This is a genomic window from Olavius algarvensis spirochete endosymbiont, assembly GCA_900608495.1.
GTDB lineage: Bacteria > Spirochaetota > Spirochaetia > DSM-2461 > DSM-2461 > UBA2779.
The window spans coordinates 1-40,816 of sequence record UWYT01000045.1; the positions used below are offsets into that span (position 1 = coordinate 1).

Below are 40,816 nucleotides of genomic sequence, written 5' to 3' on the forward strand. Positions count from 1 at the left end.
GGATTTTATACTAAAATTCAATTCTGTCGATAGTGTAGCACGGTTTTTGGGAATTTCGCGCATGAATACGCACACCAGCATGCATCTATATCTCCCTGGGTGCCATAATCAATGCGGAAGTCTCACTCCCATTGGTCGATTCGAATACAAGCTTCCGACAATCCGATATTGATTAAACTTTTTTTGAAATTATCAATCATCCCGGGAGGCCCTGATAGAAAAAAGACTGGATTCCCCCCATGCCGATCAATCACTCTCCAAATCATCTTAAAATCGAGTCTCCCAATTTGAAATCTTTTGTCGGTGGTTTGTTTCTCGGAAAACAACACAATCTTTAGGCTCGGAAAATTAGTCTCCGCCAATTCCAATTCTCGATCAAAAATCACCAAAGACGGATCTCGCATTCCATAAAAAAGGAAAACATCTTTTTCGAAACGCCCGCAGTTCTCATCCAATAAAAACGGAATAAAAGGGGAAATTCCTGTTCCACCCGCTACAAGGACAACCACATCTCCCGTTGTTAACTCACTATCGACAATAAACTCCCCATAGGGGAGCTTCAGCCAGCACTTCGAACCCAGTCCAAGTACATCCCGAATCCTGCTCGTGTATCTGCCCTTGACACTGTAGACCACGCGAACAAAGTCGGCATTCGGTGGGGACGCAATTGAGAAGACCCTGGATTCCGGCCAATAACCATCCGATGGTCTGTAAGGTTCAATCGTCAGATGGGTAAACTGTCCCGGCCTAAATCGAGTATAAGCAGGAGAAATCTCAAATTCAAGAGTATACACACTCCCCCCGTGATTGATTATTTTTCGAACCAACACTTCTACCTTACGCGGCAACGGCATTTCTTTCTCATCAAGATGTTGGCGATACGAAGACTGTTCAAGTCGCTCTCAAATCCGCACCATCGAAACTGCGGGCTGTGTTCCGCACAAAATCTTCATTGATGATCCGATAAATGCGTCAGCCGTACTCAATCGAAGATTTAACAAGCTCTCTTCTTTTAGAATAACAAGATGCTGACTGATAACTGGCTGTGACTGGTTTGAGGTATTTCCGTAATTCCGACACACATGCATTCTGTTTCTCAAATAAGACAAGGTATTCTTAAGCGAATGGGATGTCCGTTAAGTATGAGCTCATCAAGCAAACACCTCAATATAGCTCCCTTGGGATAACTGCTGCTCGTTTCCTACATCTGTTAGCTTAACATCATGAAGAGCTACGATGCAATATATAAGAAATTCACATTCCAATTTGCATTTTGGTTTGAATCGCCCGAACGATACATTCTATGATTTAGAAACTGCTCGCACAGTTCTCATACCAGGTAGATTTTTTTAGTCTACATTTCTAGGGGATCGCCAAAGTCTGGAATGCGATTGGTATTGTGCATGATGTTGTAAATCCAAATGACAATGGCATAAGTACGGCGATAGAAGCTTGTGTATGGGTCCATCAAATCAGAGACCAGGCTTGCATTACTCAACATGGTGGCAGATGAACTGTGGACCAGGAAACCCTCATCGGTAGGCAAGATTAGCAAAGTGATTTGCATTTGCTTCTTGCCTACAACTTTCACCACCAAACGCAGGTTGCTAAGATTCTTCATGAAGAATCCCAAATTTTGTCCATCCCAGATGTAATCTATTTGGTAGTATCCCCTACCAAGATTCACCTCTTTCATATGTAATAGGATGCTGTCTAAAGCCGGAATAGAATCAACCAGGGGATCGTCTATCGGTTTTTTCCCCTTTAGATTTGATATTGCATAAACATTGTCAAAGAGGGGTACTACCGCTTTTTTTCTTTTTGACAGGTAGGTTACCCTTGAGAGAGAACTGACTTCTCTGGCAATGTTGTAAAAATCAATGTTAATTTCATCAATGTTTTCGGAGTAAGGTATGATATATAGACCCTCGGTTAGCACATCAGGTTGAAGCTCATTTGTGCGTCTTATGAGTTCCTGCGTCATCGGAATGTCGGGAAGCAATTTGAATCCTTCAAGCCGCCTGTCGAGGCGAAAAACTTCCCTGGATTCCAGCAATTCGTCTGCAGCCATCTTGGGTATTCCGAATAGAGCTTCATCAAGGGTAACGGCATCAACAACTGTTACAATAGAAGAGCAGATAACGAGACTTGTAAGTATTTTTGTCATCAAAATTCCTATGTCATTAAATTTCTCTTGAATTAATGACCAACATATCACAATTCAGTCAAAATAACCGGGAGTTTATCAGAGATATGTTGAGCTGAGATGAGTTTCCAACAGGTTAAGACAGCGATAATGAAGTTCCTAAAACGTGCTAAGTCCAAGAACAATACTTATACGGATGCAATCTCAAAGGCGAGAGAAAATGTGATTCGTTATGAGGGAAAGATTTCTCTTGCCGAACGCGAGTGGCGAAATGGACATATGGCTGGGTGCTATTGGTTTACAGGACTCTCCGGAGCTGGCAAGAGCACCTTGTCCCGTGCGTTCGAGAAAAAGCTTTTCGATGAAGGCAAGATGGTTTTTGTTATCGATGGGGATAATATTCGTCATGGATTAAACAAGGATTTGGGATTCAGCTACGAGGATAGAGAGGAAAACATCCGACGAGTGGGACATGTTGCTAGATTGATGTATGATGCTGGGTTCATTGTTCTCTGTTGTTTTATTTCACCGACACAAAAATCAAGGGACTCAGTCCGAGCATTGTTTCCACAAAACCGTTTCAATGAAGTATTTGTTAAATGCAGTTTGGAAGAGTGTATTAGGCGGGATCCTAAAGGTTTGTACAACAAGGCCCTGGCCGGCAAAATTCCCAATTTCACCGGCATAACCGCGCCTTATGAAGAACCCAGATGGGCAGAGTATACTGCAGACACAATGAATATGGACGTGGATGAATGTGTTGAATTGCTAAACAGCGGCCAAGTGGGGCTGAGGAAATCGAATTAGAGCAATTATTCCAGGTTTTTCGAAGTGTTGGAACTCATCACCTAAAAGATCGATTAACGCTTCAAAAAGATAGTATTTAACGATAGATTTCAAATATGGTCTATTTGGACTGGGCAGCCAGCGCCCCTCCGGATTCCGCAATTTTGAAACAGATGACGCGCGATGCCGTCAGATATTTCGGAAATCCCTCCTCATTTCACACTGTTGGTAAGGCTGCCAGGGCAGCTCTTGAGAGGGCGAGATTTAATTGCGCCAGGATATTGAACTGTGACGCTAGCCAGCTTGTCTTTACATCTGGTGGAACTGAATCCAACAACATCATCCTGCTCTCTGTCCTAAACTCTTACGAACCCGCCTCGCTAGTCATAAGCGGCATTGAGCATGCTTCAGTTTCTCAGTCTGCAAACATGCTCAGCAGCCTGGGATGGAAACTCGAAAAAATATTGCCAAATTCCGACGGTCGTCTGGATGGCAGGAAAGTAGCGGCAGTTCTCGAAGAAAACACGAAAACTCGACTGGTAGCGATAATGGCTGTCAATAATGAGACTGGAGCAATTCAGCCCTTGGAAAAACTCACCGCCGCGGTTCGAGGGGCGCTTTCATCTTCTAAGAAAAGGGTTCATTTTCACGCTGATTTTGTTCAAGCAGTGGGCAAAATACCGATCAACTTAAGTGCGCTGGACATCGATAGTGCTTCCTTTAGCGCTCACAAATTTCAAGGCCCCAGAGGAATTGGTCTGCTTTATCACCAAAATCCGAATTTTCGGACTCTGGCTCGCGGCGGCGGCCAGGAACACGGCATCCGACCGGGTACCGAAAATGTAGCAGGAGCCATCGCCCTGGCTTCGGCTCTCGAGAAATACAGCCAACCCTCGCAAGGCGTCAAGGAAAATGGGATATGGTTGCTTTCACAATTAGCTGGCAATCCCACTCTGGCAAAACTGGCCAGGATTATTCCTGAAAACCGAGTGAACTCCCCGGAAGGCAGCTACACTCCTGGAATAATAGCTATTGGTTGTCCCCCAATTCCCGGGGAGGTGCTAACGCGTGTGCTTGCAAATAAAGGTTTTGTAGTTTCGACGGGTTCTGCCTGCCACAGCAACAGGAGAAAAAAGGTCCCAGAAAAATTTGGTGGACTGACCTTGCCAAAACAGACTCTAAACTCAATGATACGAGTTTCATTCGGGCCAAGTATTACCCGCGGGCAGCTTGAAGAATTCCTTAAGACACTCAAAACGGAGGTGCAGATATTGCTGAAACAGACACGATAGTTGGCACAGCTTTCTCATCAAAGTGGCCAGCCATTAACAGCAGCGTCCACGAACATGGTAAGATGCAGGGCAACCGCTATCCCAGTCAACGTATTGAGACGCTTTCGACATTCCTCTTCTCAATTCTACTGTTACTCAGTTCCACTCCATCTGGCGCACAGGATTCAAATCTTGAACTGCGGCTGAACAATATCACCCATGTCATAATCGATCCAGCAAACTTTCAAATTGGCATGAAGGATATTCCGCTCCAATCTCTTTTTCCCTATCTCGAATCCGTAGAACACCTGGAAGCAAAATCCGAGCAGAGCAGCTTACTCTGGAACGCAACTAGCCTTGGACCAGCTGGATGGGATGAAGCCTTTTTGACATATCGCAATCAAACCTGGGAACTCCACGTAGGCTCGAATAGCTTCGCTGCGCCACATCGCATCAGCGTCCACGGTATTCGAAGACCAATCAGCCTAGTTCAAATTTGGTCTTCAATCCAAACCCCGCAATATAAGTCTAACTTGTCGGCAACCCTTGCCCTAAGGGACGTAGAAGTTAAATGGAAGAGTGTAAGCAAACTGGCCAATCGACTCGAAAATCCTCCTCCTCAGGGCATGCCCCATTTAGTAGTCATAGATCAGCTGCACTTGCTTCGCTTAAAACCCTTGTTGACTTCTCCCCAACCTATAATGGCAAGGTTATCTCGATGGTATTCCACCTCCCCAGACGGCACCAATAGCAAAGGGATTTTCATCGACGCCTATCATCCCGAATCAGCTCTACTCTACCTCTTGGCCGACAATCCCAATTTGTTCGACAAGCACAATCAACTCCCCCTCTCTCTTATTACCTTCCTCAACCGTATTCTCTTCACTGAAGATTTAGTAGTATCCGCTTCACCTATGACTGCCCTCGTGAATTCTATTAACAACCAAATTACAGGAGCAGTGCGCCTTCCATCGTCGCGAGAAAAAGAAACTGGCGATGCTTTTGTGGAAGTAGAACCGCCGACAGGCGCCAAAAACATCATTAGATACATCTACGCCACAATCCCCGCCGGTATCAGCGATGAAAAAAGAGAACTTGCCAAGCTAATTCTGGAAGATGCGATTCGCATTGCCGATTTAACAGTTCCCGCAAACGCCGTCGCGATTCCTCAAGATTTCCGTATTCTAAGATTCTTCGATTCCTATACAAGAATAGCTCGCCTGACAATCTCAAATCAGATTTCTGTAACTGAGGCGGCTGAATTGATTAACGCCTATGTTACCGGAGATTAGAGTCAGGCCCCTCCTGTCACTAAAGCAGATTGGTGGGATCAACATCCACTTTGATTCGAACTCCATTTTGCCGGGGAAAACTTGAAAGGGCAGAAGCAAGGGTGGCATGGGTGATGTCAAAGCTATCGGATCGCAACAAGAGATGACGTCTATACCGGCCGGATATACGGGCAACAGCACATTCCGCGGGTCCAAGAAGCTCTTCATCCATTGTTCCGCTAAGCGTGGATGCAAATTTTTCGGACGCCTTACATACCCTAGACTCATTCTTCCCTTCGAATAAAATTCTGAAAATACGGCAAAATGGAGGAAAATGGAGAGTTTTCCGGATACCGAGCTCATATTCATAGAAGTCTTTCAGCCGCCCTTCTACGGCCATTTGAATTGCCGCAGCCTCAGGCCTGAGAGTCTGCACGATAACCTCACCATCCGGTAGAAACCGCCCTGTTCGGCCTGAAACTTGAACTATCAGTGCAAAGGTTCGTTCGGCAGCACGAAAATCCGGTAGATTCAGAGAACTATCCGCAAAAAGTACCCCCACTAGTTTCAAACCAGGAGCATTGAGCCCTTTGGCAATCATCTGCGTTCCCAGCAGAACATCAATATCACCCTCTTCGAAATGTCGCAAGATTTTCTCAAGTTCATTTCTTTTCCGAACCACATCAGTGTCCAAACGCGCCACCCGTTTTTCCGGGAAAAGCCTTCGAATCTCTTCCTCTGCCCTCTCCGTGCCAAAACCGGTAAACTTCATTTCCAAAGAACCGCAATTGGGACAGATTTGAATTGGCTTTGTCCCAAAACCGCAGTAATGGCAATTCATAGTATCAGTAGACTTGTGAAAAATTAAGGGAACACTGCAATTACGACACAACACTCCCTCTCCGCAACTCTGGCAGGAAAACTGATAAGAAAAACCCCTTCGGTTTAGAAAGAGCAACACCTGCCTGCCCCCTCCCAGAACTCGCGAAATGGCATCTATTAGCTGCCCTGAAAAAATAGTTCTTTCTTTTCTAAGATCAACAATACTGCTCACTGGAGAGGCTCCGCCGGCAGGTTTATCGGCGAGTTTGATAGATTTCAAACTACCCGACTTCACGAGCTGCCAGACCTCCAGAGAAGGAGTGGCGCTCCCCATAAGCAAGCGGGCGCCAACCTGTTTGCAACGGCGCATTGCCACCTGTCTGGCGTGATATCGCGGCGCCGCATTCGATTTGTACGAACTATCGTGTTCCTCGTCAATTATAATCAATTCAAGCCTTTCCATCGGTGCGAATACCGCGCTTCGCGTTCCAAAAACAAACCTCACCGAACCGGACTGAATCCTCCTCCATTCGGATAAACGCTCAGAGGGAGAAAGAGCTGAATGCAACTCCGCAATCAATTCCTGAAATCTACTCTTCAAACTACCCACAAGATGGTGAATTAAGGCAATTTCCGGCACTAAGTAGATAACCGACCCTCCTCTCTCAATAACAGCCTGGGCAATGCGAAGAAATACCTCTGTTTTCCCCGAACCGGAAATCCCATACAAATAGATCCAATCATCGTCAGCAGTTTCAATACTTCTTAATGCATCTCTTTGATCGGTGCTTAAAACATCTATAGTCTCATTATTATTATCACAAGAAGCGTCATGGGACTTATGGCTCTCACTCCTTCCACTTGGAAGCATGGCTGCGAGTGCTTCGCCCAAAGAACACATTGTCAGCTCGGAAAGCCAATTTGCAAGTTCCAAAAAATCGAGATCGAAAAGAGGTTCCTCATCAATCCGAGATTCAATCGCTTTGAATTCACTTACGTTGTCAGGCGGAGAATCCAATTGACCCACCACCCAGGCGGGAAGCTTTCTAAATCTAAGCTCAGCCATAACCCTGCAGCCTATAGGGATAACAACTGGCGAAACATACGTATAGTTCTGCTTAACAGGAAGGTTAAACGCCAGTTCCAGGTAGGGCATTCCACGCATCTCTCAGTTTTTGAATAGAATCCCACACCGGTTTTCGCAGGCGAACCGGATTCTCAAGAACCTCGGCGGGTGTCCAAAGAACCAGAGAAGGTATGCCCTCCCAGGTCCACGGCTTTCCAACAAGCGATGGGAAATCGGAAATATCCCCTGTAAGCGCGGCGCACGCTGCCGCCCCGAGTGCCAAAAGCGCTCTAGGCTTGAGTTCAGCAAATTGTCGTTTAAGATACTGAAAACATTCACCTAGTTCCTTAGCGTCAGGCGGTCGTCTCCCTGGAGTCCGGCATTTAACGGCAGGGGTAATAAAGGTATCCTGACCAGGCCGCAAATTAAGGGCCTTGAGCCATTTATCAAGATAATCAGACTCATATAAGGGAAGTGGTCCATCAGTCTCTTTCGCACCAAACACCGGTGCAGGCGTTACGATCACGAGCAAGGGGTTTCCAGTTCCGACACCTGGGACTGTATTCTCCCGAATCAGGTAAAGATTGCACTTTTCACACCGTGCAATATCCCCGGCAATTCGCCCCAGTTCACCCCCATGCCGTGAAGTAGAACTTTTATCATCTCGCGACAACTCCCGATGTTTGGGAATTTGAAAATCATTTCTCTCCGCACCATTTCTCGATATGTTCTGAGAATTCCTGGGGGAAGTGCTGATTTCTGAACGTAACGCCAGCTCGTCTTCTCCAATTCGCTCTCTTCGATATCCATCTCTAAGCCAATCGATTGCAGCATCTAAAATACGCCCGTACTCAATATGCGCTTCCAGTCTACTCATAATTCACCCTTGTAAGAAACAACCCCCGTGCCGGAGCTGTAGGGCCAGCTTTATTTCTATTTCGTGAATCCAATATTTCCCGCATCTCTTTCCCGTCCCCACCGTTAAGAGCCAAATCAACCATCGTACCTAGAAGCGACCGCACCATCTTCCAAAGAAAAGCATTCCCATCAATTTGAAATGTCAGCATCGACCCCCTAGTAAGAAACACAGCATGTTTTATAGAACGAGTCCTGGATTTGCTCGCATCCCCACTCGCCGTGAAAGTAGTAAAATCATGGGAGCCACAGATAACCCGCGCCATCTCATTGAGAGCAACAAGAGAAGGTAGTTTCCTTAGAAACCAGGCATAGCGAGACATGTGGGCTGTTCCCAGCAGCGAATTAGCAATCCAATACACATATTGCCTGCTTCTGGCGTCGCATTTTGCATGGAAGCTTCCGGAAGCAATACCGCTTGAAAGAATCCGCACGTCCCTCGGTAATCGCGCATTTATCGCCGCACCGAACTTCTCATCTCCGATACTCTCGTTTAAACTGTGAAAATTGGCAACCTGTCCAGTAGCGTGCACGCCTGAATCGGTCCTTCCAGCCCCCATTAACGAAATGGATGACCCGTGCAGGTCCGCAAGCGCCTCCTCCAAAACCCCCTGAACGGTCCGATGATCCCTTTGCTTCTGCCAGCCAGCAAAATCCGTTCCATCATATGAGATTAGCAGTCTTATGTTACGCGTCATAGGACTCTAATTCAAACTTGATAGACTTGTGCAGCTTCCTGCCCAAATCAAGCAAAGCCGAAGGCTTGGCCTTTGTCGACAACCCTATCCCAACAATGCGGGAAACCTCCGTTCTGGCCTGCTTCAATGCGAATATGCGACTGGCCCGATTCTCCCGCTGCCCATATTTCAGCTGCAGCACTCCAACAAGATATAAGACACCACTAAAACCAAAATTATTGTCCAAATCCGGTCCATGATGGCGAATGCCCTCTATATTCTCCTTCCCATTCCTCTCCTGCTCCAAGGTCTCACTGTAGAAAAAAGCAGCTTTTCTCAAAAATATCTTGGACAAAAAATCATAGTTTTCACCTACCTTTTGCTTATCAAGATAGGCTGTGAGCCAGCCGGCACGGAGAAATGAAAGACCTCGCAGAAAGGTTGGAGCAGTGATAGGGCTTCTGTACTCATAGCAGAGCGCCGCCAAAAAATGCGAGGCTGCGCCCTCCTCAAGTCTCCTATTCCTGCCAAAATTCAAGTCCTTGAACAGTGGTTGAGTAATTCTTTTCCGCTCCTCAATTCTTGATTCAAGTTGGGAGTGCTCCTCTTCCTTGGGGGTATCAAAGTCCCTTGGATAGGCCGCATACCAACAGCTTGGACAAACCGAAACCGGATATATCAATGGGTGTACATCTTTATATTTCTGCGTTGGAAGATAAATCCTGTGCAATTCGTCAGTTAGCTCTCCAGCGTTCATTCTTCCGCCACCGGTAAGCAGCTCTTCCCTCTGGAATCTATTCCTGCAAATAGGGCAGGAAATTTTCTTCTTTGCCTTGTAAGTAATCTCGGTCACCGGCTCATTACTCTCCTATCATTTGAGTTTACTCTCCTGCGTTGACAACAACCACACTGAGTTCGCGAGGCAGAATTTGCAACACGGCTAATCCTGGAGGGATATCTATTTCCACCGGCAAGATATAGTTCCCGGGGCGCTGAATGGCAGATCCATCGAGATAAAAAGTCACGTTTTGAGGGCGCGTATCTTCAACAAGCAATTGACTTCCCTGAATTGTCAGACTAATTGGAGGCAGAGTATTCACTATCTGCAGTCTCTCAGAAAGATCAAGAATAATCACTTCATGATTCTCCAAAGTTCGAATTATTATTGATTCATCCACAACCCCTCTAAACTCGATGATTTGGCCACCCGGAATATCTATCTGTGCAGAAGGCAAGACAATCCGCGTAGTGATTGAGAAATCGTCGTTTCGTCCGGAAAGATCTATAAGCTCTGTTGACAATGTCGACAATTCCGCCATTTGACTGCGTGGTCCTACAGCTGTTACAGAAGAGGGCGATACAAAAAATTGAGTGAGTTCATAGCCGAGTGAAGGAGATCCATATAAATTCGGCTCAATTTCAAAACTTTGGATAGTGCGTGGCTCCATTGAAATAGTGAGTGTTCTCGGTCGAGATTTCAGTTCCAGTGCCTCCGGCTGCAACGCCGAACCCTTCTTTCTAAGTTCGATAGGAACTTGATACTCACCCTCTTCAATGTAGGAGGTTAGATTTATATAGGCCTCAATGTCTTCTTCCAGAATATCCTTCAGCTCATCTTCATCCCCCCTCAGCATAACATTGATAGCGTTTGGGTACTCAGAACTCACCACAAATCCCTCAGGAGTCAGCACACGCAGTGAAACCGCAATTTGACGTTCTGTCAGAGTATTCGATCGAAAAAGGATATGCAGTACTATTGCCAATGCAATACAGATAATCTTGACAGGCCAGCGATAAAAAAGGCGTGCAATTCTCATACAGAGCCGCCTTCAACTGCTTCCGGAGGGTTCAAACTCAGCTTTTCATGAAGACGACGTCTAAGTTCTGCCTCATCCAGGTCATAAAAGATGCTGCCATCGTAGGCCAATGAAAGGCTTCCCGTTTCCTCAGAGACAGCTAAAACAACCGCATCTGTTTCCTCGGTGATCCCCAGAGCTGCACGATGCCTCGTTCCAAAACTGCCACGAATATCTGGCTGATTGGATAGCGGAAGGAAGCATCCCGCCGCCGAAATTCGCCCTCCCTGAATTACTATAGCTCCATCGTGTAGTGGTCCATCATGGTCAAAAATTGTAAGAATCAAAGAAGATGAAAGATCTGCGTTTATTTGCGTACCGGTGTCAATGATGTTTTTCAAACCCACTTTCCGCACAAAAACCACTAGAGCACCGCGTTTGCGAGCGGAAAGAACCACCGCTGCATTGAGTACTGTTTCAACTCGAAAGGGTTTCTGCCTTGTTTTCCCACTGAATAGTTCCCTCTGCCCTATTCGAGTGAAAATACTTCTCAGTTCCGGCTGAAAAACTATTGCAACGCCAATAAAAATTCCAGGAGCAATTAATTCCAAAATCCATAGCAAGGTGGAAAGCCTGAGAAACCACGCCAGGGCATAGACTAGAGCCAGGCTTACTGCTCCTCGCAGTAGTTGAACGGCGCGGGTTTCTTCCAACAATTCATATAACTTAAAAAAAAGAAATGCCAGAAGTGCGATATCAACAGCAGGAAGTACAAATTCGCTAACAATTGGAAGATCTTTCAAGAAGCGCAAGAAAAAGCCTCCCAAACTGCTACTAGCTGCCTTGCAACTCCTACATCATGAACCCGCAAAATATCCACCCCCTTTGCGATACACCAGGTATTTGCCGCACAAGTTGCAATCAAACGATTCTCCGGATCACTCTTAGCAATTTCGAATCTAGTTTCTGACTTACCAAATTCAGTGTTGGTGGCAAGATTCATATAGTAATCCGCTGAACGCTGGTTTTCCGAATCGATTAGCTGACCTAGAAAAGTTTTCCGACTCAGTCCCACCATGATAAGGAACCCCTCCGGTCTCCACTGGTCTATCTTACTTATAAGAGCCAGATTATCTTCCAATCTTTTCCCAAAACCAATACCGGGATCCAAGATAATATCTTCCTTGCTAATCCCTGCGTCCATGGCTCGATCGGCAAATCTCATAAGCGCATCTCGGATTTCCCGAATTGGATCATGATATCTAGGATGTAGCTGCATGGTAGACGGAGTGCCTCTCATATGCATCAAAACAACCGGCACCTCTCGTTCCGCCGCCAATGCAGCCATGGACATGTCGTATCTGAGAGCCGAAATATCGTTGATAATGTCAGCCCCTGTATCTAAGGCCCTTTCAGCTACTCGCGCGCTTTTTGTATCAATGGAAACAGGTATTTTTGAAACCTCGCGAATTCTCTGAATAACCGGAACAACTCGTCTGATCTGTTCGTCTTCATCAACCTCGACAGATCCCGGTCTTGAAGACTCGCCGCCTATGTCAAGTATTTCAGCTCCTTCTTTGATCATCGATATCCCGTTTAAAAAGGCCATCTCTGTATTCTCGCTTCGACTTCCAGCGAAGAATGAATCCGGAGTACAATTTATTATTCCCATGATTCGCGGTATACGAAAATCATCCATATTCACACAACATAGTATAATTGTCTCCTAAAATACATTTTACAAGTCTCTTGGATATGCTATCATGAAGAAGTAATTAGAAATATTGATATTAGCGAGTTTGATTGCCTGATAAGGAGGGCCCGTTGTGGAATCTACGATTCCTTTACTACTTAGAGAAATGGCTGGCGGTTGGCCAAGTGAATCCATACAGTTTTATAAGGATGAAAAAGACGTTTTTCAATCTGTAAGCTTTGAAGAACTGTATACACTGGCAAGGCAATTTGCGTCCGGCCTCAAAAAACTTGGAATGAAACGCGGCGAAAATGTTGGCTTGATTTCCGAAAACCGGCAGCAATGGCTTGTAGTCGATTTGGCAATTCAGTGTTTGGGGGGCGTTGATGTACCACGTGGATGTGATTCCACTGCCGACGAAATTAGCTACATCCTAGGCTTTTCCGAGTGCAGATTGGCAATCCTTGAAAATCAAAGTCAGTTGGAAAAAGTGATAAGCAGGGTGAAGACTCTTAAAACCCTCAGGAAGATTGTCATTATCGATCCGGACTACGAGGCAAAAAATAAAACGGTTGGTGGACTTGAGATATTTACTTATGCCGACATCTTGAAAAACGGATCAGGAGATGATTTTTCAATAGTCGATGCTGAAATCAACAAAGGCGCGCCCGATGATGTGATGACTATAATATACACCTCAGGGACAACGGGTGAACCAAGGGGCGTAATGCTCACTCACAGAAATTTCCTGCACCAAGTGCAACATGTCTCTTCGTTAATCAGAGTTGGCTTGGGAGACCGCTGGTTAAGTGTACTGCCGGTTTGGCACTCCTTTGAGCGCGTAATGCAGTATATTGCACTGGGTTCTAAAAGTGCAATCTGTTACTCGAAGCCACTTGGGCCAATTCTACTTAAGGATATGCAACTAATCAAACCAACCTGGATGGCTTCTGTTCCCAGGATATGGGAATCGATGCGCGACGGGATATATCGCAAAGTGAATAGCGATGGAGGGATAAAAAAGGCTCTATTTCTATTTTTTGTTTCGGTGGGTGGCGCTTGGAATCTGTCTATTCAAATGGTAAAGGGGCAAATGGCAAGATTTAAAAAACGAAGTCGTTTGCTAGACTTTGTTATCGGCATAATACCTGCAATCCTGCTTTGGCCCCTCAATATCCTGGGCGGCATTCTTGTATTCGGAAAAATCAAGGCCAAGCTGGGCGGTCAGTTTGTGGCCGGAATTTCAGGCGGTGGAAGTCTTCCAACACATGTGGATAAATTCTTCCAGAGCGCTGGCATACTTCTGCTCGAAGGTTACGGTTTAACCGAATCAGCACCAGTACTTAGTCTCCGGTCTTTCGATCGTCCTGTGTCCGGCACAATTGGAAAAGCTTTCCCGGTGACCGAACTGAAAATAATCGGCGAGGATGATAAGGAGTTGAAACCCGGCAAAATCGGCGTACTCCACGCCCGGGGACCTCAGATTATGAAGGGCTACTATCGCCGTGACGATCTTACAGCTCAGGCAATTGACAAGGATGGATTCCTTAACACCGGCGATCTCGCGAAGGTTACCTACGATGGAGATTACAAAATAGTCGGTCGTGCCAAAGATACCATAGTTCTCCTAGGCGGTGAAAACGTAGCGCCGGCGCTGATAGAAGAACGCCTGAAGTGTAGTCCGTACATTTCTCTTGCCATCGTTGTGGGTCAGGACAGACATGTTTTGGGAGCCCTGATTCAAGTGGATCCGGAAAACGTGAAGATTTGGGCCAGTGAAAACCATGTCATTTATACAGACGATGAGGAGCTTCTTAACAGCCCTGAGGTGTACAGTTTGATAACGGAAGAGATATCAAGTCTAATTTCCGCCACCAATGGCTTCAAAATCTATGAACGAATCGCCAAGTTCGTAATTTTGTCCAAGCCTTTTGAGCAAGGCAGGGAATTGTCGGCGAAACAAGAGATTAAAAGGCATGTAATCAACGAACTATACGCCAAGGAGATTAAATCGCTTTTTGACAGATCCAAATAACCAGGATCGAAGGGTGGAATTCAGATTTCTGCCAGTAGGTTGGGTTTGCGAAACAGCTTTATGATAAAACACAAGCCTTCGCTGTTCGAATTTTGCATCTCCGCACAGAAGTTTTCAGATTAACAAATCTCGCTTGTCAAATTCAAGCCGCTTTCTAATCGCTTAACTTCTTTTTCAAAAGGAATCCAATTGCAATACTGTATATTGGTATCGTAAGATATCTTATTCCTATCTGGATAAAATAAGTTGCAATATCCATCTTCGTTATGAACACGAAGAAAACAAAATCAAACATCCAGTTCATCATTAACCAAATGAACCCAATCAATATGCCTTCTCTAAGAAAAGCCCCGTCTACTCGCTTGAAATACCCTACTATAAGAACTAATCCAACAAGACTTCCAACGATTATCATCATAGATTTGAACAAAAAGACTTCCACCGACAGAGTTCCATCTTGGGAGTAAAATGGAACAGCGACAAGAAAGGGGATTAACCAAGTCAAGAATCCATAAAACAGGGCTTTTTTCCAAGAATACATGAAACATTCCTCCTAGATTATCTACACATATCATGCCCAATATCTTCCAGTATAAATGTACTCGCGAGAAGAAGGATATGCCCACAGAAGCAGGTTTCTTCAAGTGATTTCACCTATCTCTGATGGAGATTCGGTCCTGATACCCGCAGTGGTTTTATCATATCACATTTAGCAAGCGAAACTCAAGAATATGCAAAACTAAGAATTCTGGTTGAACTATGCTTCACGCACAGGATTCTTGCATCACAGTCACTGAGGCTTGTATCTAAACTTCCTGATGCCAAGATGAAGCGTTATTACGTTCAAGATACATGGTTTGATAATGAACGAGGAACTATGTGTTCCCGAGAGCATGGTGAGTTCACTGCCACGCCTAAGGAGTACTGAAACCTTGTGTTGCTGGCATCGCCGACCAAGGTGCAACCAGCTATGACTTGTTTGGGAGAGTGACATCAGTTCTGGAAGAACATCGTTCAGGGCAGGATGGCAGGAGAGTGGACTTCCATTGCAGCTGTTTTTCACAAACGCGACAAACAACGATTGATGTGGGTTTTAATTCTGCCACTGGCAACGCCAGCTTACTTTCTACCTGCAAAGCTTTTATGACTTACAAAACGCGCCGATTTGAAACGCCTTGGCCGTATCCTAACGCCCCTGGCTTTAACCCCCTTAATCAGATAGTTGTGAATCGGAAACCTGTTATTGGTTGAACTCTCCTGTGTAAAATCGATAAGAACTGCAACTTGCTCCTTGGTGGTTAATCGAACAATCGCGCCGTCTTCCGGCACGAGCGAATAACTGCGATTCAAGATGAAGCTGCTTATTCGACAACGCTTGATATATGGATAATCGTCTTTCCGATAAATCAAAGTGAAGACTACCGATTCACAGGTTTCCTTGTCCGCAAGCCCGGCATACAGCAGTCCCCTGCCTACAAAAAATTTGCTCGACACGTTGCCAACCATGTAAGAGCCATCCTTTTTCACAAACAGAACCTTATCGTAAATCGACATGTTGAATAGTACGTTGCCTCCGGAAACCTCATATCCCAAATAACCAGTTTTCGGATTGTATCGCATCCTAAGATTTTTTTGCGCAATTTCCCTTATATCAGATTTTTTCAGCCTGACAATTTCGCTTCGACGCGTAAATTTCCTGCCATACCTTTCTATGACGCTATCTAGAGAATTCAATCCGTATTCGACAAGATTGTTCAGATATCCCTCCACCTTATCCAAACTCCCGCCTAGTTCCCGAATTTCATTCTCCATTCTCTGAATATCAAACTGACTGATGCGTCGAATCGGAATTTTCAACAATCTTTCCACGTCCTCGTCAGTAACCTCCCGGCCTATTGTCGGCAAGAATATCTCAAATCCCTTATGAATCGCGGCGAAGATGCCTTTGATTGTTTTGATTTGCTCAATCCTCTTATAGATTTTTTCAACAATAAAAATTTTCTCCAGAGTTCTTGAATGCATCTTATCAAGAATCCGTTCCCTTTCAAGTTTTAATTCCTTTTCCAGAAGGTAGATGAGGGTTCGTGCATGATGTTCGATTATCTCTTTAACGGTCATCAAAGCTGGTTTATCGTCGTGAATCAGCAGCATGTTCAGCGGAATACTTATCTCACAGTCCGTAAAAGCATACAGACCATCAAGGACTTCGCTGTTGTAAACGCCTCGTGGAAGTTTGATTTCGATTTCAACGTTCTCTGTCGTGAAATCGATAATTGTACCAATTCTTATTTTGTTGGACCTTGCGGCCGCCTCTATCGAACCTATCAGACTCTCGGTTGTAACTCCATAGGGCAGTTCCCTGATTACTATCCGCTTGGAATCTGACAAATCCAGGCGAGCTCTGCTTAGAATCTTTCCGTTGCCTTCATCATATTCAGATACATCGATTATGCCTCCCGAGGGTATATCCGGATAAAGCTCAAATTCTTCCCCCCTAAGACAAGCCTGTTCTGCTTGGATAACTTCGATGAGATTGTGCGGGAGTATCCGAGTGGACATTCCAACTGCAATTCCTTCGGCTCCCAAAATCAAGGGAAGAGGAATTTTAGCGGGAAGAGTAACCGGCTCCTTCCTCCGTCCATCATAGGAATCGATGAAATCGGTTATTTCAGGCTGAAACAGCAGTTCCTTACTGAAGGGAAGAAGTCTGCATTCGATATACCTCGATGCCGAGGGAGGATCGCCGGTTAGAGTATTCCCAAAATTACCTTGCTTATCTATGAATAATTCCTTGTTCGCCAGATTCACAAGAGCCTCGTAAATCGATGCATCTCCGTGCGGATGATACTGCATTGCATGGCCGACAACATTTGCCACCTTGTGAAAATTTCCATCATCCATGTCGAAAAGAGATTGCAGTATTCGCCGCTGCACAGGCTTGAGTCCATCATTGAGGTGTGGAATTGCGCGATCACGAATTACATGGGAGGCATACTTCAGGAAGTACTCGTTAAAAAGTTTTCCAACATAGGCCATCAAAGTTCTCCAAGTGTATATAAGCTTCCAAAGGTTGAGACCGGGATTCCAAAACTTTTGTCAGGGATTCGCGTTATTGGCACGCAATTTTCCTGCGCATATGCCTCCAAAATCAGCCATGGCAGGAGTTGGCTTTTTCCAAACTTAATTCTTATACCAAATTCTCCATAATGAATTCCCGCCGAGCCGGAGTGTTTTTCCCCATGAAAAAAGTCAAGGTTTCCGGCACCTTCTTGATAGAATCAATGCCAACAGAAACGAGCTTCATATCATCGCCGATGAACTGGCCAAACTCCCTCGGGTTGATTTCTCCCAAACCCTTAAAACGCGTAATCTCCGAACCTCGAATTGCTTTCATTGCCTTGTCCCTTTCACGCTCCGAATAACAATACCTTGTCTGCACCTTATTGCGCACTCGAAAAAGAGGAGTTTCCAGAATATACAAATGCCCGCCTATCACAAGTTCCTCAAAATAATTTAGAAAGAAAGTCAGAATCAGATTTCTGATATGGAAACCATCCGTATCGGCATCTGTTGCCAATACAATCCTTTGATAGCGAAGATTTTCGATGTCATTTTCAATGCCCAGAGCCATCATCAGGTTGAACAATTCCTCATTTTTGTATATGGCCGCCCTACTCTTGCCATAACTGTTCCACGGTTTCCCCCTGAGTGAATAAATGGCTTGATATCGGACATTCCGGCAACCAACCATCGAACCAGTGGCTGACTGGCCCTCGGTGATAAAAATCGTAGTCTTTTCGCCTCCTCTATCCCCCCGATGAATCTTGCAATCCTTTAACTTCGGGATATTGAGCGAAATTTTCTTCGCCGCTGCCTTAGCCTCCTTTCTAATCGCCGTCAATTCCTTTCTGAGTTTTTCATTGCTCAAAATCTTTTTTTCGATAACCCTGGCGGACTCGGGATTCTTATGAAGATAGTCAACCACCGCCGTCTTAACCTCAGTAATAATCCAGGGGCGAATCTCGGTATTCCCAAGCTTATTCTTAGTCTGACTCTCAAAAATCGGGTCTTTCACCTTTACGGCGATCGCTCCGATAAATCCCTCCCGCACATCCATTCCTGAGTAATTCTTCTTCGCAAAATCATTAATTCCCTTGAGTGTTCCCTCGCGGAAGGAACTCAAATGCGTCCCACCATCCGCCGTGAACTGACCGTTAACAAAAGGGAAGTGCATTTCCCCGTAAGCAGAAGTGTGTGTGAACGCAAATTCAAGCCTTTCCCCCACATGGTGGCAGGACGGATAAAGAATATCCTCGCCAATCTTCCTGCCGACCTCCTTTTCAAGCAGATCCTGCAAACCTCTTTTAGATTCGAACTTCGTTCCATTGAAGTAAAGCTTCAAATTTCTATTCAGATACGCATAGTTCCACATACGCCGTTCTATGTATTCATCAACAAAATCATAATCGTGAAAAATCTCTTCATCCGGCACAAACTCAACATAGGTGCCGTCTTCTTGTTCTTCGCAGGCGCCTCTTCTCTTCTTTACCAACCTGCCTCTTGAAAATCTAGCCTCACGAAAACTATTCTCACGATACGAACGAATAAGGAAGTGATTTGAGAGTGCATTAACCGCCTTGGTTCCCACCCCGTTCAAACCGACGGAGAAGACAAAAACATCATCATTATACTTGGCGCCCGTATTAATAACGCTCACGCAATCCACAAGTTTTCCATGCGGGATACCTCGTCCATAATCTCGACACTTAATCATTGCACCTTCACGCTTGAGCAGAATCTTTCTGCCAAAACCCATGATGAACTCGTCCACAGCGTTGTCAACCACTTCTTTGAGCATTACATACATACCATCTTCCGGATTTGTACCATCACCGAGTCTCCCAATATACATCCCAGATCTAAGTCGGATATGTTCCAGAGAACTAAGGGTTTGAATCTTGCTCTCATCATAGGTTTGCGTGGTTTTTGCCATGCAGTGATACTACCTCCTCCCATGCTAATCGTACAGTATCCACACCCAGCAAGGTTCAGCTCTGATGCGGAATACATCGATAGTCGGTCTTAGCCGGGTCAAGTTACAGGATAATCAATCTTGTTTATCGGATAATTTTGACACAGATTTGGTAGACTCTTTTGCAACAGGGCGCTATATCATAGAGCAGCCGAATAGGATAAGGACTCACGTGAATGACGCAGATAAGGTCCATTGTTGAGGAGATTGATGGGAGAAAAGTTTTCAAGACCAAGCTGGGATGAGTATTTAATGCAAGTTACCAGGGCGATATCGAACAGAGCTACCTGCGACAGGGGGCGCAGCGGATGTGTTATTGTGGGCGACAGACAGATACTTGCTTCGGGTTATGTGGGCGCGCCTCCTAGTCTGCCTCATTGCGATGAGGTTGGCCACCTGTTCAATTCCGTAATGCACAGCGATGGAGTTATGCGAGAACACTGTGTTCGTACGGTCCATGCAGAACAAAACGCAATATGTCAGGCCGCGAAAAGGGGGGTGGCCCTGAATGGCGCAACAATTTACTGCCGAATGACTCCCTGCCGCATCTGCGCGATGTTGATAATCAGCTGCGGTATCACCCGCGTAGTCTGCGAAAGAAAATATCATGCCGGAGTTGAATCGGAGGAACTTTTCAAGCAGGCTGGAATACAGCTTGAGTTCGTTTACGATGAGATTCAGGAATACTGAAGGTGGCATGCAGTTCCTGACCCCGCTCCCACCTTCCTCAAGATTTCATATCCTATCTTGTTCTATTGTGGGATTATTCAAAAAGCCTCAAGGCGGCAGGCAGCTAACTCGATGAGGAAAGTCGACTGCCGCGATTATCTGGCTATTTGTTCTTGTGTCGATTCTTTCTAAGTTTCTTCTTTCGTTTGTGCGTTGCAATCTTCTTTCGTTTACGCTTGCGTCCACAGGGCACTATCAATTCTCCTAGTTCTGCCTTGATTCTGAGTACGGATTATCCCTATCGGAGTTCACTTGGTCAAGTGAGGCAAGCTTCTAAGGCAGGGGCGCAAAGAAAGCGGCGAAGAGTTTCCATCAGGCGAGGTGGGCAGTCACCGTTTCCGTGGAGCTCGAACCAGATGACTTTGGGGATTGAAGCAAAAAAGGTGTTCTGGCGCTTGGCGTAGCGACGGGTGTTGCGGGCGATTAGTTTCTTTGCATCTTTCGACTCTAAGATGCTTCCGTTCGGACCGAACCACTCACGATAACCAATGCCTTTCATGCCCGGATTTTCGGAGTGAGCACCATCTTTTATCAACCGTCTGATTTCATTCTCAAGCCCGGTTCGAAGCATCTCATCTACACGCGAATCAATAAATCGGCAAAGTTCGCTCCGATCTCGACGGAGGCCAATAAGAAGAATTTGATAATCATCGCGACTCGTGTTGGAACTGACAAAAGATGAAAGCGGCCTGCCGCTCTGCTCATAAACTTCGAGGGCACGAAGCAAGCGATAACGATCTCCCACCTCGATTCGACTGGCGCTTATCGGGTCCAGGCGATGAAGCTCATTGCGAACGGTTTGATTACTCTTATCTTTCCAGCGTTTGATTATTTGTCTTCGTAAACCGATATCCGTGGGTGGTGTTTTTGGCATTCCCAAGAGCCAGGATTTTAGATAATAAGCGCAACCGCCAGTGATTAACGGCAATTTTCCCCTTTCGAGAATGTCGCTAACTATTCTGTCGCTCCGCTTGCAGAAGTCGCCCACGCTAAATGGAGTTGTGTAGTCGCAAATATCTATCAGGTGATGTGGTATCCGGGCGAGCAGTCGAGCCGGCGGTTTTGCTGTTCCTATATCCAATTGCCTGTAAATCTGGAGGGCGTCGGCGCTGATTAATTCCACACTCAAGTTAAACCGCTCGGCGAACAATTGCTCTATTAGTCTTGTCTTGCCTACGCCAGTGGCCCCGAAAATGACAAGCACCTTCGGTTTATCAGCCCTTCTTAATGCTATATTGCACCTCGCCGGTAACTATTTCCCGGATCGCCAGGGAAACAATCTTTCCACCAGCTTCTTCAAGAGCCTCCGAGCCGGTCATGCTAATCTGTTTTGCGCGGTGGATTGCGGCATTCGTAAGTTCGTACATATTCTTATCGGTGGAAATAAGAATCCCCAAGGGAATGTTAGATTCAATCTCTGCTGGTGCTATCTCGTCTTTCACGGCGTTATCTTAAGTTAGAAGTTGTGGGTAGTCTATATCCATCTTGAAGATTTCGCGGGAAAAAAGCGCAAAATTCAAGTTTACCGGCAAATTGCATCTTTCATTTTTCCTTTCTTTGTAAAGAATCTGCCACTTTCACTACTCCTCAGATTCGGGAGAGCATATGATACTGCCATGGAGATAGCTGGTAAGATAGCCTTGGTAACTGGTGCCGGGAGGCGACTTGGAAGAAGTATAGCACTGAGTTTGGCAGATTGTGGTGCGAACGTTGTGCTGCACTACAGGGACTCGCGGGAACAGGCCATGATGGTGCGCAAAGACATCTTTGCCAGGGGTTCTCACTCCTGGCTCAGCGGACATGATTTTACCGAAGTGGAAACGACCGAAACCTGGTTTACCGATATCGAGAAGAAAACCGGAGGCATAGATATTTTGATCAATTCCGCCTCCGAGTATTTAAGAACAGGCTATGAATCGATGAGTGCCAAGGATTTAGGCCGTTCAATGAGTATTCACGTTCAATCGCCCCTGATAATGATTCGTGCAATGAACCGCAGGCTGAAGCAAGTCAAGCAAAGAGGCGCGGTAGTAAACATTTTGGATTCGAGGATTGCAGACCCGCAACACGCAGCCTATCATTTTGGGAAAACTGCTTTGCACGCGCTGACACTGGATTTGGCTGTGGAAATGGCGCAAACTCTTCGCATAAATGCTGTTGCGCCCGGAAACATCCTTCCGCCAAATTCAGAAGAAAATTTCGAGCGAGCAGACCCACCTCTTAATTCCAGTACAGCCTCAACTGCTGCAAGGGCCGCGGGGGCTTCTAATCCGCTCGGCATACGGGGTGATTCCAAAGATATCTCAGATGCCATAATTTATCTACTCCGGGCGGATTTTGTTACTGGGGTGGTACTCCATGTGGACGGTGGACTTCATCTTGGGTCTTATGCATGCAGGAAATTGATATAAGCGCCCCTTCATATTCTTTCGCATACTGTCTGTAATCATAATGAATCAACACAGGAGACGCGGAAAGCCTATCCCCGCTGTGGGTCTTTTGCGGCATTTTGGTTAGCATCCACAAGGAAATCTCCTGGGTGACATATTCCCTATTCCAGTCGCCAGAGTGAGACGCTTGTCGTTTTTCAGATAACCTGCTGTCAAGTCTTTAACCTCATCTTTTTCAGTCAGAACGTCCATTCGGCAAAATGAGCCAAGGGAAGAGTTTTTCTCAGCCGGATGGGCGTGTTGAAGAGTTTCTCATCCTGCACGCCATCTAAATGCCGTCATTGCTGGCAAATAGATCCAGAGATATTGCGGCGCATGTGTTCACGCGCGCGCCCCATCCACGTAGTACGATTTACGAGTGCCCAATAACTCATCTTCGCTTTCGGCCTGCGTTGGAAAGCCGTTATAATGAGAAGCACCACCTGTTTCCGAAGCATCATAATGCCCTTCCCAGTTTGTCCAGCGGAAACTCACCGAACGGGTTCTCTCTCTCGAACGCGCATATAATCTCGTCCTGCCTGCGATGCGTCAGCTATGGCGGGCGGGGCGAGTTCATGCGGCCAGCCGTGCCGTAATGATAACTCCGAGATAGATTTTATCTGCCGCAATGAAACATCTCCCTGCGAGGGTGATATCCCGCGAATAGTAAAAATCTCTTGGCCGCCGGGGATTAACTTGCCACCGCAAAATAATGATTACCTGAAGATGATATTGCGACGATTACTCATTTAGGCAGGCTGAAAAGGCCTGAAGCGACGATCACCTCATTTAAAAAGGGAGGGATGAATCACTTGATGCCATATTTAGAGACAGGGAGGTAGCCTCGTTATCGCGCCGCTATCTGAAACACCTTGTATTCTGTCTTCCGGATCCGGTCTTCATCCGCCACATAGACATTGCCGAATGAGCCCGCGGTCAAGCCTCCGAGGCTGTTAAACTGTGCCGCTGTGCCGGATAAATCGCTACTTCGATCAGTTCAGACAGCTGCTCCTGAAGTTCAAAAGGAAGTTTGTATGCCAATTATAAGATATCTTCAGAAAGGAAAATTTGAAGCCTTGAGATCCCCGATAATGGTGCAAAAAGGGCATGCACATGAACTATGAACGAAGCGATAAAATCTATATTAGAAACCTAGTAATTCCAACAATAATCGGGGTTCACGCACAAGAACGCAAAAAACCACGTGATATAATCCTGAATCTCATTCTTCATACCGCAACTGCCGAAGCAGCTGAAGCGGACGATATTGAACTGGCGGTAGACTACGAGGCCCTCTGCACCAAACTCGTGGAGTATGTCCGCGCTTCCTCCTTTGCACTCATTGAATCGCTTGCAAATGCACTCGCCAATCTGCTTCTGGATACAAAAAAAATTATTGCATGCAAAGTTGTGCTCGACAAGCCTGGCGCTTTGAATTCTTGCGAAAGTGTGGCGGTGGAAATCTTCAGGAAATCCAGATTCTCGCCCTAGCTTCCATCACAAGCGCCCGCATCCATTATAGCGGTTTGCCTCGCTTCAATCTGGAATAGCACAACTTCAAATATGAGTAAATGAGCGCAGAATCGGAGTTGAAGCCGGACTTGACGGGATCGTCTGGGCAACCTAGTGTTAGAATCTATGGTTCGAAACTCAGTTTCGTCGCTGCTCGCCGGCCCCGACGACGGACGCTATGCTATTGTGGTAGGGTGGATACGCACAAAACGGCAGAGTAAGAACACTATCTTTTTCGAAGTCAACGACGGCTCCTGTCTAGCCAACCTGCAGATTGTTGTCGATAAGAGCGGCGACGTTATAGACGGAAAACAGAGCCAGCACTTGCTAAACGGCGCAAGTATCATAGCAGAAGGCCAAATACTTCCATCAGAAGGCAAGGAACAGGAAATTGAGCTAATCGCCAGGAAGATGCGCCTGATTGGTGAAGTGTCACCGAGCTATCCATTGCAAAAAAAACGTCATTCATTTGAATTTCTTCGCGATAATGCACACCTGCGTCCAAGAACAAATACCTTTGGAGCCATAACTCGTGTTCGCAATGCTCTTTCAGTCGCTATCCATGGTTTTTTTCAAAAACGTGAATTTCTTTGGATTCAAACTCCGATTATCACAGGCAATGATGCCGAAGGCGCCGGCAACTTGTTTCAAGTAAGCACATTGGATTATTCTTCACCCCCCCGAAACGATTCCGGCAGCGTAGACTACCAGAAGGATTTCTTTGGCAAGAAAACTTATCTCACCGTTAGCGGTCAGCTGCAACTGGAAAATTTCGCATGCTCCATGGGCAAAGTTTATACTTTCGGGCCAACCTTCCGAGCAGAAAATTCCAACACCTCACGGCACCTCTCTGAGTTCTGGATGATTGAACCGGAAATGGCATTCTGTGAATTAGAAGAGAATAGAGAACTCGCCGAGAGCTTGATTAAAGAACTTCTAAGTCAAGTACTTGAGCGGTGTCCCGATGAGATGGAACTGTTTGACAGATGGGTTTCCAAAGGCACAATTGACAATTTGAAGCAAGTGATTGATAAGCCATTTATCCATCTTACATATAGTGAAGCTATTCGAGAGCTGAAAAAAGCGCCGATTGACTGGGAATACCCGCCAGCCTGGGGACTGGATTTGCAAGCCGAACACGAACGCTATCTCTGTGAGGAACTTATCAAGGGACCGCTGACACTCACTGACTACCCCAAAGAGATAAAAGCCTTCTATATGAAACAAAATGACGATGGTGATACAGTTAGGGCGATGGACATACTGGTTCCACGTCTGGGAGAGATAATAGGGGGAAGTCAGAGAGAAGATGATTTTGTGAAGCTAAGGGACAGGATGAAACAAATGGGAATGGATATGAGTGAATATAGCTGGTATCTTGATTTGCGTCGTTATGGCTCGGTTCCACACAGCGGGTTTGGGTTGGGTTTTGAACGCTTGGTTCAGTATATTACGGGGATGCAAAATATCAGGGATGTAGTCCCATTTCCTCGCAGCCCCAAAGCTATCGCCTTCTAATTATCATATCTTACTCATTGGCTTTCGAGCACCGCAACGGAGCTCCGGAGAACCGCATGATGAGGATAGAAGTCTCGAAAATGGAAACACATAACGCAATGCCTTCCCTTGAACGGGAACGAGGAAAACGACAAAAGCTCCCTGGGTTGAATTGATTACCAAATTCATTCTATTCTTTTTGGAAGAATGGAAGCCACTCTGATAATCATGGCGGCCGGAATAGGCAGCCGCTATGGCGGGACAAAACAGATAGACCCTGTAGGCCCAAATGGTGAGATTATCCTTGATTACTCGGTTTATGATGCTATTCAGGCCGGTTTTCACAGGGTGGTTCTGATTATTCGAAAAGACATTGATGCTGAATTTCGCAGGGATATCGTATCGAGATTCCAGGACAAAATTCGTGTAGATTACGTTTATCAGGAACTTCAGGACATTCCTCAGGGATTCTTGGTTCCACCGGATAGAAAAAAACCCTGGGGCACCGGGCATGCAATTCTATCCTGTGCAAAACTTGTTCGAGGCCCGTTTGTAGTGATTAACGCGGATGACTTCTACGGCCCACAGGCATTCAAGGAGGGTTTGCGGGGATTGTACAAGCTAGACCCATCCAAGCCTTCAGGTTTCCTTGTTGTATACAGACTAGCCAATACACTGAGCTCCCATGGATATGTTACCCGCGGCGTTTGTGAATCCAAATCAGGAAATCTCAGTCGCATAACAGAAAGATTCAAAATCGGAAGGAATAAGACAGGACAAATCGAGTATATTGAAGGTGATGTCGGCCATGAAATTGGCCCCGACGAGTTAGTATCAATGAATTTTTGGGGATTCTCGCCAGCATTGTTGCCGATGCTTGAGTCCAGATTTGCCAGCTTCCTGGGAAAACACAAAAATATGACAAAAAGCGAATTCCTCATTCCCGCCGAAATCGACGCACTTAGAAAGGCAAATCAGATAACGATAAAGGTGCTGCCAACCGATTCCATGTGGTTCGGAGTAACCTATCCGGAAGACAAAGCGCTTGTAAAAGCATCCCTTGCCTCGCTTGTTCAAGAAGGCAAGTATAAATCGCCGCTATGGTGAAATTCGTTTGCGATCTCTCGGAAACAATGTGGCCTCCTTGACATTCGCCAAACTCAAAATCTTCTGGGTAATGCGTTCCAAACCGATAGCGAAACCACCATGTGGCGGACAGCCGTACCTGAATATATCAACATAGGAACCAAGCTCGGATTCCACCATCCCGAACTTTGGCAGCGCCTCTTTCAGCATCGAATAGTCATTTATGCGTCGCCCGCCGGTAGTAATCTCCAAGCCGCGAAATAGCAAGTCGAAACTCATTGTTTTCTGCCCAATGGGATAGGTGTAAAAGGGACGCTTGCGTCGTGGGAATTCGTTTATGAAAATCATAGGTATACCCATCTCCCTATCCGCCCAATCACAGAGAATTCTTTCAGCCTCTGGGTTTATATCGATGACTCTTGTGCCGCTTCCCTTTTTAACTATACCTTTTGCTTCCTCGTAGGTGATTATTGGAATTTTTGCACACGAATCTGGATTAGGCAGTGTGGCATTCCAGGCACTAAGGTCTGATTGGTTTTCCCTGGCTATGACTTCGAAGAGATAGGCCATGAAGTCGCGTTCTATTTCCATTAAAGGCTTTTCAGAGTCGATAAAGCCCATTTCGACATCAAGGGAAACATACTCATTTATGTGTCTAGGTGTTTCATGCTTCTCGGCGCGATAAGCATGGCCAATTTCGAAAACTCTCTCCAAACCACTTGCAACCATGGTTTGTTTGTATAACTGTGGAGACTGCGCCAGATAGGCAGTTCTGCCAAAATAGTCCATAGAAAAAAGATTTGTGCCACCCTCGGAACCGCCGCCAATGATCTTGCTCGACTTTATTTCCGTGAAATCCTCGCCACGGAAGAAGTCGCCAAAGGCTCTTATGCAAGTAGCCTGAACTCGAAAGATAGAGAGTAACTTGGGATTGCGAACACTGATCATCCTGTTATCCAGTATGGTTTCCAATCCCAGAACCTCCGGATCCTGATTCACGGCAATTGGAAGATTTTGCTCGGCTTCCGAAAGCACCTCGTATTCCTGTAAAAGAATTTCACGGCCTCCCGGGGCCTTTGCATTGTCGCTTAGTTTCCCGCGTGCACGGATAACTGATTCAAGATTCAGGTTGAACTCGGAATCTCTAACTAGTTGGATGAAACCGGAACGATCGCGGAGTATAATGAATACGATGCCTCCCAGATTGCGCACCCGATGAACCCATCCGGCCACCTCCACGGTAATTCCACTCCTTTTCAGAGCTTCGGCACAGAGAATTCTTTCCATGATTATTCATTCCTCAGATTAGATTGTTTCTGGCGCATATTAGCACAACCATCAACTTGGGGAACAGCCAAAGAGGGGCCTAACCTATCCGTTCGTCAAGAATCTTCTTTGCAAGCTCTGGTGCAGCCTTCCCATTGGAGACGCGCATAATCTCACCCATCAACCAGCTCTTCTGTTTCGAATCTCCTCCGCTGATGATTTCAATTACATCCGGATTCTGACTTACTACCTGATCTACTATCTTACCAAGTTCATTCGGATCGCTGATTTGAAACCAGCCTTTTTTTTCAACAATCGATTCAGGATCGGCATCTTCTGAAAAAATATCTTTTAACACATTTTTGGCAATTTTCCCGCTGATACGTCCCTGATCGACTAAAGTCAGCAGGGAAGAAAATCTAGAAGCGTTTAACGGTGTATCCGCAAGAGTTCGCTTGTCTCGATTCAGCAGTTTCCTGACATCTGAGGAAAGCCAGGCGGCAACATTGCGTGCCGAAGCGCCAGATTTTACGGTGTCCTCAAATAAGGTGACCATGGCAATATCATTGTGAATAAACTCGGCCTGCTCAACTTTCAAGTCATATTCACTTTGGAGTCGTCGTTTCTTCGCCAGGGGTAATTCCACCAATTGATTCTCAATTCTTTTAAGGAATGCGGCATTGCTTACAAAGCTGGGCATATCCGGCTCTGGGAAATAACGGTAATCATCAGGAGTTTCCTTGCGCCTCATTGGCAAAGTTATATCGCGATTCTCATTCCAAAGCCGAGTTTCTTGAACTATTTCTCCACCGGAATTGAACAGCTTTGATTGGCGCTCTATTTCATAGCCTAGCGCAAGCCGAACAAAACGGGGAGAGTTCATGTTTTTAAGTTCAACCTTAGTTCCCAAACCTCTTCCAGGCAGATTGATGGAAATATTGGCATCGCACTTCATCGAGCCCTCCTCCATGTTCCCATCGCTCACTTTCAGATAGCGAACAAGACGCTGGAAGTCTCTTAAAAACAATTCGGCTTCCTCGCCTCTGGATAAATCTGGCTCAGTTACTATTTCAAGTAGGGGATAACCGGCGCGGTTATAATCAAGCAAAGTTGCATCGTTGGCGTGAATCATTTTTCCGGCGTCTTCTTCGAGGTGTACGTTGTGAATTCGAATTCTTTTGGCTCCGAGATCATTAAAATCAACCTCAATTGTCCCGCCAATGCCCACAGGATGATTGTGCTGAGATATCTGATAGTTTTTGGGCATATCCGGATAGAAGTAGTTCTTTCTTGCAAAAGAGATGCGATTCGACAAACGGCATCCAAGAGCTCTTGCTACAAGATAGCCATGTTCAATCGCACGCTCGTTGAGCAGCGGCAATGTCCCCGGATATCCGAGGCAGATTGGACAGATATTTGTATTCGGCTCATCGCCATAGTGTGCGGAACAAGGACAGAACATTTTCGACTCTGTTTTCAGGTGAATATGGATTTCAAGTCCAATGAAAATCTTCAGAGATGAATTCACCGCATCCTCTCTATTTCCAATGCACCGGGAGGAAACTGCACCGGAAATACTTCCGAGAAACCCCGGGCTATATCGAAGAGACTTTTTTCTCCGAATGCGGGCGCCACAAACTGTACGCCCGTTGGAAGGCCTCGATTTATCCCAATGGGTACCGAAAGAGCCGGCAGTCCCGCCAGGTTTGCAAGACAAGTGAAGATATCGGAAAGTCTCTGCTTATAGTTATCCATTTCCGAATCAGCTCTGAGAAAGGCTTGAGTAGGGAAAACAGGCATTAGCAGGAGAGGATAGTTTCTTAGGAGAACTCCCAATTCCTTCCTAATCAAGGTTCTCACCCTCTGCGCTTTGATGTAATACTGATCTTTGAACCCAGAGCGAAGAACATAAGTTCCAAGCAGGATTCGCAGCTTAACCTCGTCGCCAAACCCCCTGCTCCGTGCTTCTTTGATTAGATTTATCGGATTCTGAGAATATCCCGATCCACTGCCATAGCGAATTCCATCAAATCTTGCAAGATTCGCGCTGGCCTCGGCGTTAGCTATGGTATAATAGGAGGGAATAACAAATTTCAATGTCACTAAATTGACTTTCTCAACCACATATCCCCTTTCTCGCAGGATCTGTGCTGCCTGTGTGTATGCTTCAGCCACGGGAGTTTCAAGCATACCAGGGTCGATATCGAGCATGGCGATTTTTTTCACCTCGGAACCTGAAATATTGGTGCTGAACGAACTCTGATCGAACTCGTCTTCCGCATGCATCGTCTCGAATGCCGTCTCCAATAGACGGATATCCACGGCAAAAAGACCAATTACCTCCAGTGAAGAAGCATATGCGGTTAGGCCATAGCGCGAAATTGAGCCGTATGTCGGCTTGAAACCATAAATACCACAAAAATTTGCCGGCTGCCTGACCGAGCCCCCGGTATCACTGCCGACAGCAAGAGGTACTAGGCCGGCGGCAACAGCCGCGGCGCTTCCTCCGCTGGAACCGCCAGGGACACGCTGTAGATCCCAGGGATTAGAGGTTCTGCCAAGCGCGGAATGCTCATTAGAGGAACCCATACCGAATTCATCCATATTGGTTTTGCCAACAACCAAAGCGCCGGCATTTTCAAGCCGGCGAATCGCGGTCGCAGTATAAGGAGCAACGAAATTTTCGAGTATGCGTGAACCACACGTGAGCTTCCTTCCCCTAACCGCAATATTGTCCTTGACAGCCACGGGCACGCCTCCTAGAGGTTTTCGACCCAGTGCAGTCCAGTCCTGTTCCTCCAGTTTAAAACTTAGGAAACTACCAATCTTCTTATCAATCTCCCTAACTCTTTGAACATACTTATCTCGAACGTGAGGCTTATTGAGCGCAGAAAACCAGAGTTGCTTTACCGGGGGCATCAAAACCTCTCTATAAAACGTTGGGAATTAAGAAGAACCGATCGTCTAGCTCATTTGAGGCATCAAGAAGTGTATCGACATCTTTGAAAGGCTTCACCTCGTCTTTCCGTACCCTGTTTTTCACTACTGAAGCGTGGGTGGTAGGCTCCAGATTGTCGACAACCGCCGAAGACATGCTCAAGTACAACTTCCGCATCTGTTCTGCCTGTTTGACAAGCCGCTTCTTTTCGCCTTCGCTAAGTTTTAATGCGGCAAGCTCCGCAGTCACCGCCCACTCATCTTGTTCCATGGCATTTTATACCTGTCACTCAGAGAGCCTGTCAACAAGAGTTGACTCTTCATCGACCATCGATTGCTTTCACGCGACAATGTGGCTGAAAGGAGTAATGCTCTAATTCTTCATCAGCCAGCGATTAATCTCCTGCGCTGCCAATCTGCCGTGATTTAAGGCCCGCACAACCAACGATGCGCCAACATCAGCATCACCAGCGGCAAAAAGACCTTCAATACTTGTATGATAGTTATCAGTCCTTATATTGCCGCGTTCATCAAACTCGATAGCCTGATCAATCAGGGCTCGACTATGTTCAACATGCACAAATCCCATTGCCAGAAGCACAAGGTCTATATCCAAACTGAAATCACTCCCCGGAATCGCCCTGATACCTGGTCTTGCACCCTTAACTCCCGGCATCCATTCAATACGTCGAAAATTGCCCCTGTTCACCGCATTGTTTCTTCCCTCAAACGAGAGAGTCTCAATATTCCACTCGCGTTCACAGCCTTCCTTATGGCTTGAAGTAGTGCGCAGTATATTGGGCCAGTTCGGCCAGGAGGGATTCCAAGACTCGTTCCAAACCATCGGCTTGGGCATTATCTCATACTGGTAAACCTTTTTTGCGCCCTGTCGTCTGGCGGTACCTATACAGTCTGAACCCGTATCTCCACCGCCAATCACAAGAACTGTTTTGTCCTCAGCCTCGATACCGCCTTCCATCTCCCCACTTGCCCTGCGATTAGACTGGCTAAGGAAGTTCATGGCATAATGGATACCCCCAAGTTTTCTGCCAGGAACTGGAAGCTCGCGCGGCTGACTGGCACCAATTGCAAAGAGAATCGCATCATTTTTGTTCCGGAGGTAGCGAATGGAAATATCGTCGCCTATATGCACACCGGTTTCGAAAACAACTCCTTCGGCAAGTAACTGTGCTATGCGTCTGTCAATCACTCTCTTATCCAATTTGAAATCTGGAATTCCATAACGCAGAAGTCCGCCAATCTTCCGATTCTTTTCGAATAAGGATACTCTGTGTCCGGCTCTTCTCAGTTGCTGCGCCGCGGCTAGGCCCGCGGGTCCCGAACCAATCACCGCAACGGTTTTTCCAGACTCAATTCTGGGGGGTCTCGGCATTACCCAGCCCTCATCAAAGGCCTTTTCGATTATAGCTCGCTCATTTTGCTTGATGGTGACCGGCGCATCATTGATCGAGAGAGTGCATGATGTTTCACAGGGCGCCGGGCAAACACGGCCCGTAAACTCGGGAAAATTGTTAGTGATTTCCAGGCGTTCGAATGCCTCCTTCCATTGCCCGCGCCATATCGCATCGTTCCACTCCGGAATCAAATTTACAATCGGGCAACCGATGCTGTGGCAAAAGGGAGTGCCGCATTCCATGCATCTGCCGCCCTGCTCTACCAGTTCCTCGACAGTTTTGTCGATGGTAACTTCATTATAGTCGGTCAGTCTTATATCAACATCACGATATCTAAGTTCGCTTCTACCTGTTTCCAAAAAACCGTTAGTTTTCCCCATCAGATAAAAATCTCCTCAGTAATCGTTACGCTCTCTGTATTCTGAGTTTCCTGTTCCCGAATTAGCTCTAAGGCTCTCCGATACTCCAGAGGCATAACTCTGACAAAACTTGGAAGACTTTCATCCCAAGAGGCCAGTATCCTTGTTCCTACCAGGCTGTCCGTGTAAAACACATGTCTCTCTATGAGTGTGCGCAGCTTATTGATATCCTCATCTGAGACTATAGGCTCCACATCCACCATTTCAAGATTGCACCTGGTATCAAACAGATGATTCTCATCGTAGACATAGACAATTCCACCAGACATACCGGCGGCAAAATTTACACCAGTAGGACCAAGAACAACCACAACCCCTCCTGTCATATACTCACAACCGTGGTTGCCAACACCCTCAACAACCGCCGTAGCCCCAGAATTCCGAACACAAAATCTCTCGCCGGCGGTCCCGTTGATAAACGCCTCGCCGCCGGTGGCCCCAAAGAGACACACGTTCCCTGCGATAATATTTCTAAACCCAGAAAAGGTAGACCCATGTGACGGCATAAGTATCAGTCTGCCGCCAGAGAGACCCTTGCCAAAATAGTCGTTCGATTCGCCAATCAAATGGAAACTGATGCCCTTGGTTAGAAAGGCACCGAAACTCTGCCCGGCAGAACCTTCGAATTTCATGCGAATAGTGTCTTCCGGAAGTCCCTGGGATCCGTATTTTTTCGTAACCCAATAGCTAAGTGTGGCTCCGACAGTTCGATTGGAATTGCGTATCTTCCTTGTCATGGTGACTTTGGTTTGATGGTCAATGGCGGGCCGGCTCGCCTTCACCAGTTCAGAACCCAAAGAAAGACTCATATCCAACTCTTGACTCATAGTACAACGAAGTGGCTCGCCATCCACCTGCTCCGGTGGCATAAGTACTTTTGAAAAATCCAAGCCTCTTGCCCGATAGAATTCCACAGCTTCGTCAACCATTAACATGTCCACCCGGCCAATCATGTCATCAAGCCTTCGAAATCCCAGATCGGCCATGATAAGCCGGAGCTCTTCGGCCAAAAAAAGCATAAAATTTGCCAGATGCTCCGGTTTACCCTGAAACTTATTCCTCAATACTGAATTTTGCGTAGTGATTCCCACCGGGCAGGTATTTGTGTGGCAGGCCCTCATCATCACACATCCCAACGAAACAAGGGAGGCCGTCCCGAAACCATATTCCTCCGCGCCAAGTAAGGCCGCTATGGCAATATCCCGTCCGGTTTTGAGCTGGCCGTCGGTTTGCACTCTTATGCGACTTCGAAGTTTATTCATTACAAGAACCTGCTGGGTTTCTGCCAGGCCAATTTCCCACCAAGTACCGGCATACTTTATCGAACTAAGCGGAGAAGCGCCGGTTCCTCCGTCACAACCCGAGATAAGAACCATGTCGGCCTTCCCCTTAGCAACACCCGCCGCGATGGTGCCCACGCCCACCTCAGAAACGAGCTTAACAGAAACCCGGGCATTGGGATTCGCATTCTTCAGGTCAAATATTAATTGGGAAAGGTCTTCAATAGAATAAATATCGTGATGCGGCGGCGGGCTAATCAACATAACTCCCGGGGTGGTGATCCTAACTCTGGCGATTTGCTGGTTCACCTTGTGTCCAGGAAGCTGACCACCTTCTCCCGGTTTTGCACCCTGAGCCATTTTTATTTGCAGTTCCTCGCAGTTGGCAAGATATGCGGCATTCACCCCAAATCTCCCCGAAGCCACTTGCTTCGTATGGCTCATTCGATCTAAGCCATCGGGGCCTGCAACATATCTCCGTTCATCTTCCCCACCCTCTCCGGAATTGCTCCGAGCGCCCAGAAGATTCATGGCCATTGCAATCGTTTCGTGAGTTTCTAGACTTATCGATCCATATGACATAGCTCCGGTGGTAAAATTCTTTACTATCGACTCAGCGGATTCAACGTCGCTCAATCTTATTCGTGTTCCCTTCTTGAACTTAAAAAGCCCCCGAAGCGTGTTAAGACCACGCGCCCTGGAATTTACAATTTCAGAGAATCTTCTAAATGTATTGAAATCACTATTACGAACAGCCTCATGCAAGGTTACAACCGCTTCCGCGTCGAAGAGATGGCGATCGGTATTCACTCTTGTTGAATACTTACCGCCGGCAGGTAGACGATAATTGTAAACATCATCCGGCGCCCAGGACTGGCTGTGTCTCAACTGGGCATCCCGTTCTATATCCAGCAGTGAGAGTCCGCCTATGCGGCTGTAAGTGCCCGTAAAATACTTCTCTACAAGCTCTTCAGAGAGTCCAACGGCCTCAAAAATTTGTGCGCCTCTGTAACTTCGCAGTGTGGAAATTCCCATTTTCGACATCACTTTGAGCAAGCCTTTCTTAATCGCGGTTATGTAGTTTTCCATCGCGTGCTGTAAAGAAAGGTTTTTGGGAAGATAGCCCATATCGCGAATTTCGCTTAGCGACTCAAAAACTAGGTAGGGATTAATCCCGCTGCAACCATAGCCAATGAGGGTTGCGAAATGATGTACCTCCCGCACTTCGCCGGATTCCAGCAGAAGTCCCGCCAGATGTCGTTTGCCCCCGCGAATCAAGTAGTGATGAATCGCGGAAACGGCCAGCAAAGCGGGTATAGCCATATTTGTCTCATCCAGATTCCGATCGGACAGGATGACAAGCGAAGCTCCTCCATCAATTTCTTTCTCCACAGACGTGCATAACTTGGCAAGCGCTTTTTCCATTCTCCCAGCGGAGCCCTTAGAGGGAAAAAGCAGGCTGACCGTCCGAACTCTGAAATTCTCGAGCTCAACCTCCCTAAGATATCTGATGTCATCGTTGGTAAGCACTGGATGGGCTAATTTGAGCTGCCTACAGTGTTGAGGAGTTTCTGCTAGCAGATTGCGCTCCCACCCAATGAAGCTCATCAACGACATAACAAGATTCTCCCTGTAGGGATCGATTGGCGGATTGGTTACCTGGGCGAAATGCTGGCGAAAAAAATCGTAGAGCAATACGGGTGTTTGAGACAGCACCGGAGGGGGACTGTCGTTGCCCATCGAACCTACGGGTTCCTGTCCGTTAACGGCCATAGGTACAATTATTCTCTGGATATCCTCATAGGAATAACCAAAGGCTCTCAATGTGTGCTGCAGGCTTTCAGGATTGTATTTTGTATCTCTGGGAGTCTCCAACAAGCCGGCTAGTTCGATTTTTTCTTCGCTCAACCATCGGCGATATGGGCTTCTACGACTGATACGGCTCTTCACCTCGTTATCATGGACTATGCGGCTTGCCATAGTGTCCACAACAAAGATTTTCCCCGGGGCTAGACGACCCTTTTTCAATACATTGCCCGGCTCCACGTCGATAACCCCGGTTTCGGAAGCCATAATTACCATGCCGTCCTTGGTTACTGTGTATCGGCCAGGCCTTAATCCATTGCGATCCAGAGTTGCGCCGATACGAGTTCCATTGGTAAAAGCTATTGCCGCAGGTCCGTCCCAGGGCTCCATTATGGCCGCATGATATTCATAGAACGCCCGCTTATCCTCGGACATATGGTATTTGCTTCCGAAGGCCTCGGGAATCATCATCATCATGGAATGCTCCATTGTCCTACCTGATTGGGTAAGAAGTTCGAATACGTTGTCAAATATCTCCGAATCGCTGGACTCCGGGTTTGCAATCGGAAACAATTCCTGCAACTCGTCGCCGAAGAATTCCGATGATAAGCTGGTTTCTCTGGCATACATTGTGTTCAAGTTTCGCCTCAAAGTGTTGATTTCACCATTATGGGCGATATACCTAAACGGTTGTGCCAGAGGCCAGGATGGAAAGGTGTTTGTACTATACCGTTGATGAACCATGGCCAAGGCGCTCACCACATCCTCATTTTGCAGATCGAGATAGAAGGTTAGAAACTGTGATCCTACAAACATCCCCTTATACACTATTGTTTTTGAGGAAAGAGAGCAGAGATAGTACTGCTCGGTTTCATAGCCCATGCCCAAACCGGCATTCGCCAGACGTTTTCTTAGTACGTAAAGAGATCGTTCAAGTGAGTCTCCCACCAGGTTTTTCTTCTTCACGAAAAACTGATTAATGTATGGCATCGATTTCCGTGAAAGCTCGCCAAGACAGCCAGGGTTCGTGGGAACCTCTCTCCAACCCAGGAACTCCCAGCCTTTATCGAGGCATACCGACTCGGTTACTTCAACGGCTTTATGGCGTTCCTTTTCATCTCGAGGAAGAAAAATCATTCCAACTCCATATTCACCTTCCGAAGGTAGTTCGAAAGAGGCAGCCGCCTGTAAAAACTTATGGGGTGTCTGGAGTAGCATTCCGGCCCCATCTCCAGTTTTCAAATCAGCGCTCACAGCTCCACGATGACTCAAATTGCAGAGTATCTGTACACCCTTCTCTACAATATCATGACTTCTCAGACCGTTTATCCGAACGATAAACCCAACACCACAGGCATCGTGTTCCTGTGTGGAACAATAAAGACCGCGAGTTCTTATCAATTACTATCTCCTTGAAATACTGAATTAGCGGCGGCACTCGCAGATTGCGGCAAGTAATTGCCATAAATACTAAAAGGACGCAGGATGAATGTCAAGAAAGCTGAGGTATATTATTTTCCACTTAGCCAATCGATAAGTACAAGAACTAATTGATGGCCGATTAGTTACAATGGGCGAAAGTCGCTTTCATACCTACTCTGAAAACCCCGGAGTCATGTGCGCATCATATCCACTGCCGCGGCAATGAAATCTCGAAACAAGTAGCCAGTCTGCAGAGGGGTGGAGCTGAATTCCGGATGGAATTGAATACCGACGGCCCAGGGATGATTGGGCCACTCCGCAGATTCAATCAGCTGTCCATCTGGTGTAAAGGCGGAAAAAATCAGTCCCGATTTCTCAAGCACCGTCCTGTATCTGTTATTTACCTCGTAGCGGTGGCGATGGCGTTCAAAGATGCTCTTCTTACCGTAGGCGGCATATATCCGGCTACCCTCAACAGTCACTGATTCACCCCTGCCCAGGCGCATAGTCCCGCCATACTGCGTGATATCAACCTGATCTTCCAACAATACAATTACATTGTGAGGGCTATTCGGTTCGAACTCTCCACTGTCGGCATCTTTCAAACCAGCCACATTGCGAGCCCACTCGATTACCTGAATCTGCATCCCCAGGCAGATACCCAGAAAAGGAATCCGCTGTTCTCGCGCCAAACGAGCGCTATCTATCATGCCGGATATACCTCTCTGGCCGAATCCTCCAGGTATAATAAGGCCATTTACTCCGGCAAGTGCTTTCTCTGTTTCCTCTGGCGAAGTCAAGTTCTCTGAATCAATTTTCCTAATTTTGATTCTGACGGCATTGAATATAGCCCCATGAATCAATGATTCATCAATCGATTTATAGGAGTCTTCCAAGTCGATGTACTTGCCAACCATGGCAATTTCCACGGTTTCCTTAGCATTTTTCCAGGTGTCGGAAACTCTCTGCCAATTGCCAAAAGTATCCTTGCTGCAATCTAATGAAAGCCGTTCACATACTATCTTATCCAGTCCCTGAGCCCTATATATAATCGGGATATCATAAATTATTGTGCTTACATCATGAGCAGAGAAGACACATTCGTAATCGACATTGGTGAAGCTGGCAATTTTATGTTTCATGTCATCGCTCATCTCAGTTGCAATACGGCAGAGAAGAATATCTGGCTGAATACCTATTTCCCGCAAGGCTTTAACCGAATGTTGAGTGGGTTTGGTTTTAAGTTCGCCACCAGATACAGTTGGAATTAACGATACATGCACGCTAAGCGCATTGCGTCGCGAGCTTTCTTGAATAATCTGTCTGACTGCCTCTAGAAATGGTATTGATTCAATGTCTCCAACTGTGCCTCCGATTTCCACAATAGTGACATCGGTGTTCTTTTTCTCACCAAGCAGATATATTCTTCGTTTGATTTCATCAGTGATATGCGGAACTACCTGGACGCATTTTCCAAGATAATCTCCCTTTCGTTCTTTCCGAATTACTTCCTGATATATCTGGCCGGTAGTAATAGAATTCGCGGCGTAGAGGGGGGATTTAGTAAATCTGGCGTAGTTGCCCAAATCAAGATCTGTTTCAGCGCCATCGTCGGTTACAAACACTTCGCCATGCTGGAAGGGACTCATAGTTCCCGCATCAACATTGAGATAGGGATCTATCTTCACCATGCAAACAGACAGACCGCGACTCTCGAGTAGACTCCCAAGGGAAGATGCCGCCACGCCTTTTCCGAGACTGGAGCATACTCCACCAGTAACAAATATGTATTTCCTCATGGGATTTCATTATTCATCTCTCCCACTTCGAAGGTCAACGTTGCAGTTATTTTTTCAATTGAGATAAACGTTTTGTCAGCTCTTCGTAGTGAAACAACTTCGAATAATCAATTAAGCCCGATAGCGCGCTTGATTCTATTGGAATCCCCTTTTCCCCAAGGGGTGCGGTTGCGTTGAGCCCGCCGGCAATCACTAGTCCGACGCGCTTGTCGCCCACTGGGATTCCAAGCAGGGATTGACTTGGATAGCCAAGTTTCAAGAATCCTCCAAGCCCGCGACTCTTAAGCAGCGAATCTATTTCAATTGTTTTCTCGCGGGCGGCTATGGGAATCTCTCTAAAACTGGCCCCTATCTGCCCTTCCCCGTTAATACAGGCCGAAAGTATGCTTGTCATCCCACTGGATATGTAGATTTCAAGTGGGTCTAGACTGGTGCCGTCGTAGTGGATTATTGCAGTAAACCGGCTGGGTGCGCCATTGATAATTTCCAGTAGTCCGCCGAAGATGCTTCTAATCGGTATGCCCGCTTTTATTAGTGCGCCATTGAGGGTTATCGCACATACAGTTCCAATACCGATTTTCCCCTGCGTTACGAAACAGTCACCAATCCTCTCACCCTCGTCGAAGAGACACATCAGGGTGCCATGGGCTAGGCCGGATGAAAAGACAGGGGACACGGAATCCGAAATAACATCTCTATAGTGTTTATCGATAGTCGAGAAGTTGATCAGAACAGTGCCTTGAGCGCTGGAAGGATCAAAGTTCATCTTGCAGGTCATTTCATCTATTTTTGCGGAGAGATAGCCAACTTGATGGTAAACGTGTGCCTTAGTGAGTTCCTCGCGACCCCTGGTGGTTAGAAATCGCCCTTTCTTTTCTTTGTACTCAGTCAGGCCGTGACTATCGAGTACTTGCAAATGAAATCGAACTGTTCTCTCACTGATTTCAATTCCCTTGGATAGTAGTTGTTCGTGAATCTTTCCGCTGGACAGTGGAAATTCGGACTCTCTCAGAGTTTTCATTATCAGTAAACGCTTGTGCTCTACCTCACTGTTCATCACCAGAAAGCTTAACTGGCCATTTATTCATTGTCAATTTCCGCTTCCGGACGCTGGGGGTCGAGTACAATGTGAGTCAGTGGATTTTGCCTGAAAATTCTTCACCAACCTCTTCTTTTCCCAACAATTAAGACCTAAAACCTGTCCTCAACTCTCATCTGTTTCAACCTGAATCGGTCATGGCTTTGCCACGTAGACTTTGTGTCTTGATGTCAGAAGTAAAGGAAGACACATCAATCCTTATGTTCAAACTGGATTCCCGGTTCCAAAGGTTTTTTATCTTCCATCCACTTCAAATTAGAAAAAGGCGGAGTTATGCACCGCAGTTCGTATTCAATCGGTTTAATACCAGGGATTAACCGTGCCATAGATGTATTCCCCATTTACCACAGCGATAATTCTAGACCCATCAGGAAGCATTGCAATGGAATCCCAGTTCCTATTTCCCGCAATTGTAGAATTGATATCGCTCTGGTCCATCCAAGTAGCTCCCGAATCAGTTGAGGTATACAGATGGCCTCTCCACGCACCTGCGGTCAGTTTGGATCCATCGGAAGACATCGCAATTGTATTCCAGTTCTTGTCCCCCGCAATTGTTGAATCGGAAATACTGCGATCTGTCCAGGTGACTCCCGAATCAGTGGAAGTATAC

Annotated in this window: 32 protein-coding genes; 9 read left to right on the top strand and 23 right to left on the bottom strand. The window is 46.4% G+C overall.

From position 1 onward, the window contains the following. Nucleotides 1-122: 122 nt before the first annotated feature. On the bottom strand, nucleotides 123-854 hold the full coding sequence (locus S1OALGB6SA_RS00895) for a ferredoxin--NADP reductase (RefSeq protein ID WP_124032255.1): 732 nt from the start codon (nucleotides 852-854) through the stop codon (nucleotides 123-125). Nucleotides 855-1,354: 500 nt separating this feature from the next. Further along, nucleotides 1,355-2,167 (bottom strand): DUF6675 family protein, encoded by an 813-nt coding sequence (locus tag S1OALGB6SA_RS00900; protein ID WP_124032256.1) that lies wholly within the window; start codon nucleotides 2,165-2,167, stop codon nucleotides 1,355-1,357. A 99-nt stretch (nucleotides 2,168-2,266) separates the two neighbouring features. Between S1OALGB6SA_RS00900 and cysC the strand changes: the two genes are divergently transcribed. The 3 genes from cysC (at nucleotide 2,267) to S1OALGB6SA_RS00915 (ending at nucleotide 5,495) form a co-directional block, all read left to right on the top strand. Further along, complete coding sequence (cysC, locus tag S1OALGB6SA_RS00905; RefSeq protein WP_230204334.1) at nucleotides 2,267-2,953, top strand: adenylyl-sulfate kinase; 687 nt, start codon at nucleotides 2,267-2,269, stop codon at nucleotides 2,951-2,953. A gap of 95 nt (nucleotides 2,954-3,048) precedes the next feature. Further along, nucleotides 3,049-4,224, top strand: a complete 1,176-nt coding sequence (locus tag S1OALGB6SA_RS00910) for a cysteine desulfurase family protein (RefSeq protein ID WP_124032257.1) — start codon at nucleotides 3,049-3,051, stop codon at nucleotides 4,222-4,224. A 62-nt stretch (nucleotides 4,225-4,286) separates the two neighbouring features. Continuing rightward, a complete protein-coding gene (locus S1OALGB6SA_RS00915; RefSeq protein WP_037560898.1) occupies nucleotides 4,287-5,495 on the top strand; it encodes a hypothetical protein in 1,209 nt (402 codons plus the stop codon). A 19-nt stretch (nucleotides 5,496-5,514) separates the two neighbouring features. Here the strand turns inward: S1OALGB6SA_RS00915 and priA are convergent, their stop codons facing one another. Genes priA through folP form a run of 7 tightly spaced genes read right to left on the bottom strand, consistent with a single transcriptional unit; the run spans nucleotide 5,515 to nucleotide 12,449 of the window. After that, nucleotides 5,515-7,461, bottom strand: coding sequence for a replication restart helicase PriA (gene priA, locus S1OALGB6SA_RS00920; protein WP_081949885.1), 1,947 nt, complete (start codon nucleotides 7,459-7,461; stop codon nucleotides 5,515-5,517). Continuing rightward, nucleotides 7,427-8,239 carry a uracil-DNA glycosylase family protein gene (locus tag S1OALGB6SA_RS00925; RefSeq protein WP_081949881.1) on the bottom strand — a complete coding sequence of 271 codons (813 nt, stop codon included), beginning with the start codon at nucleotides 8,237-8,239 and terminating at the stop codon, nucleotides 7,427-7,429. The genes priA and S1OALGB6SA_RS00925 overlap by 35 nt, the downstream gene beginning before the upstream one ends. Then, nucleotides 8,232-8,975, bottom strand: a complete 744-nt coding sequence (gene truA, locus S1OALGB6SA_RS00930; RefSeq protein ID WP_037560895.1) for a tRNA pseudouridine(38-40) synthase TruA — start codon at nucleotides 8,973-8,975, stop codon at nucleotides 8,232-8,234. The genes S1OALGB6SA_RS00925 and truA overlap by 8 nt, the downstream gene beginning before the upstream one ends. Then, nucleotides 8,965-9,807 (bottom strand): DUF2225 domain-containing protein, encoded by an 843-nt coding sequence (locus S1OALGB6SA_RS00935; RefSeq protein ID WP_037560894.1) that lies wholly within the window; start codon nucleotides 9,805-9,807, stop codon nucleotides 8,965-8,967. Before S1OALGB6SA_RS00935 ends, truA begins: the two co-directional genes overlap by 11 nt. Nucleotides 9,808-9,835: 28 nt before the next feature. Then, nucleotides 9,836-10,771: a CdaR family protein gene (locus tag S1OALGB6SA_RS00940; protein ID WP_037560893.1), complete on the bottom strand. Its 936-nt coding sequence runs from the start codon at nucleotides 10,769-10,771 to the stop codon at nucleotides 9,836-9,838. Next, nucleotides 10,768-11,562: a diadenylate cyclase CdaA gene (cdaA, locus tag S1OALGB6SA_RS00945; RefSeq protein ID WP_037560892.1), complete on the bottom strand. Its 795-nt coding sequence runs from the start codon at nucleotides 11,560-11,562 to the stop codon at nucleotides 10,768-10,770. The genes S1OALGB6SA_RS00940 and cdaA overlap by 4 nt, the downstream gene beginning before the upstream one ends. Further along, the gene (gene folP / locus S1OALGB6SA_RS00950; protein WP_037560891.1) at nucleotides 11,550-12,449 is read right to left on the bottom strand and encodes a dihydropteroate synthase; all 900 of its coding nucleotides are present in this window, start codon (nucleotides 12,447-12,449) and stop codon (nucleotides 11,550-11,552) included. The genes cdaA and folP overlap by 13 nt, the downstream gene beginning before the upstream one ends. A 127-nt stretch (nucleotides 12,450-12,576) precedes the next feature. Here folP and S1OALGB6SA_RS00955 point away from each other — a divergent pair, with 127 nt between their 5' ends. After that, a complete protein-coding gene (locus S1OALGB6SA_RS00955; RefSeq protein ID WP_037560890.1) occupies nucleotides 12,577-14,478 on the top strand; it encodes an AMP-dependent synthetase/ligase in 1,902 nt (633 codons plus the stop codon). Nucleotides 14,479-14,632: 154 nt separating this feature from the next. Here S1OALGB6SA_RS00955 and S1OALGB6SA_RS00960 read toward each other — a convergent pair whose 3' ends face one another. The 3 genes from S1OALGB6SA_RS00960 to S1OALGB6SA_RS00970 all read right to left on the bottom strand — a co-directional run bounded on the left by S1OALGB6SA_RS00960 (nucleotide 14,633) and on the right by S1OALGB6SA_RS00970 (nucleotide 19,471). After that, nucleotides 14,633-15,019, bottom strand: a complete 387-nt coding sequence (locus tag S1OALGB6SA_RS00960; RefSeq protein WP_037560889.1) for a hypothetical protein — start codon at nucleotides 15,017-15,019, stop codon at nucleotides 14,633-14,635. Nucleotides 15,020-15,597: 578 nt separating this feature from the next. Continuing rightward, nucleotides 15,598-17,514 (bottom strand): DNA topoisomerase IV subunit A, encoded by a 1,917-nt coding sequence (locus S1OALGB6SA_RS00965; protein ID WP_037560888.1) that lies wholly within the window; start codon nucleotides 17,512-17,514, stop codon nucleotides 15,598-15,600. 151 nt (nucleotides 17,515-17,665) lie between these two features. Next, on the bottom strand, nucleotides 17,666-19,471 hold the full coding sequence (locus S1OALGB6SA_RS00970; RefSeq protein WP_037560887.1) for a toprim domain-containing protein: 1,806 nt from the start codon (nucleotides 19,469-19,471) through the stop codon (nucleotides 17,666-17,668). Between the two features lie 249 nt (nucleotides 19,472-19,720). Here S1OALGB6SA_RS00970 and S1OALGB6SA_RS00975 point away from each other — a divergent pair, with 249 nt between their 5' ends. Further along, entirely contained in the window at nucleotides 19,721-20,200 is a 480-nt protein-coding gene (locus S1OALGB6SA_RS00975) for a deoxycytidylate deaminase (protein ID WP_037560886.1), read from the top strand. Between the two features lie 295 nt (nucleotides 20,201-20,495). Here the strand turns inward: S1OALGB6SA_RS00975 and miaA are convergent, their stop codons facing one another. After that, on the bottom strand, nucleotides 20,496-21,443 hold the full coding sequence (gene miaA, locus S1OALGB6SA_RS00980; RefSeq protein WP_195910223.1) for a tRNA (adenosine(37)-N6)-dimethylallyltransferase MiaA: 948 nt from the start codon (nucleotides 21,441-21,443) through the stop codon (nucleotides 20,496-20,498). A gap of 10 nt (nucleotides 21,444-21,453) precedes the next feature. Further along, nucleotides 21,454-21,681 carry a DNA-directed RNA polymerase subunit omega gene (locus S1OALGB6SA_RS00985; RefSeq protein WP_052079804.1) on the bottom strand — a complete coding sequence of 76 codons (228 nt, stop codon included), beginning with the start codon at nucleotides 21,679-21,681 and terminating at the stop codon, nucleotides 21,454-21,456. Between the two features lie 174 nt (nucleotides 21,682-21,855). Between S1OALGB6SA_RS00985 and S1OALGB6SA_RS00990 the strand changes: the two genes are divergently transcribed. From S1OALGB6SA_RS00990 to S1OALGB6SA_RS01005, 4 genes are all read left to right on the top strand, one after another. Continuing rightward, nucleotides 21,856-22,650 carry an SDR family oxidoreductase gene (locus tag S1OALGB6SA_RS00990; RefSeq protein ID WP_124032259.1) on the top strand — a complete coding sequence of 265 codons (795 nt, stop codon included), beginning with the start codon at nucleotides 21,856-21,858 and terminating at the stop codon, nucleotides 22,648-22,650. Between the two features lie 1,131 nt (nucleotides 22,651-23,781). Continuing rightward, nucleotides 23,782-24,159, top strand: coding sequence for a dihydroneopterin aldolase (locus S1OALGB6SA_RS00995; RefSeq protein ID WP_195910224.1), 378 nt, complete (start codon nucleotides 23,782-23,784; stop codon nucleotides 24,157-24,159). A gap of 147 nt (nucleotides 24,160-24,306) precedes the next feature. Next, entirely contained in the window at nucleotides 24,307-25,698 is a 1,392-nt protein-coding gene (gene asnS / locus S1OALGB6SA_RS01000) for an asparagine--tRNA ligase (RefSeq protein ID WP_124032261.1), read from the top strand. Nucleotides 25,699-25,884: 186 nt separating this feature from the next. Then, nucleotides 25,885-26,784 carry a nucleotidyltransferase family protein gene (locus tag S1OALGB6SA_RS01005; protein ID WP_124032262.1) on the top strand — a complete coding sequence of 300 codons (900 nt, stop codon included), beginning with the start codon at nucleotides 25,885-25,887 and terminating at the stop codon, nucleotides 26,782-26,784. Here the strand turns inward: S1OALGB6SA_RS01005 and aspS are convergent. The 9 genes from aspS to S1OALGB6SA_RS09990 form a co-directional block, all read right to left on the bottom strand. Then, complete coding sequence (aspS, locus tag S1OALGB6SA_RS01010; protein WP_124032263.1) at nucleotides 26,776-28,050, bottom strand: aspartate--tRNA(Asn) ligase; 1,275 nt, start codon at nucleotides 28,048-28,050, stop codon at nucleotides 26,776-26,778. The two genes, S1OALGB6SA_RS01005 and aspS, sit on opposite strands and share 9 nt — an antisense overlap. Nucleotides 28,051-28,129: 79 nt before the next feature. Then, the gene (gene gatB, locus S1OALGB6SA_RS01015; RefSeq protein WP_230204335.1) at nucleotides 28,130-29,557 is read right to left on the bottom strand and encodes an Asp-tRNA(Asn)/Glu-tRNA(Gln) amidotransferase subunit GatB; all 1,428 of its coding nucleotides are present in this window, start codon (nucleotides 29,555-29,557) and stop codon (nucleotides 28,130-28,132) included. Further along, entirely contained in the window at nucleotides 29,554-30,948 is a 1,395-nt protein-coding gene (locus S1OALGB6SA_RS01020) for an amidase family protein (protein WP_124032264.1), read from the bottom strand. The genes gatB and S1OALGB6SA_RS01020 overlap by 4 nt, the downstream gene beginning before the upstream one ends. A 10-nt stretch (nucleotides 30,949-30,958) precedes the next feature. Continuing rightward, nucleotides 30,959-31,237: an Asp-tRNA(Asn)/Glu-tRNA(Gln) amidotransferase subunit GatC gene (gene gatC / locus S1OALGB6SA_RS01025; RefSeq protein ID WP_037562429.1), complete on the bottom strand. Its 279-nt coding sequence runs from the start codon at nucleotides 31,235-31,237 to the stop codon at nucleotides 30,959-30,961. 102 nt (nucleotides 31,238-31,339) lie between these two features. Continuing rightward, nucleotides 31,340-32,761 carry a glutamate synthase subunit beta gene (locus tag S1OALGB6SA_RS01030; RefSeq protein WP_037562430.1) on the bottom strand — a complete coding sequence of 474 codons (1,422 nt, stop codon included), beginning with the start codon at nucleotides 32,759-32,761 and terminating at the stop codon, nucleotides 31,340-31,342. Further along, a complete protein-coding gene (gene gltB, locus S1OALGB6SA_RS01035; RefSeq protein WP_124032265.1) occupies nucleotides 32,761-37,287 on the bottom strand; it encodes a glutamate synthase large subunit in 4,527 nt (1,508 codons plus the stop codon). Before gltB ends, S1OALGB6SA_RS01030 begins: the two co-directional genes overlap by 1 nt. A gap of 212 nt (nucleotides 37,288-37,499) precedes the next feature. Beyond that, a complete protein-coding gene (gene pyrG, locus S1OALGB6SA_RS01040) occupies nucleotides 37,500-39,107 on the bottom strand; it encodes a CTP synthase (RefSeq protein ID WP_037562431.1) in 1,608 nt (535 codons plus the stop codon). A 46-nt stretch (nucleotides 39,108-39,153) separates the two neighbouring features. Further along, nucleotides 39,154-40,164 (bottom strand): DUF128 domain-containing protein, encoded by a 1,011-nt coding sequence (locus S1OALGB6SA_RS01045; RefSeq protein ID WP_230204338.1) that lies wholly within the window; start codon nucleotides 40,162-40,164, stop codon nucleotides 39,154-39,156. 342 nt (nucleotides 40,165-40,506) lie between these two features. Continuing rightward, nucleotides 40,507-40,816 (bottom strand): beta propeller repeat protein (locus S1OALGB6SA_RS09990; RefSeq protein ID WP_230204336.1); only part of this gene is annotated, 310 nt, incomplete at its 5' end.

What these genes read in the sequence shown, in the direction of transcription:
- S1OALGB6SA_RS00895 (WP_124032255.1), bottom strand. Translation starts at nt 854, where the DNA reads ATGCCGTTGCCGCGTAAGGTAGAAGTGTTGGTTCGAAAAATAATCAAT.
- S1OALGB6SA_RS00900 (WP_124032256.1), bottom strand. Translation starts at nt 2,167, where the DNA reads ATGACAAAAATACTTACAAGTCTCGTTATCTGCTCTTCTATTGTAACA.
- cysC (WP_230204334.1), top strand. Translation starts at nt 2,267, where the DNA reads ATGAGTTTCCAACAGGTTAAGACAGCGATAATGAAGTTCCTAAAACGT.
- S1OALGB6SA_RS00910 (WP_124032257.1), top strand. Translation starts at nt 3,049, where the DNA reads ATGGTCTATTTGGACTGGGCAGCCAGCGCCCCTCCGGATTCCGCAATT.
- S1OALGB6SA_RS00915 (WP_037560898.1), top strand. Translation starts at nt 4,287, where the DNA reads ATGCAGGGCAACCGCTATCCCAGTCAACGTATTGAGACGCTTTCGACA.
- priA (WP_081949885.1), bottom strand. Translation starts at nt 7,461, where the DNA reads ATGCGTGGAATGCCCTACCTGGAACTGGCGTTTAACCTTCCTGTTAAG.
- S1OALGB6SA_RS00925 (WP_081949881.1), bottom strand. Translation starts at nt 8,239, where the DNA reads ATGAGTAGACTGGAAGCGCATATTGAGTACGGGCGTATTTTAGATGCT.
- truA (WP_037560895.1), bottom strand. Translation starts at nt 8,975, where the DNA reads ATGACGCGTAACATAAGACTGCTAATCTCATATGATGGAACGGATTTT.
- S1OALGB6SA_RS00940 (WP_037560893.1), bottom strand. Translation starts at nt 10,771, where the DNA reads ATGAGAATTGCACGCCTTTTTTATCGCTGGCCTGTCAAGATTATCTGT.
- folP (WP_037560891.1), bottom strand. Translation starts at nt 12,449, where the DNA reads ATGGATGATTTTCGTATACCGCGAATCATGGGAATAATAAATTGTACT.
- S1OALGB6SA_RS00960 (WP_037560889.1), bottom strand. Translation starts at nt 15,019, where the DNA reads ATGTATTCTTGGAAAAAAGCCCTGTTTTATGGATTCTTGACTTGGTTA.
- S1OALGB6SA_RS00965 (WP_037560888.1), bottom strand. Translation starts at nt 17,514, where the DNA reads ATGGCCTATGTTGGAAAACTTTTTAACGAGTACTTCCTGAAGTATGCC.
- S1OALGB6SA_RS00970 (WP_037560887.1), bottom strand. Translation starts at nt 19,471, where the DNA reads ATGGCAAAAACCACGCAAACCTATGATGAGAGCAAGATTCAAACCCTT.
- S1OALGB6SA_RS00975 (WP_037560886.1), top strand. Translation starts at nt 19,721, where the DNA reads ATGGGAGAAAAGTTTTCAAGACCAAGCTGGGATGAGTATTTAATGCAA.
- S1OALGB6SA_RS00990 (WP_124032259.1), top strand. Translation starts at nt 21,856, where the DNA reads ATGGAGATAGCTGGTAAGATAGCCTTGGTAACTGGTGCCGGGAGGCGA.
- S1OALGB6SA_RS00995 (WP_195910224.1), top strand. Translation starts at nt 23,782, where the DNA reads ATGAACTATGAACGAAGCGATAAAATCTATATTAGAAACCTAGTAATT.
- asnS (WP_124032261.1), top strand. Translation starts at nt 24,307, where the DNA reads ATGGTTCGAAACTCAGTTTCGTCGCTGCTCGCCGGCCCCGACGACGGA.
- S1OALGB6SA_RS01005 (WP_124032262.1), top strand. Translation starts at nt 25,885, where the DNA reads ATGGAAGCCACTCTGATAATCATGGCGGCCGGAATAGGCAGCCGCTAT.
- aspS (WP_124032263.1), bottom strand. Translation starts at nt 28,050, where the DNA reads ATGGAAAGAATTCTCTGTGCCGAAGCTCTGAAAAGGAGTGGAATTACC.
- S1OALGB6SA_RS01020 (WP_124032264.1), bottom strand. Translation starts at nt 30,948, where the DNA reads ATGCCCCCGGTAAAGCAACTCTGGTTTTCTGCGCTCAATAAGCCTCAC.
- gatC (WP_037562429.1), bottom strand. Translation starts at nt 31,237, where the DNA reads ATGGAACAAGATGAGTGGGCGGTGACTGCGGAGCTTGCCGCATTAAAA.
- S1OALGB6SA_RS01030 (WP_037562430.1), bottom strand. Translation starts at nt 32,761, where the DNA reads ATGGGGAAAACTAACGGTTTTTTGGAAACAGGTAGAAGCGAACTTAGA.
- pyrG (WP_037562431.1), bottom strand. Translation starts at nt 39,107, where the DNA reads ATGAGGAAATACATATTTGTTACTGGTGGAGTATGCTCCAGTCTCGGA.
- S1OALGB6SA_RS01045 (WP_230204338.1), bottom strand. Translation starts at nt 40,164, where the DNA reads ATGAACAGTGAGGTAGAGCACAAGCGTTTACTGATAATGAAAACTCTG.